Annotated in this window: 53 protein-coding genes (1 of these 53 running past the window's edge); 29 read left to right on the top strand and 24 right to left on the bottom strand. The window is 39.9% G+C overall.

Annotated elements, in window-relative coordinates; all coding sequences use genetic code 11:
* Positions 1 to 262: 262 nt before the first annotated feature.
* Genes ACWXWT_RS02235 through ACWXWT_RS02245 form a run of 3 tightly spaced genes read right to left on the bottom strand, consistent with a single transcriptional unit; the run spans position 263 to position 1,744 of the window.
* Complete coding sequence (locus ACWXWT_RS02235) at positions 263 to 478, bottom strand: TIGR02450 family Trp-rich protein (protein ID WP_456039991.1); 216 nt, start codon at positions 476 to 478, stop codon at positions 263 to 265.
* A gap of 33 nt (positions 479 to 511) precedes the next feature.
* Complete coding sequence (locus tag ACWXWT_RS02240) at positions 512 to 1,114, bottom strand: HAD family hydrolase (RefSeq protein WP_456039992.1); 603 nt, start codon at positions 1,112 to 1,114, stop codon at positions 512 to 514.
* 24 nt (positions 1,115 to 1,138) lie between these two features.
* Positions 1,139 to 1,744 (bottom strand): CIA30 family protein, encoded by a 606-nt coding sequence (locus ACWXWT_RS02245; RefSeq protein ID WP_456039993.1) that lies wholly within the window; start codon positions 1,742 to 1,744, stop codon positions 1,139 to 1,141.
* Between the two features lie 302 nt (positions 1,745 to 2,046).
* Between ACWXWT_RS02245 and ACWXWT_RS02250 the strand changes: the two genes are divergently transcribed.
* The gene (locus tag ACWXWT_RS02250; RefSeq protein ID WP_456039994.1) at positions 2,047 to 3,180 is read left to right on the top strand and encodes an endonuclease/exonuclease/phosphatase family protein; all 1,134 of its coding nucleotides are present in this window, start codon (positions 2,047 to 2,049) and stop codon (positions 3,178 to 3,180) included.
* 75 nt (positions 3,181 to 3,255) lie between these two features.
* Here ACWXWT_RS02250 and pepN read toward each other — a convergent pair whose 3' ends face one another.
* From pepN to ACWXWT_RS02280, 6 genes are all read right to left on the bottom strand, one after another.
* The gene (gene pepN / locus ACWXWT_RS02255; RefSeq protein WP_456040050.1) at positions 3,256 to 5,883 is read right to left on the bottom strand and encodes an aminopeptidase N; all 2,628 of its coding nucleotides are present in this window, start codon (positions 5,881 to 5,883) and stop codon (positions 3,256 to 3,258) included.
* A gap of 112 nt (positions 5,884 to 5,995) precedes the next feature.
* Entirely contained in the window at positions 5,996 to 6,592 is a 597-nt protein-coding gene (gene lpoB, locus ACWXWT_RS02260) for a penicillin-binding protein activator LpoB (protein ID WP_456039995.1), read from the bottom strand.
* 49 nt (positions 6,593 to 6,641) lie between these two features.
* Positions 6,642 to 8,012 (bottom strand): COG3014 family protein, encoded by a 1,371-nt coding sequence (locus ACWXWT_RS02265; protein ID WP_456039996.1) that lies wholly within the window; start codon positions 8,010 to 8,012, stop codon positions 6,642 to 6,644.
* Positions 8,006 to 8,518, bottom strand: coding sequence for a peptide deformylase (gene def / locus ACWXWT_RS02270; protein ID WP_456039997.1), 513 nt, complete (start codon positions 8,516 to 8,518; stop codon positions 8,006 to 8,008). Before def ends, ACWXWT_RS02265 begins: the two co-directional genes overlap by 7 nt.
* A gap of 90 nt (positions 8,519 to 8,608) precedes the next feature.
* Positions 8,609 to 8,821 (bottom strand): SlyX family protein, encoded by a 213-nt coding sequence (locus ACWXWT_RS02275; RefSeq protein WP_456039998.1) that lies wholly within the window; start codon positions 8,819 to 8,821, stop codon positions 8,609 to 8,611.
* Between the two features lie 20 nt (positions 8,822 to 8,841).
* On the bottom strand, positions 8,842 to 9,813 hold the full coding sequence (locus tag ACWXWT_RS02280; RefSeq protein WP_456039999.1) for a WD40 repeat domain-containing protein: 972 nt from the start codon (positions 9,811 to 9,813) through the stop codon (positions 8,842 to 8,844).
* A gap of 168 nt (positions 9,814 to 9,981) precedes the next feature.
* On the opposite strand from ACWXWT_RS02280, the gene fkpA reads away from it, so the two are divergent.
* Positions 9,982 to 10,734, top strand: coding sequence for an FKBP-type peptidyl-prolyl cis-trans isomerase (fkpA, locus tag ACWXWT_RS02285; RefSeq protein ID WP_456040000.1), 753 nt, complete (start codon positions 9,982 to 9,984; stop codon positions 10,732 to 10,734).
* 162 nt (positions 10,735 to 10,896) lie between these two features.
* On the opposite strand, the gene ACWXWT_RS02290 is transcribed toward fkpA, so the two are convergent.
* Positions 10,897 to 11,862 (bottom strand): zinc transporter ZntB, encoded by a 966-nt coding sequence (locus ACWXWT_RS02290; RefSeq protein WP_456040001.1) that lies wholly within the window; start codon positions 11,860 to 11,862, stop codon positions 10,897 to 10,899.
* A gap of 198 nt (positions 11,863 to 12,060) precedes the next feature.
* On the opposite strand from ACWXWT_RS02290, the gene ACWXWT_RS02295 reads away from it, so the two are divergent.
* Entirely contained in the window at positions 12,061 to 12,432 is a 372-nt protein-coding gene (locus ACWXWT_RS02295) for a YacL family protein (RefSeq protein ID WP_456040002.1), read from the top strand.
* 123 nt (positions 12,433 to 12,555) lie between these two features.
* On the opposite strand, the gene ACWXWT_RS02300 is transcribed toward ACWXWT_RS02295, so the two are convergent.
* The 3 genes from ACWXWT_RS02300 to narQ all read right to left on the bottom strand — a co-directional run bounded on the left by ACWXWT_RS02300 (position 12,556) and on the right by narQ (position 16,187).
* Positions 12,556 to 13,371, bottom strand: a complete 816-nt coding sequence (locus ACWXWT_RS02300; protein ID WP_456040003.1) for a molybdate ABC transporter substrate-binding protein — start codon at positions 13,369 to 13,371, stop codon at positions 12,556 to 12,558.
* Between the two features lie 478 nt (positions 13,372 to 13,849).
* Positions 13,850 to 14,479, bottom strand: a complete 630-nt coding sequence (locus ACWXWT_RS02305; RefSeq protein WP_456040004.1) for a response regulator — start codon at positions 14,477 to 14,479, stop codon at positions 13,850 to 13,852.
* Positions 14,472 to 16,187, bottom strand: coding sequence for a nitrate/nitrite two-component system sensor histidine kinase NarQ (narQ, locus tag ACWXWT_RS02310; protein ID WP_456040005.1), 1,716 nt, complete (start codon positions 16,185 to 16,187; stop codon positions 14,472 to 14,474). Before narQ ends, ACWXWT_RS02305 begins: the two co-directional genes overlap by 8 nt.
* A 283-nt stretch (positions 16,188 to 16,470) precedes the next feature.
* Between narQ and nrfA the strand changes: the two genes are divergently transcribed.
* The 5 genes from nrfA (at position 16,471) to ACWXWT_RS02335 (ending at position 21,745) form a co-directional block, all read left to right on the top strand.
* Complete coding sequence (gene nrfA / locus ACWXWT_RS02315) at positions 16,471 to 17,862, top strand: ammonia-forming nitrite reductase cytochrome c552 subunit (RefSeq protein WP_456040006.1); 1,392 nt, start codon at positions 16,471 to 16,473, stop codon at positions 17,860 to 17,862.
* Between the two features lie 507 nt (positions 17,863 to 18,369).
* Complete coding sequence (glnK, locus tag ACWXWT_RS02320) at positions 18,370 to 18,708, top strand: P-II family nitrogen regulator (RefSeq protein ID WP_456040007.1); 339 nt, start codon at positions 18,370 to 18,372, stop codon at positions 18,706 to 18,708.
* Between the two features lie 10 nt (positions 18,709 to 18,718).
* Positions 18,719 to 19,969, top strand: a complete 1,251-nt coding sequence (locus ACWXWT_RS02325; protein WP_456040008.1) for an ammonium transporter — start codon at positions 18,719 to 18,721, stop codon at positions 19,967 to 19,969.
* Positions 19,970 to 20,079: 110 nt separating this feature from the next.
* Positions 20,080 to 20,415, top strand: a complete 336-nt coding sequence (locus ACWXWT_RS02330) for a hypothetical protein (protein ID WP_456040009.1) — start codon at positions 20,080 to 20,082, stop codon at positions 20,413 to 20,415.
* 205 nt (positions 20,416 to 20,620) lie between these two features.
* Positions 20,621 to 21,745 carry a tetratricopeptide repeat protein gene (locus ACWXWT_RS02335; RefSeq protein WP_456040051.1) on the top strand — a complete coding sequence of 375 codons (1,125 nt, stop codon included), beginning with the start codon at positions 20,621 to 20,623 and terminating at the stop codon, positions 21,743 to 21,745.
* On the opposite strand, the gene ACWXWT_RS02340 is transcribed toward ACWXWT_RS02335, so the two are convergent.
* Positions 21,742 to 22,587, bottom strand: coding sequence for a substrate-binding periplasmic protein (locus ACWXWT_RS02340; RefSeq protein ID WP_456040010.1), 846 nt, complete (start codon positions 22,585 to 22,587; stop codon positions 21,742 to 21,744). The two genes, ACWXWT_RS02335 and ACWXWT_RS02340, sit on opposite strands and share 4 nt — an antisense overlap.
* A gap of 415 nt (positions 22,588 to 23,002) precedes the next feature.
* Between ACWXWT_RS02340 and aroG the strand changes: the two genes are divergently transcribed.
* Positions 23,003 to 24,058 carry a 3-deoxy-7-phosphoheptulonate synthase AroG gene (aroG, locus tag ACWXWT_RS02345; protein WP_456040011.1) on the top strand — a complete coding sequence of 352 codons (1,056 nt, stop codon included), beginning with the start codon at positions 23,003 to 23,005 and terminating at the stop codon, positions 24,056 to 24,058.
* 42 nt (positions 24,059 to 24,100) lie between these two features.
* Here the strand turns inward: aroG and ACWXWT_RS02350 are convergent, their stop codons facing one another.
* Positions 24,101 to 24,277 (bottom strand): hypothetical protein, encoded by a 177-nt coding sequence (locus ACWXWT_RS02350; protein ID WP_456040012.1) that lies wholly within the window; start codon positions 24,275 to 24,277, stop codon positions 24,101 to 24,103.
* A 338-nt stretch (positions 24,278 to 24,615) separates the two neighbouring features.
* Between ACWXWT_RS02350 and ACWXWT_RS02355 the strand changes: the two genes are divergently transcribed.
* Complete coding sequence (locus ACWXWT_RS02355; RefSeq protein WP_456040013.1) at positions 24,616 to 26,397, top strand: ABCB family ABC transporter ATP-binding protein/permease; 1,782 nt, start codon at positions 24,616 to 24,618, stop codon at positions 26,395 to 26,397.
* Between the two features lie 332 nt (positions 26,398 to 26,729).
* Positions 26,730 to 26,981, top strand: coding sequence for a hypothetical protein (locus ACWXWT_RS02360; protein WP_456040014.1), 252 nt, complete (start codon positions 26,730 to 26,732; stop codon positions 26,979 to 26,981).
* A 199-nt stretch (positions 26,982 to 27,180) separates the two neighbouring features.
* Here the strand turns inward: ACWXWT_RS02360 and ACWXWT_RS02365 are convergent, their stop codons facing one another.
* Both ACWXWT_RS02365 and ACWXWT_RS02370 read right to left on the bottom strand, forming a co-directional pair.
* Positions 27,181 to 27,372, bottom strand: a complete 192-nt coding sequence (locus tag ACWXWT_RS02365) for a hypothetical protein (protein WP_456040015.1) — start codon at positions 27,370 to 27,372, stop codon at positions 27,181 to 27,183.
* Between the two features lie 145 nt (positions 27,373 to 27,517).
* The gene (locus ACWXWT_RS02370) at positions 27,518 to 29,005 is read right to left on the bottom strand and encodes an FMN-binding glutamate synthase family protein (RefSeq protein ID WP_456040016.1); all 1,488 of its coding nucleotides are present in this window, start codon (positions 29,003 to 29,005) and stop codon (positions 27,518 to 27,520) included.
* A gap of 455 nt (positions 29,006 to 29,460) precedes the next feature.
* Here ACWXWT_RS02370 and ACWXWT_RS02375 point away from each other — a divergent pair, with 455 nt between their 5' ends.
* The 6 genes from ACWXWT_RS02375 (at position 29,461) to ACWXWT_RS02400 (ending at position 36,056) form a co-directional block, all read left to right on the top strand.
* Positions 29,461 to 30,093: a DUF5610 domain-containing protein gene (locus tag ACWXWT_RS02375; protein ID WP_456040017.1), complete on the top strand. Its 633-nt coding sequence runs from the start codon at positions 29,461 to 29,463 to the stop codon at positions 30,091 to 30,093.
* A gap of 44 nt (positions 30,094 to 30,137) precedes the next feature.
* The gene (locus ACWXWT_RS02380) at positions 30,138 to 30,887 is read left to right on the top strand and encodes a ferredoxin--NADP reductase (RefSeq protein ID WP_456040018.1); all 750 of its coding nucleotides are present in this window, start codon (positions 30,138 to 30,140) and stop codon (positions 30,885 to 30,887) included.
* A 214-nt stretch (positions 30,888 to 31,101) separates the two neighbouring features.
* Entirely contained in the window at positions 31,102 to 32,109 is a 1,008-nt protein-coding gene (locus tag ACWXWT_RS02385) for an extracellular solute-binding protein (RefSeq protein WP_456040019.1), read from the top strand.
* A gap of 75 nt (positions 32,110 to 32,184) precedes the next feature.
* Positions 32,185 to 33,816, top strand: coding sequence for an ABC transporter permease (locus ACWXWT_RS02390; RefSeq protein WP_456040020.1), 1,632 nt, complete (start codon positions 32,185 to 32,187; stop codon positions 33,814 to 33,816).
* 2 nt (positions 33,817 to 33,818) lie between these two features.
* Positions 33,819 to 34,850: an ABC transporter ATP-binding protein gene (locus tag ACWXWT_RS02395; RefSeq protein ID WP_456040021.1), complete on the top strand. Its 1,032-nt coding sequence runs from the start codon at positions 33,819 to 33,821 to the stop codon at positions 34,848 to 34,850.
* Positions 34,851 to 35,117: 267 nt separating this feature from the next.
* Complete coding sequence (locus ACWXWT_RS02400) at positions 35,118 to 36,056, top strand: Dyp-type peroxidase (protein WP_456040022.1); 939 nt, start codon at positions 35,118 to 35,120, stop codon at positions 36,054 to 36,056.
* Between the two features lie 123 nt (positions 36,057 to 36,179).
* Here the strand turns inward: ACWXWT_RS02400 and argR are convergent, their stop codons facing one another.
* Together argR and ACWXWT_RS02410 are read right to left on the bottom strand one after the other, a co-directional pair.
* Positions 36,180 to 36,650 carry a transcriptional regulator ArgR gene (gene argR / locus ACWXWT_RS02405; RefSeq protein ID WP_456040023.1) on the bottom strand — a complete coding sequence of 157 codons (471 nt, stop codon included), beginning with the start codon at positions 36,648 to 36,650 and terminating at the stop codon, positions 36,180 to 36,182.
* A 346-nt stretch (positions 36,651 to 36,996) separates the two neighbouring features.
* Positions 36,997 to 37,422 carry an META domain-containing protein gene (locus ACWXWT_RS02410; protein ID WP_456040024.1) on the bottom strand — a complete coding sequence of 142 codons (426 nt, stop codon included), beginning with the start codon at positions 37,420 to 37,422 and terminating at the stop codon, positions 36,997 to 36,999.
* Positions 37,423 to 37,545: 123 nt separating this feature from the next.
* Between ACWXWT_RS02410 and ACWXWT_RS02415 the strand changes: the two genes are divergently transcribed.
* From ACWXWT_RS02415 to ACWXWT_RS02425, 3 genes are read left to right on the top strand one after another with little or no spacing between them, the layout of a single operon-like run.
* Complete coding sequence (locus tag ACWXWT_RS02415; RefSeq protein WP_456040025.1) at positions 37,546 to 37,764, top strand: hypothetical protein; 219 nt, start codon at positions 37,546 to 37,548, stop codon at positions 37,762 to 37,764.
* A 3-nt stretch (positions 37,765 to 37,767) separates the two neighbouring features.
* Entirely contained in the window at positions 37,768 to 38,316 is a 549-nt protein-coding gene (locus tag ACWXWT_RS02420; RefSeq protein ID WP_456040026.1) for an N-acetyltransferase family protein, read from the top strand.
* A 45-nt stretch (positions 38,317 to 38,361) separates the two neighbouring features.
* Positions 38,362 to 38,718, top strand: coding sequence for a hypothetical protein (locus ACWXWT_RS02425; protein WP_456040027.1), 357 nt, complete (start codon positions 38,362 to 38,364; stop codon positions 38,716 to 38,718).
* A gap of 127 nt (positions 38,719 to 38,845) precedes the next feature.
* Here ACWXWT_RS02425 and ACWXWT_RS02430 read toward each other — a convergent pair whose 3' ends face one another.
* The gene (locus ACWXWT_RS02430; protein ID WP_456040028.1) at positions 38,846 to 39,385 is read right to left on the bottom strand and encodes a GNAT family N-acetyltransferase; all 540 of its coding nucleotides are present in this window, start codon (positions 39,383 to 39,385) and stop codon (positions 38,846 to 38,848) included.
* 145 nt (positions 39,386 to 39,530) lie between these two features.
* Complete coding sequence (gene metK, locus ACWXWT_RS02435; protein ID WP_456040029.1) at positions 39,531 to 40,682, bottom strand: methionine adenosyltransferase; 1,152 nt, start codon at positions 40,680 to 40,682, stop codon at positions 39,531 to 39,533.
* Between the two features lie 540 nt (positions 40,683 to 41,222).
* On the opposite strand from metK, the gene tkt reads away from it, so the two are divergent.
* The 9 genes from tkt (at position 41,223) to ACWXWT_RS02480 (ending at position 52,372) form a co-directional block, all read left to right on the top strand.
* On the top strand, positions 41,223 to 43,217 hold the full coding sequence (gene tkt, locus ACWXWT_RS02440) for a transketolase (RefSeq protein WP_456040052.1): 1,995 nt from the start codon (positions 41,223 to 41,225) through the stop codon (positions 43,215 to 43,217).
* A gap of 186 nt (positions 43,218 to 43,403) precedes the next feature.
* Positions 43,404 to 44,423: an erythrose-4-phosphate dehydrogenase gene (epd, locus tag ACWXWT_RS02445; protein ID WP_456040030.1), complete on the top strand. Its 1,020-nt coding sequence runs from the start codon at positions 43,404 to 43,406 to the stop codon at positions 44,421 to 44,423.
* A 79-nt stretch (positions 44,424 to 44,502) separates the two neighbouring features.
* Positions 44,503 to 45,678, top strand: coding sequence for a phosphoglycerate kinase (locus ACWXWT_RS02450; RefSeq protein ID WP_456040031.1), 1,176 nt, complete (start codon positions 44,503 to 44,505; stop codon positions 45,676 to 45,678).
* A 153-nt stretch (positions 45,679 to 45,831) separates the two neighbouring features.
* Positions 45,832 to 46,896 carry a class II fructose-bisphosphate aldolase gene (fba, locus tag ACWXWT_RS02455; RefSeq protein WP_456040032.1) on the top strand — a complete coding sequence of 355 codons (1,065 nt, stop codon included), beginning with the start codon at positions 45,832 to 45,834 and terminating at the stop codon, positions 46,894 to 46,896.
* A gap of 192 nt (positions 46,897 to 47,088) precedes the next feature.
* On the top strand, positions 47,089 to 48,429 hold the full coding sequence (locus tag ACWXWT_RS02460; protein ID WP_456040033.1) for an MATE family efflux transporter: 1,341 nt from the start codon (positions 47,089 to 47,091) through the stop codon (positions 48,427 to 48,429).
* Positions 48,430 to 48,545: 116 nt separating this feature from the next.
* A complete protein-coding gene (locus tag ACWXWT_RS02465; RefSeq protein ID WP_456040034.1) occupies positions 48,546 to 49,286 on the top strand; it encodes a DUF481 domain-containing protein in 741 nt (246 codons plus the stop codon).
* A 276-nt stretch (positions 49,287 to 49,562) separates the two neighbouring features.
* Complete coding sequence (locus ACWXWT_RS02470) at positions 49,563 to 50,270, top strand: hypothetical protein (protein WP_456040035.1); 708 nt, start codon at positions 49,563 to 49,565, stop codon at positions 50,268 to 50,270.
* The gene (locus ACWXWT_RS02475) at positions 50,263 to 50,838 is read left to right on the top strand and encodes a hypothetical protein (RefSeq protein WP_456040036.1); all 576 of its coding nucleotides are present in this window, start codon (positions 50,263 to 50,265) and stop codon (positions 50,836 to 50,838) included. The genes ACWXWT_RS02470 and ACWXWT_RS02475 overlap by 8 nt, the downstream gene beginning before the upstream one ends.
* A 91-nt stretch (positions 50,839 to 50,929) precedes the next feature.
* Complete coding sequence (locus ACWXWT_RS02480) at positions 50,930 to 52,372, top strand: hypothetical protein (protein ID WP_456040037.1); 1,443 nt, start codon at positions 50,930 to 50,932, stop codon at positions 52,370 to 52,372.
* A gap of 143 nt (positions 52,373 to 52,515) precedes the next feature.
* Here ACWXWT_RS02480 and ACWXWT_RS02485 read toward each other — a convergent pair whose 3' ends face one another.
* The 3 genes from ACWXWT_RS02485 to ACWXWT_RS02495 form a co-directional block, all read right to left on the bottom strand.
* Positions 52,516 to 54,762, bottom strand: a complete 2,247-nt coding sequence (locus tag ACWXWT_RS02485) for a PAS domain-containing protein (RefSeq protein WP_456040038.1) — start codon at positions 54,760 to 54,762, stop codon at positions 52,516 to 52,518.
* Positions 54,763 to 54,838: 76 nt separating this feature from the next.
* Positions 54,839 to 55,468, bottom strand: coding sequence for a TatD family nuclease-associated radical SAM protein (locus ACWXWT_RS02490; RefSeq protein ID WP_456040039.1), 630 nt, complete (start codon positions 55,466 to 55,468; stop codon positions 54,839 to 54,841).
* 218 nt (positions 55,469 to 55,686) lie between these two features.
* On the bottom strand, positions 55,687 to 57,671 hold the 3' portion of the coding sequence (locus ACWXWT_RS02495; protein ID WP_456040040.1) for an efflux RND transporter permease subunit. It continues 1,165 nt past the right edge of the window; only the last 1,985 of its 3,150 coding nucleotides appear in the window; its start codon lies off the right edge, out of view; it ends in the stop codon at positions 55,687 to 55,689.

Here is a 57,671-nt window from a genome sequence, read left to right on the forward strand (position 1 = left end):
CGTCTCTCAGGTATTCCACTTCTGTGTTACATCGATTTAAAAGGCAACAACCATTTCTACATCAATGTGCCTTGAATTGAAAAACCTGAGAGACTCTGAACTGACCAGATATTTAATGGGATTGGTATCACATGTATTCTGTTGCTTAGAGTCTGATAAATTCTTGTGGTTAGCCTATGTTCGAGATAAATGGATTATTTTTCTATTAAGATCAAAAAGATCATTTAGCTAAATTCTTCAGGTTGGGATTTTCTATTACTGATTACTGCCAGCCCATTTTCCACAGCTGTGGATTTTTAAGATCATGCCAATCGATGGAAAACTCTTCGACTGTGAGTTCGGCACGAATAACGCATTCAATGACATTTTGTTGCTCGTCATATTCCACTTTTATGACGCTAAAATGCTTGAGCTTGTTAATCACTTTAATCTTAGTCCATTTACTGTGGAGTAATTTTTTGGGGTGAAATCGGTTCATATTGTTCTCATCGTCATCATTTGATTTATGTGATTAATACTTTTCTGTGGGAGTCAGTAATGGCAGTAGTTGGCTTAGCTCATCTATAACAATATCCGCTAAATGTTGATAACTATTTTCAATACCATGGGTGATCAAACAAGCAATCATGCCTGCATTATTGGCAGCTTGAATGTCGTATAAGTAATCACCTACATAAATTATATTCTGCGGAGCTATTTGCCATTGCGTTGCAATGGCCAGTAATGCATCTGGCGCCGGTTTTGCTGGGTAGTCTTCTCGGGTGAGTACTTGGTCGATAGCGATATTATTTTGTTGTATTTTTATTGTGCTGGCAGTAAGGCTATTACGGGTCACAATGGCCGTGGGTAAGCGCGCGGCTTCAATCGCGTCGATAAGCTCGGTCATTCCTTTTATGGGTTTGGCGTTAATGGCATCTTGATATTCATGTTCAAGTATAACGTGGTTTGCGCTGGCTTGAGTGGTTTGGCAGCTGAGGTTGTCGACGTATTTAAGTAGATCTATTCCATCGGGGCAACCAATTTGCTGGCGAATTAAATCAAAGTCTAAACTGGACTCAACTAAGGTGCCGTCTAAGTCAAAAATAATGCCTTTTATCTGCATTGGTAAATTCAATGAATCCCCTTATTTACTTAATGTTTATTTGTCGAATTGAATGGAGTGTAACGCAATTTTAAATGGACCTTGTTGCTTTTGTGCCACTAAAAAGCCCATTCGAACAATATCTTTAAAATGTAATTCTGGTGCATTCGCAACCACTCGTCCCCTGAAGCTAACCGTAAAGTCTTCAGGGGTAAAAGCATGTTGAGTGAGTCGATTGGCACGAGTGTTAAAGTTTGCTACATAGGCTTCACCATATGCTAAATTTGGTGTTTTAAGGCGAATTTGATAGGTTTTTCCATCGCCTTTAACTGCTAGGACAAGTTGTGATTCAGCCGTTATTTGATGTGTTAAGGCTGACTCTGTTGATGCAAAGCCGCCATTATTTTCTAATGACACTGAGCCAGTAAATAGTAGCAACTGTTGTTGGTCATCAATGCTTACTTGGCTTTGTGAAACGCCGCCCATCACGCTGTCGTTATTGATGTTCCACTTTGTAAAGTGATTTAAATCAGTAAAGTAAAATAGCATCTTGTCCTCTGTGGCGCTCATTGCTGGCTGGGAAATTGATAATACCAATGTAATGCGAATAACTGTTTTCGTTATTGTGCCAATGTTTTCGCCTAGTTTATTGAGGCGTTTCATTATATTCCCTATTTATTATAGTGAGATAAATCTCTGTGCTGTAGCAAAAAAGACTTAAAAAAATGGCTTATCAGGGTGAAGGATAAGCCGAAGTGGGGGTATTGATATTGGTAGATCAAAACATAGAGGGTCATTTTATCTCGGTGACGCTCAAGTTATCTGTTAGTGTGTTTGTAATGCATTACGTTGGTCAGTTAATTTTGGTTCACTTCTTTTTTAAGTTGTTAATTTCAAGGTGTATATTAGACAAATCAGCATGTTGCCAGTACTCTTGATGGAGGTTTTACTGGGAACAAGATATTTTGCAAGTAAATAGCACATCCTCCATTCCAATTCCTGCGCTTACATTCAGTGTTGTAAGCATAAATCTGTTTAATTTTATTGAACCTCCTCATGCCTTTTACGACTTTGAAAATATCTATAGTGATAAACAGTGGCAAAAAAAGTGTGCTTGGTTAAGTGATTTTATTCATCAAAATCAACCTGATGTAATTGGGTTTCAAGAGGTGTTCAGTCCCGATGCCTTAGCTAAACTGACTAAGTCTGTTGGCTATGAGTATTTTGCTGTGTTGGATTTACCTGAGGTGATCAGTGATTATGTTTATCGTAGTCCTGTGGTCGCTATAGCATCAAAATATCCTATTATTGATTCTGCCAATGTCATTCCCGACCCTCAATGGGTGAATTTATTAGGGTTAGCCGAATCATTTTATTTTAGCCGAAAACCGCTTAGAGCAACGATACTGTTTCCTATTTTTGGTCCATGCGATTGTTATGTGATTCACCTTAAGTCCAAGCGAAGTGGTGTTAGTCGTGATGACATTAGTCATAGTGGTTTACACGGAGGAGCTGATTTTGTCGCAAGGCAAGTACTTGGACGTTGGGCATCCAGTTTACAGCGTGGTAGTGAAGCCGCTTTGTTGTGCCATCAAATGTTGATGCGACGACAACAAAGTCAGCAACCCTTTATGTTAATGGGTGACTTTAATGACACCATGGGGAGCGAGATTTTAGCCGCCTTTAACAATCAATTACGAGTATTTCGAAGTGACATTGAAGATCCTTGCCTAGCCAAACTCGGTGAAACGTCACTTATGGCAGAGTTACAACAAAGTAGTTTATTTGACAGTTATGAGTTGTTTATTGCCGCAACTAAGCGCAATGCAACCTTAGCTGAGGATGAATTCGAATCGGGGTCGGTAATCGATAATGAGCCTCATACAGTTAGACAACCGACACATTACTATGGCAATAGTGGTTCTGTGCTCGATTACATCTTGGTGTCGAGTGAATTTAATCCCACACAACAACAAAACCTTGCTCATATAGTCGACTATCAAACATTCGATCGTCATCTCGTTCGGCCTGACTATGAACGAGATAGCGACAGCACAGATCATGCCCCAGTGATGATGCGTTTTAATGTTCGCAGTTGAATCGTCTGTTTGACAATAAAACGGCGCAGATAAATATCAGCGCCGTTTTGATTTTAAAGCGTTTAACATTTATGATTATTTCAAGGTTTGCTTTATCTTCACGCAGCGTTGTTCTTGTTGGCGAGTTTCGAGCAATGCTCGCCTTGTTAATGTAGATAAACTGGTTTCATTATTTAATACATTGCTAAGTGCATCTATGTTGGCCGAACTGCAGTCGGTTGGAATCAGTTTAGAGGCAAAACTACGCATAAATACCGGCCCTTTGCTGTCCATTAGCGCTAAGTTAGTAAGACGCTGCTCTGTGGTTGCGGCACTTAATAACTTTTGTTCAGCAGGGTAGAGGTTATTCATCGCGACCCGAATTTTTGAGAATGGCATGCTGTCATTATGTTCGATGGTGTTTAGCCACTGGCGTTTGAGTGATGACTGTGGACGGATAACTTCAGCGGCTATTGCTGCTTTTTCACCTGAGTCAGATTGATCTGCTTTTTTCTCGCGCACAAGTAAGGCTTGAGCATCACCATAGTCATAACGGTTTAGTTGTTGGATCATCGCCCAGCGTAGATCTTGGTCTATGGTCAGGCCTTTTATGTGGCTTTTACCTTGCAGTAAAGATTGAATGTGCTTTAAGGCATCTCCATTGCTTGATAAGTTGATGTATGCGTCGAACCAGCGCCGTTGGAAGTCGCTATTTCGATAATATTCCATACTCATTCGCAGGCTCATTTGACTGAGTGCTTTGGATATTTTGTTATTATAATTTGCATGCATTGGTGCCATTAGATCAAGATAATTTTTAGCTCGTTGTAAATTACCCAATACCTGACCAAGGATGGTGTAATCCTTCTCGAGTGGGGCGTTGATTAATGCGATATTTAAAAATTGATCCAGTGGCGTATTTCCATCAATTACACTGTCCCACATACTTTGCCATAACATAGAACGCAGTAATGGATCGGTTATTTGTCCCAGAGATTGCTTAGCTGTGTTAAACGAATTAGCGTCCAGCGCTACTTTTACAAATCCCCAGTCATCATAGTTTGGGTAGACCAAATCTGGACAGGTTGCACCTATCAGTTGATCTATCTCTGTGTAAGCCCCTTTATAGGTTGCTGCCACCACTTGTTGCTTTTCAAAACCATACTTATTCTTATTGAATAAGCCAATTTGCACTCGTTGCTCTCGAAGGGTTGGGTGTTGGCTATCATCGGCGGTTTGCACGATAGCAAACGAGTCTATTTGGGGGCCTTGACAAGTGTATTGAGCTTTGATGGTGTTCACCCCAGCCGCATATAGCCACTCTTGGGTCCATAGAGATAAATCTCGGTTGCTTGCTTGAGCGAGGCTATTAATAAAATCAGCTAACTCAGCATTTTTATAGCTGTATTGTTGTAAATATTGGCTCACACCACTGCGGAAGGTTTCTTCTCCGAGTAAATGGCGTAATTGTTTAATGGTAGAAGCGCCTTTTTGATAAGTAATGGCGTCGATGTTATCAAATGCGTTTTGGCTGGTGGCCACTGGGACTTCTATTGGATGGGTGGTGACTAAGCTGTCTTGATGATAAGCAGCTTGTTTGCCTGATGCATAAAAGGTGCGCCAAGCATGACTAAATTCGGTGGCTTCACTGGTGGCTAATGTCCCCATAAATGAGGCAAAGCTTTCATTTAACCATAATCCATTCCACCACTTCATGGTGACCAAGTCGCCAAACCATTGATGTGCCATTTCGTGCATGATCACGCCTGCTAAACGCTCTTTTTGCTCGGCAGTCATTTTGGCGTTAAACAAGAAACGGTCTTCTGAGAACGTAATTGCACCGGCGTTTTCCATTGCTCCGTAGAGAAAGTCTGGTACTAATACTTGGTCGTACTTTTTAAATGGATAAGCAATACCAAAGTAGCGATCAAAAAAGTCTAAACCTTGCTTGGTGTAGGTAAACCAATCTTGAGGCGTGACCTGGTTAGCAACAGATTGACGTGAGAATAAACGCATTGGATACCGGCCAGAGTTGTCTTGCCATACTTTGTATGGACCAGCATGCATTGAGAAATTATATGGACTTAATTTGGGGGTGGTAGGGAAGGTCCATAAGTTACTGTTACCTTGGTCAACCACACTGGTTTCACGCATGGCACTGATGACTTGCCAGTCTTTGGGAGCGTGGACATTAATTTGATAACTGGCTTTAAGGTCTGGTTGGTCGAAAACCGCAAACATTTGTTGCGCGGCCGCAGGCTCAAAATGCGAATACAAGTAAACTTTACTGTCTACTGGATCTACAAAACGGTGTAGCCCTTCGCCATTGGTGCTGTGATTTCGAGTAAACTCTATTTCAATAGTGTTACTACCACTGGCTAATAGACTCTGATTTAAAGTGAAGTAAGCGCCATTGTAATTAGGGTAAACCTTGGTGCCGTTAATAATAAATTGTTGAACATTGGCTTTATTTAGATCTAACGTAAGCGATTTAGGCACGCTGCTTAGGTCAAAGTGTACTACTGATTTTGCACTGAATTGGCTTTGCTCACTAAGGAAAAAGGTCAGTTCGTATTGCACATTAGACATGATGTTTGAACGTGCTTGCGCTTGTGCTTGACTAATATTGGCTGTGCCATCTCGTTGAAAAGATGAGGTTGAGACTGTGCTACTACAGCTGATTACACTAGCACAACATAATGCAATGAGACTGGTTTTAATCATCCGTGAACGACATAATTCAGTGGGTAACAATTTCACGTTAGTGTTCCTAACTTATTATTGAGTGTATGAAAAAGCCGACAACGATGTCGGCTTTAAAGCGATAAACTTGCTTTTACAAGCCTAAAAATGATTTTGATTTAACTTTACGAATTTCTTTTTCGTCAGACCATTCAATTAAACCGGATTCAAGATCCATTAAGCGCATGGTCATTTTGTAGTACACATCTTTGGTGCTGCCGTCTTGTTTAACGATGCTAGATAAATTGCCGTATAACATATACTGGGCGCCAATCTGGCGACCAAATTTAATGGCTGTTGATGGGTCTACCATACCTGCATTATTTTGATAATCGAGCTGTTTACGCACGGTATCAACTTTGGTCATGTCGATAAAGCGAAACTTACCTGACCGCAATAGTTTGTTGCTAATGGTGTCGGTAATTGACTCTGTGTCGATATGCTCAGAAGTTTTATTTTTAATTTTATCAATAAAAATAATGGGGCGGTTAGTTTGGGTCATGACAATCACGGGTGGAAACGTCATCATACTGTCGACCATTTTAGCGGCAATATCTTGTAGATCGGTTGAACCAAAATTTTCATTAACGGTTTCGACTTCAGTGGCATCGCCATATTCGACTTTAGATTGACAGGCGCTCAATCCCACCACTGCTGCTAATACAAATATCATTTTTAAATTATTTTTCATAATAAATTCCATTGGTGATGAGTGACAGTTGATAAGAGGCTATCGTCTATCAAATGATTATCGAATAAAAACGGGTATAATTTCCAGTCTCTATTGCCCAAATTAATGTTGTACGGTTTGGTTTTACTTCCACTTTTACATTTTGGCTATCATTTAAACTAATTACGTAGTCGCCAGCAGTTGCAAATTGTTTTGCTATTTGTGCTTGTCGCGGCAATGTGAGCCAACTTCTGCGGTCGGCTTGTTCACTAATGATATTGAAAATTTGCATTACCATTGCGCCGGCATCAATTTGGTTGTTTGCACTTCGGCTGTTGCTCTGGGCACTTTGGTTTAATCGGTATTTTGCGTAAACCCTAGCAGCTTGACGAAATAACGCTGCCGGCAAATCTTCTTTTAAAGCATTTATCGCTAATGCATTGATATTGGCAATGTTTTGGGCAACAAGTGTTTGGTCTAAACCATGAATTTTACTTTCGTCCAATGATTGGTGTTGTGGCGGATAAGTGGCTAACGATGCCGTTTGCCAATTACCGCTCAATAAGAAGGGGACTGTGATACTTTGCTTTTCGGGTACAAAGTGACGTTCAACAATAAATACCACTTGTCCTTGATTTGCTGTGGGTAGCACAGCGTCTCCCCAACGTTTTTTAAATTCATCATATTGTGGCATAGCAAGTTGTTTTGCTAAGCGGACTAAATCCTGCTGTAAATATGTATTATCAGGGGTAATTTGGGCAGCTTTGCGATAATCGATAAAGGCGTCGTTGGGTTCATTAGCCAATTCGTGCAATAAACCTGTGACATAGTAACTGTAAGCATTTAAAAATGAGCTGGTAACACTACCGGCTTCTTGACTTAATTGAGCCACTTGCGCGTCGATAGTGCCATTGGCCATATTTTGCACTGATTTTTGAGATTGCTGATATCGAGCTTGTTCCATACTTTGTAATTCATTGCTACGACGAACTTCAACAAGGGCTCCTTGTGAATCACCGCTAAATAAATAATTTAATGCCTGATATTGATGCAGCATAATGCGTTCATAACCTGGCCCACGATAAGGTATGGCATTATCGTTTAATAAAATACTACTTGCTCCTGCACCAATTTTACTGGCGCTGACGGTCGCTTTATCGTCAAAGGCTTGGTAGGCGTTAATGGCCTGTTGGTAATAGGTTTTACTGCGGGTAAAATTACCAGCAATTTGCATGATACGCCCAGCTTCTTGGGCGTACAGTAAACCGTCATTGCCATTAATATTATCTGCTAACTCTTTGATGTTAGCCTCTGGTGTACTGCTATTGAGCTGTTGTTTAAACGGCGCTATTTGTGACGGGTAGTTAATAAATATGCTGTTGTAAGCGCAGCCAGTTAACCCAATTATAAGTATTAGCGCGACCCAAACTGATTTTAGCATGGGGAGACCTCAACCGACGTAGTCGTAAGCTTGATACGTTCCAGTAAGGTGATACCTTGTAAGTGGTCGTATTCATGCTGGAAAATACGCGCCACAAATCCGTTTAATGTCTCTTGCTGTTGTAGCCCATCAAGTGACTGGTATTGCACTTCAATTTGGCTGTGTCGCAAAATGGATAAACGTTTTCCTGGGAGAGATAAACACCCTTCAACCCCTGCTTCTGTAGCGTGTGAAAAAGATAAAATTTTAGGGTTTATTACCACTGTCGGGTCCATTTTGGGGGCGTCAGGATAGCGTTCATTTGGGTTTGATGCCATGATAAACAATGCTTTTCGACTGAAGACTTGCGTTGCTGCAATCCCCACACCATTTGCATTCAGCATAGTGCTTAGCATGTTATTAACTAGAGCGTGTAATGCATCATCAAACACCGTCACAGGTTCAGCCGTCAGCGTGAGAATGTTATCGCCTGTTGTTGCTATTGTGAGGTGTTGATTTAATTGCATGTAGGCCCGCTGCTTGTTAATTGAAAATAATAAGCCATTCACCAATAAAGCATTCTATCTTAGGTTGTTATTATGTCTATTATGATGACATTAATAGTGCGGTGGCGGTGTTTCATCTGCTTGAGAAGCCATGTTGCTGGGCTCCATAGCTTGCATTTTGTTGACCATTAATATCATTTGCTGTTGTTGTCTGGCAACTAATGTATTGAGCTTTATCACTTCTTGGTTTAACTCTTCAATGGTGATATCTTGAAATGATAACTTCATTTCAAGATCATCAATTTTTTGTAGCACTTGCTCCATGTTGACCTCTTATTGATTGATTAACGCTGCCAATACTCAACGAGACCTTGACTGCTAATACTGACTATCGAACCCTGTTCTGTCATTGCGGCAGAGTATACTACAGCGCCTTTGTTTTGGCTGTTTTTACTGAGTTGAACTTGCCAGTGCCCCAACTTTTTACCAGAATCTGTTTGCCATAAAAAAATTTCCCTGGATGGGGTGCCTGTAAGTAATTGCTGATCGTTATGGACAAAGCGAGCTGAGGAAAAGTTCATTTGTCTGCGAATGATTTTTAATTGACTTAATGCGGTACCTGGTTCGGATTGCCATACCGTCGCATTACCTGTGATATCACTTGCAAAACTTAAACTACCACTGTCATTAATTAATACTTTTGTTATTCGTGAGTTTAATTGCCACTGGTGTATTGGCTGGCCTGTTTGGCTATGCCACAAAATAACATTACCGTCATTGCCGCCACTGAGTGCTTTTTGGCCATCGGCACTGATAGATACACTATTGACCTTCTCTTGGTGACCTAAAAACTGAATCAATAGATTTTTTTGCGGTGATAATGACATCACAGAACCATCAACGAGACCGACTAACGTTTGACCGTTATTTGCTATGGCCACGTTTTGGGCGTAAGAGGGAAGTGACCACCAACCAACAGAACTACCATCATTTAAACGCCATATGGCTAATGAACTACTGCTAATGGTTGCAGCGAAAACCTTGTTGGCTGATATGGCGGTATCAATGACATTGCTGGTGTTCTCTTTTTTTCCTTGTAGCCATTGATAAGACATTGTTGGGCCTGCTAAATCCCATACTTGCACACCATTATTTGCAGTACTGACTATTGCTACGTTAGCATCGTTAGATAAGCTGGCGCTATAACTGGCATCGGTTGTCAGTACCATGACTTTGCTTGGTGAAGGTTGGCATGCCGATAATAGCCATACGCAAGGAAATAGTGACCAAAAAACCAGCATTGGAACTCGTGTCATGAACTTGCCCCTTGAAATATTGTCTTAAACCTTGTCATATAAGGTTTACCCAATGGTATAACCGTTTTAACTAGTATAAAGTGGCAAATTAACATGACCACTTAAACATCTCATTGATTGAATGTATTAAGGTTATTGTAACCACTAAAGGATGCTGAGGAAGCTTTAATGAAATCTATTTACAAATTATCGTTAGTTGCATTAGCCGTTGTTGGCCTTACTGCGTGTAATCAAGACCAAGACGTTGCCCAAAAGAAAGTTGAGATAACAACTGACGTGCAAAAAGAAGCATACAGTGTGGGTGGTTCAATCGGTAAATACATGTCAGGTCACCTTAAAGAGCAAGAAGAATTAGGTTTTGCTGTTGATCGTGCCATGGTAATTAAAGGCTTTAGTGATGGCTTAGGCGAAGAAATGCAGCTAACCGAAGAAGAAATGCAGACTGTATTACAAAACCTAGATAAAAAATTAAACGACAAGCGTTTAGAGCAAGCTGAGACATTAGCGGCTAAAGCGATTGCTGATGGCAAAAAATTCTTAGAAGATAACAAAGCCAAAGAAGGCGTAACGACTACTGAGTCTGGTTTGCAGTATGAAGTGTTAGAAGCCGGTAGTGGTGAAAAGCCAGCCGCTGAAGATACTGTTGAAGTACATTACCGTGGCACCTTAATTGATGGCACTGAATTTGACAGTTCATATGCTCGTGGTGAAACCGCTAAATTCCCTCTCAATCGTGTGATCCCTGGTTGGACAGAGGGCGTTCAGTTAATGCCTGTTGGCGCTAAGTATAAATTTGTTATTCCATCAGAATTAGCATACGGCGAACGCGATTCGGGTACGATTCCGGCTAATTCAACATTGGTTTTTGAAGTTGAGCTAGTCTCAGTTGAAAAAGCACCAGCACCAGCAGATGCTAAGTAACCTTAGTAAGAGATAACGGACTGTATTGCATAGACTCCCATTGGTTTGCTATTACCGTCTGTGAGGCTAAGCATGAGTAATAGTGCTGAATTACGCTGTAGTGAAGAGTAAAATACAAGTATAAAAAGGACGCTTCGGCGTCCTTTTTTATTAAAAACAATGCTATAACCATTTAAGGCGGTAAAATAAGTACATTTGGAAGGCGATTAGTGCAAACAACCCGCCACAGAATGCTGCAAATGCCCAGTTTGTTTCAGCTCCTGGTATGCCACCAATATTGACGCCCAAAAGACCGGTTAAAAAGCCTAATGGTAAAAATATTGCAGATATTAGCGATAAAAAATACAGCCTTTGGTTTACTTGTTCTGATTGCTGCGACTGAAGCTCTTCCTGGGTGACACTGGCCCGATCACGTATTGCATCTAGGTCTTCAATGACCCGAATTAGGGTCTCATGTATTTCGCGAATGCGAACCTTGTCGTTGTCGTCAAATAGTTCATTGGTTTCTTGGATCATACGAGAAAATGCTTCTCGTTGGGGGGCTAGGTAGCGCCTTAACACTACTGTTTGTCTACGTAACTCGGCAATTTCTGTCCGCAATGTCTTGGTGACTTGAGTGACAACGCGTTCTTCAAGTTCATCAAGTTGTTCTTCTAATTTTCCAATAAACTCGACTTTACGTTGAGTTAATCTTTCACAAATGGCCATGATAAATGCGGCGCTATCAATTGGGCCTTTGCCTTGAATAATCGAATCGGCAACATCTATTACCGATTGCAATTGACGTTCACAAGTTGAAATGATTTTATGTTCTTCGGCGTATATTCTTACCGCAACCATGTCCTCTGGATCGGCGTTGGGGTTTAAATTGACACCACGTAATGCCAGTAATATTCCTTTGTTAGAGCTTAGCACTCTTGGGCGGGTGTCCGTGGCCAGCAGTGTATCTGTCTCGACTCTAGCTAAACCAGAATTAAGGACCCATTTTCTAGCTTTAGGTTCGCGATAACGAAGGTGTAACCATAAGAGGCCGTCTTCAGGTTGCCATTTAGACACTTGATCTTCGGTAAGTGACTGACCTGCATTTGGCCCTGTTAATAGTAAGCTATAAATAAAACCATTATTCATTATTAATCATTCCAAGTGATCACTATCGCAACAATTTACGCTACTTTTTAGTGTTGCCCAAGTGTAAACAAACATGAAGAATAAAATTATCAATTTATGCGATATTTACTTATAAAGCCGTCAATTCGATGAACAACGAGCAGCGGAAAAGGCTATCATCAGTTAAAATACAAAAAAGGCCGATAAAAGAGTATTTATATGGAATATCAATTTCGTCGTAATCGTCTAGAAGGCACAGTGTTTGCTGAGTTTAGTATGGACCATGAAGTGTTAGGCAGTTGGTTTGCAGAAGAACTGGGTGACGATATAAATCGCGCTAATAATATCTTGAACCAAATTAACTCAATTAAAGCGGGTAAGGTTAATCATTGGCGGCATGTCGGTTCAGATTTAACCATTGATATGGATACCGAACAAGTTAGAGTGTTTGCAAATGTAATTGATTTTGATGACGAGCCTGAGCTTGACGATGCAATGAACTTGTATAATGCAGAGTCTGAGTCATATTGTGGTTTAGAAGATTTCGAGTCGGCATTGCAAAGTTGGGTAGCGTTTATTCAAGAAAAATAATAGCTCTCCGTTTTATATTGGCTTGAGCACTTGTGTCGTTAGCTAAGTATTTTCTCAAATGTGTACTGACAGCTACCGACGGAAGGTTGATAACTGTCCTGTCATACTTGATTTCAATAGGTCTTATTGCTTAGGAATAGCGTCTGCTTCAAAACCATATTTTTTCAAGATACCTTGTCCCTTAGGAGAGAGAATATACATGGCAAATTTCCATGCTTTATTTTGTGCCCCCTCTTTAACGATTAAGCCATAATCTGCTCCCACTGAAAGTGATTCTGGTATGGCGATTATGTTGAGGTATTTAACTTGGTTTTTTGCCAAAACAGCATTGGTGCAATAAGTTAGAAAAATATCAGCCTTTTTCTCACTCATCACCCAACCATATTGGTTTAACCCTTCAGGTGCTTTTTCACTTTTTTCGCCACCAGTAAGCTGTAAAGCTTTAGTCGAAAGAACTGAGAAGCTTCCTTTTTGTATTGTTTCAGCTTTTTGAAAAAGTTCCCAAGCATAGTCACCACTCGGATCCGCTTTAGGTGTTGAAGTACCAACGCGGATTTGCTTATCCATTAACGTAGAAAGCAGGTTATCTGGAGTGACTTTTACATTCGGTTGCGCGAGTGCACAAAGCTGATTTCGGGCGAATAACACCACTGGACTACCCCATCCCTCTGTGGCGAGTTTATCAGGATGTTTCATATTGGCTGACGCAAAAATATCAGGTTGAGCACCATCTTCAATTGCTTTTCTTAATAGTCCGCTAGGCGCATATTGAGTGGCGACTTCTGTTTTATAGGTTTGACTATAAGATGTTGCGATATCATTTAACGCCGTTTTTAAGCTCCCTGCTGCATAGAGTGTTAAAGAGTCGGCAGATGCCGACATCGGGATTAAAAAGGGAATGAGTGCAGAGCATAATGATAAGGCTTGTTTGATTTTCAAAGTAATCTCCTTTTAAATGGGATATGGCATAGACTCTATTATTTATTCCGCAACTATTTATTACGTAAAATAATAATGCCTAAACACTTATTATTCTGTGACATCCGGTCACAAATGAAAGTGAATGAGAAATAGAATAAAGGTAAGTTATTTAAAACACATTATGCTTTTCATGTGTTTAGGAATAAATTGTTTGTTTAGTGACCATTGTCTCAATTTAGCGGGAATGAGATCGGAGCGACATTGAATATTTAGCTTAGTAAGCTTCAATTCGAGTAAAGATATGGTTCATAACGGGAATGATTTAATGGCATTGCAGTGGGTCTAACATATTCATTGCAATGAGTTAAATATAATTTCATTGCGACTTAATAAATGGTGCTCCCTAACTTAAGGGAGCACCATTTATTAAAGATAATTATTTACTGATAAATATGCATCGTAAAGTATTTTCTTATCTACTTACGACGATTATCATTTATTGATTTAAATATCTGACAGCCATTTCTGTTCGTGACTTTGCATTGGCTTTACGCAGCAAATTTTTAACGTGCACTTTGACTGTACCTTCGCTTATGTGCAGATCTTCGGATATCATCCTGTTACTTTTACCCTCAGCAAGTTCTTGTAAAATCTGTAACTCCCGCGGTGTTAGGTTTTCAATCCAGCTGTTATCGTCACCGGTGTTTTTCAACTCATAAAGATATGCTTCTACTTCATCACTGATGACTCTATGGCCTAACATGGCCTTTTTGAGCTGTTCGAGTAGTAAATCAGGCTCAGTATCTTTAAGCAAGTAACCATCTGCACCTGCACGTAATAATCGCATTACATCTTGTTTTGCGTCAGATACCGTTAATATTACAATTCTTGCCGTAACACCTTCTTGACGCATCGCATTGAGGGTATCAAGACCCGACATCCCTTTCATGTTTAAATCAAGCAAGATTATATCAGGTTCATTTTCGGCGACGGTGGTCAGAGCTTCTAACCCTGTGCCGGTTTCACCAAATAGGGTGAAATCAGTATCAGACGTGATCAATTGGCAAATGCCACGACGCAATAAAGGATGATCATCGACAACAAGTACGGAATACGGCTTACCCATTTAAAGGCTCCTGTTGAGGGGGGAAACTCAGGGTTACAGTGGTGCCCCCGAGTTGATTACTGTTAAATGATACAACACCATGCAATTTGTTAGCACGTTCATGCATTATGCCAATACCAAAGTGTTGATCTCGCTCTGCTAAATGTGTCACACCAATACCATCATCACAGATTGAAATGGTGATCATACCATTTTCAGTTAACTGACAATCTACCACTATATGAGCAGGTTTTGCGTGTTTTATTGCATTTAATGTCGCTTCTCGAACTAATTGTAAAATATGGATGTGTTGTTTTGCTTCAAGTAAATGTGCTGAAAGTTTGTAATTAAGCCGAATATCAATAGTGGTTTGATGGCGTAATTGCTCCAACATAACGTCCATCGCTTGGCTTAAATTAGGCTCTTTAATTGTTAATCTAAAGGTGGATAACAGCTCACGCAATTGTACATAAGCGGTACTGACACCTTCATTGATCTCCATCAATTGCCCTTCTACATCAGGACTCATACAACTATTATCAAGACTTTTTCTCAATAAACTGACCTGGATTTTTAAAAATGACAATAGTTGTCCTATCGAGTCATGCAGTTCTCTGGCGATAACCGCACGTTCTTCCATTAACGCGAGTTGTTGGCGTTGCTCTGTTGCATTATGAATGGTTATTGAGCGAGTTAACATCATGGCGAAGTTTTTAAACAATAGGTTGTTCAATGGTTTGTCTGAAATGATATCGAGATAACCTAGTTGTGTCTGTTCTATGGATAATGGGAAGTGCACTGATTCAGTGGATAAATTATCTGGCCAACCACCTTCAGCTTTAATGACATCTTTAGATCCGTCATCATGCTCAACGACTAACCTCAAATACGTTAAGCCTTCATAGTATTTCAGTTGATTGATTGCCGATTGCAACGCTTTATAGTCAAGTTTATCGGCGTGCAGCATCACTAAATTATCATATAAAAAATTAAGCTCATTATTGGCTCGAGTCAATGCTGTGGTTTTTTCGTTAACTTGTCCTTCTAAATCTTCATATAAGTCAGCTAATTCCGCCGCGGTTTCCTGTAAAGCATTGCCAAGAGCTGTCAGTTCTATATAACCCGTTTTAGGCATTTCAACTTTAAAATTGCCTTTAGAAATAGTTGCTGCACTGTCCATCAAAAGTTGCAATGGCTTAACAACACGTTTACGCGTGAAGGCTACTGCAAAGAAAGCGATTACCAACAAAATAGATAAACCGATAATTTGACCAATAACCAATAACTTTAATTTAAAGGCCGCAAACAGCTCCATCTTTAACACTAAGGTGTCAATGGTGTCGACAAAGTCGGTTAACGAAGCTGAATATAGTCGCGTATTACCTTCTTCAATGTACACTTTCATTACTTGCCATTTGTCGATAACCAGCAAATATTGCTCCTGAAGTTCTTTAGGGCTATACCAAGCAAGGGAACGTTTAAGCGCTTCAGAATTAAGGGTTTTCTCAAATGTTATGATTTTTTCATCGGTGTTTTTACTGCCTGCATTGGTATATAGCAATAATCTGTAACTTTGCATCCTTAATGACCCAGAGGCGTTGATACCTTTAGCATCGCCCAAACTGAAGGTTAAGTTAACGATAGAAAAAACAGCTAAGCTTGATGACAACAAAATTAAAATAAGCATTAAACTTAAAATGGTGGAAGTAAGGCTACCACGAGTAAACATAAGACCCCGTTATTGATAAAAATTAGTGTTTAAATGTAAGTCGAAAGTACTGTTTTATATCATGTCCAATAGTGTGTTCTATATTAGATATAGCTTGATAATATTAACAATTTTACAAAACTGTGAGATACATCCTATTTACATGTTGATCTGGCGCAAACTTTTTTAGGTATACCCCATTAGGGGTATATTTAAACTTACGCTAAATAGTTAACTTTGGCTTTGGAGATGTCGTGATTATTAAATTAAATATAATGTAACACGGAGATAAAGGGTGATGAAGATGAACGCAAAATCAATTGCACTTAGTGCCGTAATTGCTGCAGGCTTAATGGCTGCTAGTGCTATGGCGAGTGATAAAACAGAGCCTCGTAATGAGGTTTATAAAGATAAATTTTCAAAGCAATATGACAGCTGGCATGCTACAGATGAAAGCAAAGAAGTTGTTGATATGTTAGAAAAAGTACCAAGCTTAGTTGTATTGTGGGCGGGTTACGGTTTCGCAAAAGATTACAACGCACCACGTGGTCACATGTATGCCGTTACAGATGTAACCAATTCATTGCGTACTGGGGCACCTAAAAATGCTGAAGATGGCCCAATGCCAATGGCATGTTGGAGCTGTAAAAGTCCTGACGTACCTCGTGTTATTGAAGAGCAAGGTGAAGATGGCTATTTTAGTGGTAAATGGGCTAAGGGCGGACCAGAAATTGTTAACGTCCTTGGTTGTGCCGACTGCCATGTAAAAGGCTCGTCAAAGTTACGTATGTCACGTCCGTATGTTGACCGCGCAATGAACACGTTAAATACTCCATTTGATAAAGCGTCTCGTAAAGACAAGCAATCAATGGTGTGTGCTCAGTGTCACGTAGAATACTATTTCGAAAAAACAGCAGACCGTAAAGGTTTTGTGAAGTTTCCTTGGGATATGGGCACCACTGTTGAACAAATGGAAGCTTACTACGACAACATGGAGTTCTCTGATTGGACTCACGCTGTGTCTAAAACGCCTATGCTAAAAGCACAACATCCTGGTTATGAAACTTGGAAGTTGGGTGTGCACGGTCAGAACAACGTAAGTTGTGTTGATTGTCACATGCCTAAAGTGACGAATGACAAAGGCCGTAAATTTACCGATCACAAAGTGGGTAATCCATTTGATCGCTTCGAAGAAACATGTGCAACTTGTCACTCTCAAAGCAAAGAATTTATGGTTAAGCAAGTTGAAGAAAGCAAGCACAAAGCACAAGATTTAAAAGCACGTGCTGAAACTCAACTAGTTAAAGCTCACTTTGAAGCCAAAGCTGCTTGGGATGCTGGTGCTACTGAAGCTGAAATGAAGCCAATCTTGATGGATATTCGTCACTCACAATGGCGTTGGGATTATGCGACTGCATCTCATGGCGCATCTGCTCATGCTCCAGCTGAAGTATTACGTATTTTAGGTACTGCAGTGGATAAAGCTGCTGATGCTCGTGTGAAACTAGCTCAGTTGTTAGGTGCTAAAGGTGTTAAGCAACCGATTGCTTACCCAGACACTTCTACTAAAGCAAAAGCACAAGCTGCATTAGGCATGAACATGAAAGCCATGAATGCTGATAAAGCTGAGTTTAAGAAAACACTTGTACCTAAGTGGAAAGAAGAAGCTAAAAAACGCGAAGCTACCTATAAGTAATATTTAAAGAAATAAATACTGAGTTTTTATTTCTTAGGTTAACGCTAGATAAACCGCTCTTTTAAAGAGCGGTTTTTTTGTGCATTAAAAATTTTGTCCTGCTTATTGGTGTTGCACCATGGCTATCAAACTTGGGTCTGGATGTCGCTGTTATCCAATCTGTTTTGCAATAGTCACAGCAAATAATGAAAACCAGTATCGGATTAAAAAGTAAATGGCATGTTTGATATTAAATGTGCAAACCATTGTGTCAGTGACTTACTTATCCTATCTATTTACCTAAGTTGAAGATAACGCTCCCCCTTCGATTTGCTCAATAACCGTGCACCAAAAAAAGGCGCTGTATTTTTTTGCTGCACTCTATTGGTGCTTTTGTAAACATGCTGCGATGCCTTGTTTGCATAAAACCATTTTAAAACAAAGTGTTAAAAATGTGGCCTGATGATTGAATTAGTTAGTTCAACAAATCAATAACAACTACATTTTTTCACATTTTTGGAGGTCGAGATGAAACTCGTCAGCGCTATCATCAAGCCATTTAAATTGGATGATGTCCGTGAAGCCATTGCAGGCATGGGCATTGAAGGCATGACTGTAACTGAAGTTAAAGGTTTTGGTCGTCAAAAAGGCCACACAGAACTTTATCGTGGGGCAGAATATCAAGTAGATTTTTTGCCTAAAGTAAAATTAGAAATTGCCACCAAAGATGAAAATTTGGACATGCTAATTGAAGCTATCACCACAGCAGCTCACACCGGTAAAATTGGCGACGGTAAAATTTTTGTCACTGATTTAGAACAAGCTATCCGTATTCGTACGGGTGAACTTGATAACGAAGCATTATAAGGAGGCTGCTATGGAACAATTAACTCAATTAGGCCTGACGGTAACTGAATTACGTTTTGCATTAGATACGTTTTATTTCTTGATTTCTGGCGCTTTAGTAATGTGGATGGCGGCTGGTTTTGCCATGTTAGAGGCAGGACTTGTTCGTTCAAAAAATACGACCGAAATTTTAACTAAGAACGTGTGTTTGTACTCTATTGCATGCGTTATGTTTCTTTTAGTCGGTTACAACATCATGTATGTCGACAATGCTGAAGGCGGTTTTATTCCATCTTTTGGATCGTTAATCGGTGGTCAGGCTGACGGTGCAGATCATGCGCTAGAATCTGATTTCTTTTTCCAAGTTGTATTTGTGGCAACAGCAATGTCTATCGTATCTGGGGCTGTGGCTGAACGGATGAAATTGTGGTCTTTTCTCGTTTTTTCAGTGGTCATGACTGCGGTGATTTATCCTGTTGAAGGCTACTGGACATGGGGCGGAGGATTCCTTTCTGCAGCAGGCTTTGTTGACTTTGCAGGTAGTGGTATTGTGCATATGGCTGGCGCTGCGGCTGCAATCTCTGGTGTATTACTTCTTGGAGCACGTAAAGGTAAATACGGGGCAAACGGCCAAGTTCATCCAATTCCAGGTTCTAATTTACCGATGGCAACCTTAGGTATGTTTATTTTATGGATGGGCTGGTTTGGCTTTAACGGTGGTTCGCAATTGTTAGTGTCTGATGCAGAAAATGCAAGCGCTGTTGCTAAAATCTTTGTGAACACCAATTCAGCTGCTGCATTTGGTGCCGTATCAGCACTTATCGTGTGTAAGGTTGTGTGGGGGAAGGCTGACTTAACCATGATTTTGAATGGTGCATTAGCCGGTTTGGTAGCCATTACTGCTGACCCATTATCACCTTCATTGTTAATGGCTGGCGTGATTGGCTTGGTTGCTGGTGCTGTGGTTATTTTCTCTGTTATTGCATTTGACCGCGTCAAAATAGATGACCCAGTAGGTGCTATTTCGGTACACGGTGTTGTAGGTTTCCTTGGGTTGATGTTGGTTCCATTATCAAATGCTGATGCTAGTTTTGGTAGTCAACTATATGGCGCTGCAGTTATCTTTATTTGGGTATTCACTGCATCATTATTGGTATGGTTTGTATTGAAAATGACTATGGGTATCCGTGTAACAGAAGAAGAAGAGTATAACGGTATGGATGTATCTGACTGTGGTGTTGATGCTTATCCTGAGTTTGTGAGTGTTAAATCGGCAAGTTAATCCTATACTCCTGTTAACTTAATGCTAAACAGAACCTTCGGGTTCTGTTTTTTTATGTTGATTGGTAGTAGGTTGGATGACGTGTATTTCAGATTAGCAGGTAGATAAACATGTTAAATAAATTAAGCCTAGTAGGTATTTTCTTGGTGTTTTTTTTTAGCACGATTGCCGATGCCGGTACAGTGGTTGTACGCAAATCATCCGAACCATTTGATGCGTTTGCTGTGCGAAATGAGGTACTAAAACAGCATGAATGGCGCGAGTTAATAAGGCAGCAACAGCAACTAATCATTTTACGATCTTTACCATTAACTTGTATTGCGGTTAATGCAACCTATCTATATTTTAACTGTGGTCAAAACAATTACCGCCCGTATCAATATCAAGACCAGCAATTATTTATTCAAATAGAACCTGATCAGCATCATTTACCTTCTTCAAAGTGATTTATAAAATAGCGAGAAGAGACCACATATTCGAGTGTCTTAGTGGCTGAAAAGAGCGCTATTGACTAAACTTTTAGGTAGCTTATTTCTATCTGAGGGTTGAATTATGTTTGCTTATCACCCAGGCCGGAGCACAAGTCAGGCGCTATGCAGAATAGTTAATGGATTTAAATTGAGTGTGAGCATATTGATAATTTTGGGTTCTATGTGTGGTTTGACCGCGTGTCAATCTACCCAAACTGACGTGAAACATATTGATGTGCGAACACTGTTTCATGATGATTTATTTACTCCTGTTAACACCGTTAACATGGATGATATCTATCGCTTACCAGAATCGTTTGTGGCGACATTTAAACGTCAATTTCAAGCTGATACCCCCTCCCGTAGCCAGAAAAAGTTAGCCAATGAGTGGTTAGCTCAATATATTGGTGCCCAAGATGGCGGGTTTGAATACCGTGATCACTATACTCGCACTGCCAGTGACACAGTCCTTAATCGTCAAGGTAACTGCATGTCACTAGTGGTGTTATCCGCTGCATTAGCTGAAATTTTAGGTGTTCCTGTTGAATTTAATGATATTGATGTTGAACCGGTTTGGGATCGCCGAGGTGGATTTTATCTGATCAACGGCCACGTTAATTTGAGCTTATTTCCTCCAGAAAACACTCATGTAGTCTTGTTTAGAGGTACTGAAGTATTAGTCGACTTTTTACCAGATCGCTCGGTACGCTCTTACCAAAAAAAACGGGTCAATAAGCGCCAACTCAGTGCCATGTATTACAACAATGTTGCTGCGGAAGCGCTTGTTGAAGCCGATTATGATACGGCTTATGCATTGGTAAAAAATGCCATTAATTTAAACCCTAAGTATGTAGCAGCCATCAATACACTTGCGGTTATCTATCGGCATAAAGGGTTCGATGATGAAGCAGAACAAGTATATCGTGCCGCCTTGCAAGTTAACCCAAAAGAACTGTCAACATTATACAATCTAGCATTAATATTAGGTGAGCAAAATCGTTTAGTTGAGTGGGCAGAAATCCATAAAACGCTTGAACTCGAAAGAATTAATAATCCGTTTTATTATTTCGATATGGCGCAACAAGCGTATTTTGATAGGCAATATCAGGATGCGCTTGTGTGGTACCAAAGAGCGGTTGAGAAGGCAGATTATCGGCATGAGTTTTATTTTGGTTTATCTCAGGCTTATTGGGCAACAGGTGAAGAGCGACTGGCCGAGAAAAGCCTTAAGCGGGCATTGGCACTAAGCGATACCCATAATAAGTATCGATACCAAACTAAGCTTCAAGCAATGAGGCAAAATTAATCATTCAATGGTTGATAATTATTTTGCTCAGCTAAGTTGAGTATTTCTTGATAGCGGTATGTCTGTTTGAGTGACGTGATGGCACTATTGACACGATTGGCTATGGCTTCATCATGGCAGGCTATTTTTCGTTGTGCAGGATTAAATAACGCTACTTCTGTCACCGGGATACTGGTATTGAGTTTTGACTTTAGTAAATGTCGATAGTATTCAAATATTCTCCTTTCTAGGACAATAACTTGTATATAGCCATTAAACAGCATGACTACTTGGCTTTTCTGGTTGGTAATTTCACTGTAGTGAGGGTTGGTATTGGCAACTTGCTTAAATTCATCCCCCAAGTATTGTTTGGCATTTTGAAACCCTAAAATAGAAAAGGCGCTAAGATCGTGCACTTGTTCAATATGAAGATCATTCCTTGATAAATAGAACACACTATTTTGATATTCAATTAAACTTTGAGTGTAAAATAACCCTTCTACATTGTCAGGCGCATTGATCATACAGTCGATAATATTTTTTTTGACTAGACGTTGAGATCGTAAATTAGGAGCATGAACAATTTCTCTTATTTCAATACCTTGTTCGTCAAGTGCGGCTTTTAATAGATCATATTGGATACCAACATTTTTATCGGTAAAAAAGTATGGTGCAATGCTATTGCTGGTTGAAAAACTAATGGATTCGGTGACTGAGTTTATTTTTTTACTGTAATTTTGAGTGTGAGAATCGATTAATTCGTGTGTATTTTCGACTGAAACAATGGGGTGAGCAACCATAGGCACGCAGAGGCCTAGTAACAAACAGATGGTGACAAAAAAGTTTATCATGCTGTCTTTCAATTGGTTATCTCCTTTGGTATGGGTGCTTATCTTATATTGTTAGAGTGTTCTTCCTTGTTGTGTTGCAATGATGTTAATCGTTTAAGTAAAGCATATTACAATCAAAAGTGTGTATTTTATTCAAGCTATTTTTAATGTTATTCCATGCGAATGACCAACAAATTGATTTTGGTAATACTCTTTTCTCATCCGTAGTCAGATTCGATATTGTTTTAGTGCTTAGGCCAAAAAACGTCATATAGTTTTTTTTATCGGCAAGGATGAATAATACTTGATTGATTTGTCAGTAGAGACTGGTTAAATTGATGATTCATATTCAATTTGAATGACTCTTCATCATTTCTAATGAATCGTATCATCTGGTTTATCTCTTTTTAATCAGATAACTAAAATGTTTGCCGGGATTATAATTACTATGCATTACAAAAATGACGATATTCGCATCGATGAAATAAAAGAATTGCTTCCTCCAATTGCGATTCTAGAGCGATTTCCGGCAACCGAGAGTGCATCTGCAACCGTTTTCAATGCGCGAAATAGTATTCATCATATTTTAGCCCGAGAAGATGATCGGCTATTGGTAGTGATCGGGCCTTGTTCAATCCATGACCCCGCAGCTGCGCTAGAATATGGCCAACGCTTGGCTAAGTTGCGTGAGCAGTATAAAGATCAACTTGAAATTGTCATGCGTGTATATTTTGAGAAACCTAGAACCACAGTTGGCTGGAAGGGGTTAATTAATGACCCGTATATGGATAATAGCTTTAAATTAAATGACGGTTTACGAACGGCGCGTAAATTATTAGTTGATTTAAATGATTCCGGCGTGCCAACAGCGGGTGAGTTTTTAGATATGATTACACCGCAATATGTTGCCGATATGATGTGCTGGGGAGCCATTGGGGCTAGAACCACGGAGTCTCAAGTACATCGTGAATTATCATCAGGGCTTTCTTGTCCTGTAGGGTTTAAAAATGGTACCGATGGAACGATTAAAGTTGCCATCGATGCTATTGGCGCAGCAAGCGCTCCACATCACTTTTTATCGGTCACTAAATTTGGGCATTCGGCCATTGTATCAACCAAAGGAAATCCTGATTGCCACATTATTTTGCGTGGAGGTCGTGCGCCAAATTATAGTGCAGAACATGTGTCTGATATTGCTAAGCAACTGGCTAAATCAAGATTGACAGATAATATTATGATTGATTTTAGTCATGCTAATAGTAGTAAAGATTATAAAAAACAACTGATGGTTGCCGATGATGTTGCAGGCCAAATATCTGCAGGTAATCATGCTATTTTTGGTGTTATGGTTGAAAGCCATTTAGTGGAAGGGCGCCAAGATTTGATTGAGGGCAGCGCCCTATGTTATGGCCAAAGTGTGACAGATGCATGTATTGGGTGGGATGACACAGAGTCTCTTTTGGCAACATTAAACCAAAGTGTTCTTAATCGTCGCCAAGCATAGTATTTAATTGTAAAACTTAAAAAATAAGGCGCAAAATGCGCCTTATTTTTTTATATGTTCAACGAGGTATTCATTTGCCTTAGCTAAACTGCCAAAGGCAGATATAAGGTTATTACGACCTTTATCTTGCAGTTCAGGATTACCTGATTCAATCATCATCCATACCCATGTTTGTATTAGTTGTAATGGTGGGTATTGAATTTTTGAGCTATCCAACATAACGCATCCTTTAAACTAGTAAATCGTTGCTTGTGAAATATCAAACAGGCGTTTATTCGTGTTCGAAGAATAACAAATTCTGCATATAGAAATAACTCTATTTAGGTGAAAAAAGCATAAAATAGCTAAAAAAATAGAAAAATAGTATTTTTGTCTATAAAAATGCATTTGTCAGTCAGTCTAAGGTGTTAGAACATTGTGCCCAAAGAGGTTAAAGGCAATGAATTAAGTTGTATTTATTCCACAATAATGTGACATAGGTCCAATAAGAAAATGACATATAATTAGACAATTAACATGGAAACTGCCAATGACAGCGGTATTAAACTGGAGTGTAGATGAGACCTTCTGCGTATTTTGAAGGCCCGGTAGGGAAACTAAATTGGCACGTTTTACGATTGCTGTGGCCATATTTACTCGAATTTAAAGGCCGAGTATTGTTAGCTATGGCGTGTTTAATCGTTGCTAAAATCGCCAGTGTTGGGCTGCCCTTTATTCTTAAAGAATTAGTCGACACACTTGATAAACAATCTTCAGCCCAGCTCATCGCTGTTCCCATCGGCTTAGTGTTGGCTTATGGCATGGTTCGCTTGCTCAATGTCATTATTGGTGAGGTTCGTGATACGTTATTTGGTCGAGTGACTGAACGCGCTATACGTCGCCTGGGGTTATCTGTTTTTCAGCATTTACATCAACTTGATCTTGATTTTCACTTAGACCGCCGTACAGGCGGGTTATCTCGCGATATTGAACGAGGAACAAGTGGTGTCAGTTTTTTAATGCGCTTTATGGTGTTTAATATTGTGCCAACATTACTTGAGATAGCCCTGGTTATTGGTATTTTCTTTTATAACTATGGGGTGATGTTTGCACTAATCACGTTATTTTCTGTGGTAGCGTATATCGGGTATTCTATTGTGGCAACCGAGTGGCGAACAGGTTATGTCCGTGATGCTGCTCGAGCTGATTCGTTGGCAAATACTCGTTCTGTGGATAGTTTATTAAACTATGAAACCGTAAAATATTTTAATAATGAACAGTTTGAATCTAAACGATATGACGAAGCCCTTGAGCAATGGGAGGTCGCAAAGCGAAAAAATCGTTTGTCATTATTTGCTCTAAATGGTGGTCAAGCATTAATTATAGCAGTTGCCATGACAACGATGATGGGACTTGCTGCTTATGAAGTGAGCCACGGGTCTATGACGATTGGTGACTTTGTATTAATTAATGCATTTATGATGCAATTGTTTATCCCGTTAAACTTCTTAGGGTTTGTGTATCGTGAGATCCGTGGAGCATTGGCTAATATTGAGCGCATGTTTGATATTTTAGCTAAGCAACCGCAAGTTTTAGATCAAAAGGGGGCGATTGAAGACAGCCCAATCGTTGGAGCGATTGCATTTCATGATGTGAGCTTTCAATACGATCAACGAGCTATTTTACAGCATGTCAGTTTCGATGTGCCAGCGGGTAAAAAAATAGCTGTAGTGGGAGACAGTGGCGCGGGTAAATCGACTATTATTAAATTACTATTCCGTTTTTATGACGTTGATAGCGGGGTGATAAAAATAGACAACGTTGATATTCGTCATTATAGCCAACAGGCATTACGAAGAGCGATTGCAGTAGTACCACAAGATACAGTGTTATTTAATGATTCTATTTATGAAAATATCCGTTATGGTCGTCCCGATGCCAGTGAAGATGAAATTGTTGCAGCGGTAAAATTAGCTCATTTAAGTGATTTTATTGACTCTCTACCCGATAAAGGCAATACCAAAGTGGGTGAGCGGGGGCTAAAACTGTCTGGAGGTGAAAAACAGCGTGTTGCCATTGCTCGAGCAGTATTAAAAGGCGCCCCTATTTTAGTGTTTGATGAAGCAACATCCTCGTTAGATTCTCACTCTGAGCAAGCAATATTAAGCGCTCTTCGAGATGCTGCAAAGGGTCATACTAGTTTAGTTGTAGCCCACCGTTTATCGACTATTATTGATGCCGATCAAATCGTGGTGTTAAGTCAAGGTAAGATAGTGGAATGTGGCACCCATACTAACTTGCTTGCTCAGCAAGGACTTTATGCTCAACTTTGGCATATCCAACATGAAAAAAAGACTTAGTAAGTCGTTAAATTTTCTATAATGAATGTGATTGCAATACGTTGTAGTAATATTTTGTCATTTGTCTTTTCCCATTAAACCTTAATGTGACATTTTTATATGCGAAATTTTAATATAGCACTATAAATGCAGTTGATTTATTTGACAAAATAGTTTGGATAGTTTTTTTTGCTTGGCGATTGCCGCTATATTTACTGTGAATGAATCTTTTGACGACAGCCATCAACGCAGTTAATCTGTATTATTACGGATAAGTTATATTTAAAGATAACTTTATTTTTCAATTAATTAAGTTTTATTAAAAGGTGTAACATCGTGTATGGAGGTGACTTGTGCATAATATTGCGTTAATTGCGGCGCTAGAAGGCACCCGACATCAAGTAACAACTGATTGGCTTGCTATTATGGCAATGCTAAAATCGCGTAATATGTCTGATGATGCAATAAAAATTGTATATAACGATTTGTGCGCAGGGTTAAGAGTGACCACTCGTGGGGTGACGTTGGCTAAGGCTACACTTCAAGACCTTGATAAGAAAGTTATTAAGCAAATTGATGACGCTCAAGAAGATTTACTGTTTTAGTTACAACTAACTCATCGATGTCTCCGCGTATATCGTAACAATTTTATTCTTTGCTATGTGAATAGTTTGTTATCAATATAGAAATTTAAATGCTGATATGGACTTAATCACTAGATGTTAGGTTTAATAAATTGAAAAGTCTAAAAATGAAAGGTGAAACTTGTCTATAACCAATAAAAGCAATTTGGTTAATGATTGATTACTTTTTTTGCCAACCGATACACACCATTTTGATTAGTGAGGCTGGGGATGGATCGGGTGTTAAACGTTTAATTCTTCCTTGTTCAAAACACACTAACTCGCCTTCAATCTCTGTCATTCGATTGCAGTTTTTACAGCTTAAACTTAAGCTTTGTACATTTAGACTTACTGCATTCGTTTTTATATTCAACGAGAAACCCTCTGGACTCATGCCTATTTAAAATCACATTAATATGTATTAGTGTGACCAGTGTCAACTATATTCTACACCATTTATAATTTTCGGCAAAGAAATACAATACCACCTCTATTGAATTATGAGTATAGACCAATATTTATTGCATGTGACGGTAATGCTTGTCTAAGCTTATTGCGACGCCAGAAGATTGTACAATGCGGGCATGATGACGAGTTAAGTATCTTGGGTCCATTACCCCGCATGAATGCGCTATCATGGTTAAATCGTAATGTAAAAAATAATTGTAATTAGCCACTCGAGCAGATTTATCTTTAGGGTCTAAACCACGTTGTAGCCTTGTGTTATGAGTTGTAATACCGGTTGGGCATGTATCTTTGTTGCATTGAAGTGATTGAATGCAACCTAAAGCAAACATATTTCCGCGAGCTGAAGCAATAAAGTCCGCACCAGTGGCTAATGCCCATGCAACGTATGACGGCATGATCATTTTCCCAGTCGCGATAACTTTGATACGTTGCTTAAATCCGCGTTCATTTAGTATATCAATGAGTAATGGTAAACTTTGTCGTAATGGCAAGCCTACATTATCCATTAACGCTTGTGGCGCTGCTCCTGTGCCGCCATCTGAACTGTCTAAGGTAAAGAAATCTGGCGCATATTCAATGCCGCGGCGTTCAATTTCATCCATCAGCTCTGTTACCCAAGCTGTATCACCTAATACCGCTTTAATGCCTGTGGGTTTACCTGTAATTTGTCTTACTTGATTGATCATATCGATAATATCTGCAACATTATGCAACTCAATATGGCCATTAGGGCTAATAGAGTCTTGCCCTACAGGGATTCCGCGAATTGCAGCGATTTCTTTATTCACTTTGATGGCGGGCAAAATGCCACCTTTGCCCGGCTTAGCACCTTGGCTTAACTTGATTTCAAACATTTTGACTTCTGGATGTTCGGCAATATCGCTAAGCTTTTGTGGATCTAAGTGCCCTTGCTCATCGCGAACACCATATTTAGCGGTACCTATTTGAAATACTAAATCGCACTGACCTTTAAGATGATAAGGGCTTAATCCTCCTTCCCCGGTATTGAGCCAACACCCAGCTTTGGCGGCGCCATGAGATAATGCGGTCACAGCTGGACGTGATAATGCACCAAAACTCATTGCCGAAATATGGCAAATTTTATCGGTAGTATAGGGATGATGACAATTGGGCCCGATTGTTACAGGTATAGTATTATGTTTCTCGTGTTCGCTGACGGGAAAAGCTGAGTTCATGAACATGATAGTGCCTGGTTTATCCAGCACTTGGGTTGAACCAAATGAAATTGTTCTATCTACATTTTTAGCCGCGCGGTATACCCAACTTCGTTCGGCACGATTAAAAGGCAACTCCTCTCTGTCTTGAGCAAAAAAGTATTGCCTGAAAAACTCGCCTTGCTTTTCAAAGATGTACCTAAAGCGACCTATAACGGGATAGTTATGTCTAATGGCTTGTTTGGTTTGCAGTTTATCTGCGATAAACATGTAAATGACTGCGATTAATAAGGCCCAAAGTAATATTAAAAAAAGACCTGAGAAAATATCAATTCCCCACATAACCCAATGTTGTTGTGGCATATTATTATCCTTCAATAAAAAACATTATAGCCGTCAAAGGGATTTTTTTCTCAATGTTGGCCTAACAGTGCTTAGCTGTGTCCAATATGTATTGACTATATCGCTAAATTTTTAACCTTACTATCAATCGATTGTTTCGTGGTCAAATAAAGTGGTTTTTATTATGATTTTTGGTGTGAGGTAACTGAAAAAGTCTGTTAATGCTATACATTAAATTGCTTCAATAAATCATCGTGTTATCTGCACTTTTTATCATTGTACTCTATCAATTATTACGTAAGTATCGGAGTTAAGAGCCTATGATGTATTCATGAGATGCTGTTTCGTTGAACATTTTTTGATAGGTCCACACAATCTAATTGGTGTGTCGAATGCGAATATTTTTGATTATGGCTTCAGATATGTGTTTTCTGGTCGATAATTAAGCTATCTGTCATATTAAGTGAGAAATTATTATGGACGTTAAACATTCAGCTTCTGCGCAAGTGCCTACTGCACGAGAAAATAAAAACACTGCGACCACAACAGTAGCTTCGTCAACCTCAGCGGCTTCCAATAATCCTAGCTCGGAGGTTAATACATCGAGTAACGTTTCCGCTAATCAGCTCAGTCGTCAAATGATGAATAACACCATTCTTGCCGCGCAAGAAGAAGTGAGTATTGCCGCTGGAGACAAGTCCATGGCATTACTGTACCGAGCAGCGATAGAAGCCATTAATGAAGAGCTTGCCCCATCGTTAGGAGACAATTCTGTTCAAAAAAGCATAGATAACGGGGTAGATTATTCGCCTGAAGCGACAGCGGATCGTATTGTTAGTTTTGCCACTCAGTTTTTTTCGGTGCATCAAAAGCAAAATCAATCCATGGGGCACGATGAGCAAGTTAATAGTTTTATGGTAAAAATTGGTGATGCTATTGATAAAGGTTTTAAAGAAGCAAGTGAGATATTGTCTGGTTTAAAAGTATTGGAGGGGGACATTGCTGCAGGCGTTGATAAAACCTATGAATTGGTACAGCAAGGTTTAGCACAATTTAAGCAAGATAACTTGACTAAAGATGGATCAGAAAACGTGACTCAAGACACATAGTCTCCTATGATGAAGCTTAGCTTTCATCGATAAGGATAGTGACTATGTGGACTATGGGAAAGGTGATTGAACGCATTGATTGGAATGATAAATTATTCTCGCTGCGTATCAAAGCTGATATCGAACCTTTTATCGCTGGTCAGTTTATTAAGCTCAGCCAAATGCGTGATGGTAAGCGTATTGCCAGAGCGTACTCTCTCGTTAACCCGCCTGGCACTGAATACGTCGAAGTGCTTGCCGTGGCAGTTGAAGACGGACTGTTATCGCCTGATTTAAAAGCATTAACCCTTGGCGATAGTATTGAAGTCACATCTAAAGCTGCTGGTTTTATGACGTTAGATGAAATACCTCACGGCGCATTACAAGGTAAGCATTTGTGGTTTTTGGCAACTGGGACTGCTGTAGGACCATTTATTTCAATGTTGGCCACGGATGAACCTTGGCAGCGTTTTGAAAAAATCGTTTTAGTTTATGGTGTGCGACTAGCTGAAGATTTAGCCTACCTAGAGACGATTAAAAAACTTGTTGATAAATACCCTCAGCAGTTTGTGTTTATTCCTGTTGTGACTCGCGAAGATTACCCCGAAGGCTTATCATGCCGCATCCCTGATGCTATTAATAGTGGGCTTCTTGAGCAAAAAGCAGGACTCGATATTAATATTGAACATTCCCAAGTTATGATTTGTGGTAACCCTGGAATGGTCTCGGATGCTCAAGTTGCTTTAGTTGATAAAGGGTTGACTAAAAACCTCCGGCGAGCGCCAGGGCAGATAACGGTTGAAAAATATTGGTAACCGTCATAACTACTGTGTTTTGATAAGGCATATACTCCAACAATATGATTGATAAATGCTATAAATATATTGAGTTAAATCGGAATGTTTTTTCCGGTTGGGGCTGAAACAATACTTGCTCCTTTTGATATGATCACTTACCCTGTTGTAACTGATAACTATTATCAGTTGTGTTTATAATAATGAATATTGTTCAATTAGGGAGCGTTGATTAATGAAATTGCTAAAAAGTGTCGTATTTTTAGGGGTAGCGAGTGTGGCTTCTTCTGTCAGTGCAGCAGATGCATTAACGGTTTATTCTTATCGTCAAGCTTTTTTGATTGAACCTATTCTTGAAAAATTTACCGAGCAAAGTGGTGTTGACGTTAAAGTGGTGTTTGCCAAAGATGGCATTGCTGAGCGTATCGCACGCGAAGGTCGTTTATCTCCAGCTGACGTGGTGTTGACGTCAGATTTTTCTCGTCTAATGGAGTTAGTCGATAAGGAGCTGGTTGCTCCCGTCGAGGACCCCGTGATTAATCATAATATTCCGGCTCAATATCGCTCACAACAAAATGATTGGTTTGCATTAACAATGCGTGTGCGTAATGTCTATTCTTCTAAAGAGCGTAGCGGTAAAATAGATATTGACTACGAAGATTTAGCCTCTCCTGAATATAAAGGCAAAATTTGTACTCGAAGCGGTAAGCATCCCTACAATATTGCGCTTGTAGCATCGATGATTGCCCATGATGGTGAAGCAAAAACCAAAACGTGGTTAGAAGGCGTAAAAGCTAACTTAGCACGTAAACCTCAAGGTAATGACCGTGATCAAGTATTAGCTGTTAAAGAAGGCATGTGCGATGTGGCTATTGGTAATAGCTACTACTTTGGCAAGATGCTAATGGATAAAAATCAAAAAAGTTGGGCAGAGGCTGTTGAAATTAATTTTCCAAATCAACAAAATCGTGGTGCCCATGTCAACGTATCAGGTATGGCACTGGCAAAACATGCGCCGCATAAAGACAATGCTATTAAGTTAATGGCGTTTCTCACTTCAGGCGTTGCACAACAAATGTATGCTGAAGTCAATATGGAATATCCGGTAAAGGCAGATGTTGCACCGTCAGAGTTAGTCGCATCGTGGGGTGACTTTAAGGCTGATAGTTTACCTATTTATAAGTTGGCCGAACATCATCAAGCTGCTGTAAAATTACTTGACGAAGTAAAGTTTGATCTTTAATTAAAGCAGCTTTAAACATTAGCAGCGCACTATTGAATTCTTAATTTAGTGCGCTGAGCAAACTCGGTATTATTTATGATTTTAGGCTTAACCAGAAGCTGGTCGGTTGCTGGTTATTTTATTGCGGCAATATTAACATTGCCACTGATTGCGTTAATTGTGCAATCTACTCTTCCTGATCAAGCTGTATTTAGCCATTTGTTCGATACAGTATTGCCAACTTACATTGCTAATAGTCTATTACTGATGCTATTGGTTGGATTAGGTTCATTGGTTATAGCGACTCCAGCTGCTTGGTTGGTTGCCCGCTGTGATTTTCCGTTGCGTCGTTATTTTCAATGGTTGTTACTCCTCCCTTTAGCTATGCCCGCCTATATCGTCGCTTATGTCTATACCGATATGCTGGATTATGCAGGCCCTGTTCAACGCATATTAAGAACTTGGTTTGAGTGGCAATCTCCCCATGATTATTATTTCCCTGCAATTCGTAGTCTTGGCGGAGCGGCAATGATATTGTCGTTAGTGTTATTCCCTTATATTTACTTATTAGCGCGCACTGCTTTTATGGAGCAGTCTTCCAGTTTGTTGTATGCATCCCGTGTGATGGGATGTAGTCCGTGGCGCAGTTTCTGGCGCCTTGCACTGCCTATGGCAAGACCTGCCTTAGCGGTTGGTGTTGCACTTGTTGCAATGGAGACCGCAGCAGACTTTGCTACAGTGAGCTATTTTGCTGTACCAACATTAACGACAGCGGTTTATGATACTTGGCTAGGTTATGGCAGTCTGACCGCTGCGGCAAAGCTCTCAGCTATTATGTTGTTAGTTGTATTTTCCATGATTGGTTTTGAACGATTTGCCCGCCGCAAACAACAATTATTTCAAAAGCAATCTTCTCTCAATGAAGCTGACAGGTATGTACTGTCTTCAAAAAAATCTTGGCTCGCATTAAGTTATTGCGCGCTATTATTGTTTATTGCTTTTTTGCTACCTTTTTTGGTGTTGTGTGGGTATGCGGTTGATTATTTTTACGAAAGTTGGGATGTTCGTTTTTGGCAATATAGTTTAAATAGCTTATACATTGCTGCTATCGTTAGTGCAGTATGTGTGGTTTTATCATTGATATTGATGTTTGTACGTCGTGTCAGTCCACGTAAAAGTGATCATCTTCCTTCGAGGTTAAGTTGTACGGGTTACGCTTTACCTGGAACCGTGTTGGCTATTGGTGTTTTGGTGCCCCTGACATTTATCGATTTTGCAATTAACGATGTTTACGACTGGTTTGGTGTTCGTGGCCCTGGTTTATTATTAACAGGCAGTGTCTGTGCATTAATTTTTGCATTTTGTGTTCGTTTTATTGCGATATCCATCGGCAGTTTAGAAAACAGTTATAAACGTATTTCCCCTTCTTTAGATATGGCTTGCATTACTTTAGGGAGAACGCCTACTCAACTATTATGGCGAGTGCATTTACCTTTATTGCGTAAGGGGATTTTTGCCGGTGCTTTGTTGGTGTTTATTGAAAGTATGAAAGAGTTACCTGCAGCGTTATTATTGCGCCCTATAGGATTCGAGAATTTAGCGACATATGTTTTTCAGTTTGTGTCAGATGAAAGGCTCGAACATGGTGCATTGGCTGCTATTGTTATTGTATTAGTTGGGCTTGTTCCCTTGATTTATCTTAACCGTTCATTGGAGCAACAAGACTAAATATGTCAACGTTAACGATTGAAAATATATGCAGTGATTATCAAGGTCAGGTTATTTTACGCGATTTAAACCTGACCTTGCAGCAAGGTGAAATAGTTGCATTGTTAGGCCCTAGTGGTTGTGGTAAAACGACTCTTCTTCGTGTTATTGCAGGTTTGCAGGCCATTTCCCAAGGTTGTATTAGCATTAATGGTCAAGTGCTGAGTGCTGACGGCGTGTTTGTTGCCAGTGAGCAACGTGGTGTAGGAATGATTTTTCAAGACTATGCCTTATTTCCGCATTTAACCGTGGCTGATAATATTTTATTTGGCGTGAATAACCTTAATCCCGCGGAGCGATTAACTCGATTAGAGGAAATGCTTGAGTTAGTTAAACTCACTGGTTTGGCATCTCGTTATCCACATGAATTATCTGGCGGTCAGCAGCAACGGGTATCTATTGCGCGGGCATTAGCTTATAGACCAGAGCTGTTGTTGTTAGATGAACCTTTTTCCAATATTGATTCACAGGTTCGTAACGACATGATGTTGGAAATTCGTGCGATTTTGAAACAACGTAATGTGAGTGCAGTGTTTGTGACTCACAGTAAAGATGAAGCATTTGTGTTTGCAGATAAATTGGCTTTATTTAAAAATGGCGCAATTATCCAGCATGGCAAAGCTGAAACATTATATTCTTCGCCTACAGATCGCTATGTTGCCGATTTTTTAGGAACCGGTAATTATTTACCTGTAACGGTAATATCTAATCATCAAGTTCAGTCTTCTCTAGGTGAGCTCAATAGCACTGAAGCATTGTCTTTACCTGTAGGCAATCAAGGCCAATTATTATTGAGACCTCAACAAATTGAATTGCATCCTAGTAACAGCGGCCGTGGGTATATTGTTGAGCGTTGCTTTCTTGGCACTGTATGTCATTATCGTGTTCAAATAGGTGACGACATTTTGGATGTGACGAGCCCATTAATTACCTTAACGAGAGAGCAGAGAGTGGATATTAGTATTGCCGATCACCCATTGGTGATTTTTAGTTAACTATTAATACCGCAACCTTTACGAGTGACAAATTTATTTGTTAATCCTAATCTGGGTCGTTAATGATGTTCAGCCTTTTATATGAACGAATATGAGTACAATGTGTATTACAAATTGGTTAAATGTGAGTACACTTCACGTAATTTATATTTGATTACGCTAAGGTTATGAGCAGCGTTGTTGATAAATGCAATGTCCTGCAAATATAAAAGCGTTAAGTTATCACCATTTAGGCCGACATAAAGTATTAAGGTGGATGAAGTTAATATGGGTAACCAAGTTATGCCTCGTGAACAGTTAGGGATTTGTGCTGAAGGGAATTTACACAGTGTGTACTTGATGTTTAATGCCAACGACGGTGTTGAAGATCAATTGCGCCCCTCTATAGCGAATGTTGCGCAGTATATTTACGAGCTCACAGATCAATATGCAGATAGTGCTTTTAATGGTTTTGTGGGGATCGGAGCAAATTTTTGGGACACCTTCTATCCTGAGGCACGTCCAGCGCTATTAAAACCTTTTCCAGCTATGAATGAAGGCAATCGTGATGCACCTGCAATGGAATACGATTTATTTGTTCATATCCGTTGTGATCGCTATGATATTTTGCATCTTGTAGCCAACGAAATTAACCAAATGTTTGAAGACTTGGTTGAGTTAGTGGATGAAGAACGTGGTTTCCGATTTATGGACAGTCGTGACTTAACCGGCTTTGTTGATGGAACAGAAAACCCTAAAGGGCGTCATCGTCAAGAGGTTGCACTTGTTGGTAATGAAGATGAGAAATTTGTTTCTGGTAGTTATGTTCATGTACAAAAATACATGCATAACTTAAGTAAATGGCATCGTTTACCTCTTAAAAAGCAAGAAGATATTTTTGGGCGTACCAAAGTTGATGATATTGAGTATGAATCAGAAGATAAACCATTAACCAGCCATACAAAACGAGTTAATTTAAAGGATTCACAAGGTAAGTCATTAGAAATATTACGTCAAAGCATGCCTTATGGTTCGACGAAAGAGCAAGGATTGATCTTTATTTCTGTTTGCCGTACGCCTGAACATTTTGAAAAAATGCTTAGGAGCATGGTGCATGGTGATAGTGATGGAAACCATGATCATTTAATGCTATTTACTAAAGCACTGACTGGCTCATCATTTTTTGTGCCATCGCTTGATTTTTTAATTCAGTTTAATGATGTATAAGTTACAAATAACCAAATAACCAAATAACCAAATAACCAAATAACCAAATAATTATTGGAATTGGTATTAATTTAGAGAATAAAAAAGCAATGCCATGGCATTGCTTTTTTATTCTGATGTTTTTTATTCACTATAATTGAATAAAGATCTAACTGTTTCTAAGGTGTCATCAATCGTTTTTATACTCGCAGGGCAAATGAAAATAGTATCATCCCCAGCGATTGTGCCTAATATTCCTTCAGGTTTGCCTATTGAGTCAAGCAGACGGGCAATTAATTGTGCAGCCCCAGGGCTGGTTCTAACGACTATCATGGCTTGATTGTGATCAACATCTAAAACTAAATTTTTCAGTGGGCTACCCGCGGTAGGCACACCAAGTTCTGCTGGGAGGCAATACACCATTTCTTGCTTAGCATTACGAGTTCGCACAGCACCAAATTTGCTGAGCATGCGCGATACTTTAGATTGATTAATATTACCGAATCCTTCGGTCTGAAGCGCATTAACAATTTCGCTTTGGCTTCCAAAACGTTCTTCTTTAAGAATCGCTTTAAAAGTTCTAACGAGCTCATCCTGATTTTTTGTCGCTGGCATAATGATAGTTCATCTTATAGTTGTTATTCAAAAAACTAGCACATTTTGAATAGATTGACCTATCAAGTCAAGATAGAATCAATTTTTTTGAATAAAAATTCAATTATTAGTGGAACCTTATGCTGACACTTACCATCGTTAAATCAACGCAAATTAAGCGGAACTGTGGGGAAAATCAGCCTAAATCACATCATTTTCTATTTGATATTATATTTGTCATTTGATGTTGCTAGCAGTACCAATCGTTTATTTTGATTTATCGACGTTAATGCATCACAGGTAGCGAGACAAGGTTCTGTTTGATAGACATTATTATCTTGAACAGAGGGTCGTTATGTAATGGTGTTTAGGATAACGGTGATAATTGTTTCGTGAGTATCAGTAGTGTGACACCATTTTTTGACAATAGATTCAGTTTACCTTTAGAAAAATCAATTTGCTTTACTAATGAGATGGCCTGCATAAGCTCAGTTTCTTGTGCAATTAAACTATCGACACAGGCTTTCATGGTTGAGCCAGACGGAGTAAGTTGTAACATGTTGCCTTGCTGGGTGTAATGACCTGAAAACTGATTACAACTGTTATTACCTGTTAGTTCACCATTTTCGGCAAAAACTAAAGTTGCTGGGCTATTATTAATTGTTGGAGTATCTAGGACGACGTCGACATGCCAAAGACCAACTAACTGATCATTTGAAACAATTTGAGTTTGGCTTTGACAAGCGCTAAGGCCTAAAAATATGAATATGGAGCCGATAATGTGCTTTATCATGATGGGAGAGTTCCAAATACAAAAAAATTAACTTTATTCTACTACTTGAGTATTAATAAAAGCGTAAATAAATGTAATGTTTTGGTTTGATGAACATTATTTAACGTAGCTAAAGGGGTTTACATGCTCAAATTAGTCAAAGTATTGCATTTTGTTGGCATTATCATGTTGCTCCTGGGGGTCGGATTATATTGGCAAACAGATTTAGCCCAACAAGTCAGCGGTATGTTGCTCGTGGCTTTACTCATTGGTGTTGGCACATTAATTATGTCTCCGTTGCCGGTTGCTCTAGTGATAGAATGGGCCAAGAAACAACCTTCTAATTCAGAGTCAAAGGAATAACCATTGTCATTTATCATCCGTAAGGCCTTATCAACCGATGTGGCTGCCATTGTGCAGTTAGAGCGTGCCCATGTTGATGATGAGTTGTTAGGTTCACATAGCCAACTTCATGCTCATTCATTTACAAAAGGTGAGGTGGGTCAGTTGATTAATCAACATTGGTTTATCGTAGCTGAAGAGCAAGGCCAGATCATTGGTTATGTGATAGCGGCAAAATGGTCATTTTTTTCCGCACAACCATTGTACCGACATATTATTCAAAAACTTAAGTTTGCCGATTTGAATGGGCAAGCTTTATCGACGACTAACACGTGCCAATATGGGCCCGTTTGGATACAAGAATCAAAACGTGGCAAAGGAGTGTTTTCAGCATTGGTTACAGAATTAAAAAAACAAGTAGCAAATACCTTTCCTTTTATGGTGACATATATTGCTGCGGACAATGCCCGTTCACTAGCGGCACACAAACAAAAAGCCGCAATGACAGAAATTGTTCGATTCAGTTTTGAACAACGTGATTATTGTTTATTGGCCACGACTAACATAACGTGATGTCAAGCTAGGGTGTTGTTAAAGTGGTTATTTATGAGGAATTCTATGAGTACTAACTTTGAAGCACTGTTTTCGCCCTACTTGGATTTAAGGCTATCTGCATTTGACAATATGAAGCTGGTAGTCGCAGTGTTGGCTGACGCGGCACAGTTGTATGAGTGTGTCGAAGTTGATTTACAAAATCCAGATAATCCGCAATTGCAACAAACGGGATATTTTGTGCGCTGGCAAGATATGTGGTTATTTTGTGGTGTAACCAATAATTATCATGCAGCGATTACGCTATTTACCGATATCGAGCGGATTAACTTAGCGTCTATCTGTGTCAAAGAAGTGCCAGTAATGACAATGCAGCAAGTGTCGTTTATGTGTATAGAAAGTTCGCATTTCGATCATTGTTAACGGGTTAAATGACCTCGTATTCAGCACTATATAGTGCTGAGTTTATTGTTGCTTAATAGACCTTATGTAGATCTTCAATATCATTTAATGTTGTCTGAATTTGGTTTATGGATTTTATTCAGTTAGATTATTTATCGGGTTCATTGAGCTGCATTAATACTAGTGGTCGTTGTTTACTGTGATAGCGACGATACAGCTGAGTGATTTCTGCAGGCATCGCAGATAAATCATTTTGATCTATAACGATAAAGTGTTGCTGTTGATATAAGCCAATTAACCATGGATGAGTAAACAAGAAGCAATTTTTAGTGATTAATTGGGGGGCAATAAATTTCAATAACTGAATTGAAAGCTGTTGTCCACGGTAGTCAGGATGAACCAATAATCCATTGATTAATTGATATTGGCCCATAGGTTTTACCCTGATAGCAGCGATTATTTTTTGCTGGTTTATATCAACTTCATTCATATTGAGTGAACTTAAATGATGAATCACAGCCACAGATTCTTTCTGAGCTAACCGAGCATAAGGCATATGTTGACGATAGAATAACTTAATTGCAGACCACTGTTTAACCTCAGGGCAGTTAAGCGCGTTGGTGTTAGTCGTAGTCGATGGTTGGTGATTTGTTGTTATTTTTGTGTCTAGCCATGTGGGTTGATACATAACCTGAGCCATTGTTGAGAACAAATGTTGAGAGCAAATCATTGCGTTGCCAATTAAATAAAATAAAACCGCCAGTTGGCGGTTTTATTTTATCTAATTTAGCTTAATACAGATACTAGCTTAAGACGATAATTATGCTAGCTGATTATAAACCAGCATCGGCACGTAGTGCTTCAGCTTTATCAGTCGCTTCCCATGGGAAGATATCACGGCCAAAGTGGCCATAAGCAGCAGTTTGCTGATAGATTGGGCGCGCTAAATCTAACATTGCCGTTAAGCCGTATGGACGTAATTCAAAGTGTTGACGTACTAATTTAATCAATACTTCTTCCGATACTTTACCAGTACCAAATGTTTCTATACTGATAGACGTTGGTTCGGCAACACCAATAGCATAAGACACTTGTAACTCACAGCGGTCAGCAAGCCCTGCTGCAACAATATTTTTAGCGACATAACGTGCAGCATAAGCCGCACTGCGGTCTACTTTCGATGGGTCTTTACCAGAGAAAGCACCACCACCATGACGTGCCATGCCGCCGTAGGTATCTACAATAATTTTACGTCCGGTTAAACCGCAGTCGCCAACGGGGCCACCAATCACAAAGCGACCTGTTGGGTTGATAAAGTATTTTGTGTCTTTATTTAACCATTGTGCAGGTAATACCGGCTTAATGATTGTTTCCATTACCGCTTCAATCAAATCAGCTTGTTTAACGTCTTCGCGATGTTGAGTGGATAACACAATCGCATCGATACCGATGATTTTACCATTATCATAAGCAAACGTGACTTGGCTTTTGGCATCTGGGCGTAACCAAGGTAGTGTGCCGTCTTTACGTACTTCAGACTGACGCTTAACTAATTTGTGCGCATAAGTGATTGGTGCCGGCATTAACACATCAGTTTCATTGCTTGCATAACCAAACATTAAGCCCTGGTCGCCAGCGCCTTGCTCAGCGGGATCAACACGATCAACACCTTGGTTGATGTCTGGAGATTGCTTACCAATTGCGTTTAATACCGCACATGAATCAGCATCAAAACCCATATCTGAATGAGTATAACCAATTTCACGTACTGTTTTGCGGGTGATCTCTTCAATATCGACCCAAGCAGAAGTGGTGACTTCACCGCCCACTAATACCATACCGGTTTTAACATATGTTTCGCACGCAACACGAGCTTTAGGATCTTGCTCAAGTATTGCGTCTAATACCGCATCAGAAATCTGATCGGCGATTTTATCTGGATGACCTTCTGAGACTGACTCAGAGGTAAACAAGTGCTTTGCCATAATAGGGGAATCTCGTTGGTTGCATTTGAATATACGTCTAGACGTCTATTTTAGTCGAAATCTAAATCGATAACACCCCCCAATACGAATTTAACTTGAGAATTGTGCTGTTGTGCATGAATATTTTTTACTCAGAAAAAGGGTGTTTAGTCAGGAGGCTAATTAAATTGTTGCTTTTAATCGTTTTTTGTTATTGGCTTTATGGTTTTTCTATCATGATATTGCGATTAAATGAACAATCTTAGTGACGATAACCAGACGGTAAATCACAGTAGATGCTCAATTTTTTGGTGGTAAGGTATGTTCTCGAGTGAACGTCAATAAATTATGATCCATCTCACTCAATGATTTTATCTGTATGTTGAGAATGAGTTTGTTGGGATTAATTTTAAGGTTTAAGGGCCAAGAACAGTCTTATTCTTGTCTGTAAATAATTAAAAAATGCAATGAGAGAAATTTTAATTTGCGTCATATCGCCTTGTAGGGGAAAATATGGCTTCACAATTGCCCGCTAGAACATACAAACAAGCAGGAGAGAGCATGTCATCTCGTAAAGAACTCGCTAACGCCATTCGCGCCCTAAGTATGGATGCGGTTCAAAAAGCCAATTCTGGTCATCCAGGCGCCCCGATGGGTATGGCTGATATCGCCGAAGTGCTATGGAATGATTTTTTAAAACACAATCCAACTAATCCTAACTGGGTCGATCGCGATCGTTTTATTTTGTCAAACGGTCATGGCTCTATGCTGATCTACTCTTTACTGCATTTATCTGGTTATGAATTGCCTATTGAAGAGTTAAAACAATTCCGTCAGTTGCACTCTAAAACGCCAGGTCACCCAGAGTATGGTTATACTCCAGGTGTTGAAACTACTACAGGTCCTTTAGGGGCTGGTATCAGTAATGCCGTCGGTATGGCGATTGCTGAAAAAACCTTAGCGGCACAATTTAACCGTCCTGGTCACGATATTGTTGATCACTTCACCTATTGTTTCTTAGGCGACGGTTGTTTAATGGAAGGCATTTCTCACGAAGCCTGTTCATTAGCTGGCACATTAGGCCTAGGCAAACTAGTGGCATTTTGGGATGACAACGGTATTTCAATCGATGGACATGTTGAAGGCTGGTTTACCGATGATACTCCTAAGCGTTTTGAAGCTTATGGCTGGCATGTTATTGCAGGTGTTGACGGTCATAACCCTGATGCAATCCGTGCAGCAATTGAAGAGGCTAAGTCTGTTACTGACAAGCCATCAATGATTTGCTGTAAAACCATTATTGGTTTTGGTTCTCCAAACAAATCTGGTAGCCATGATTGTCACGGTGCACCATTAGGTGATGCAGAAATTGCAGCTGCACGCGAATTTTTAAACTGGCCATATGCGCCATTTGATATTCCATCTGACGTGTATGCGGGTTGGGATGCTAAGCAAAAAGGGGCCGCTAACGAGTCGTTATGGAACGACAAATTTGCTGCTTACCAAGCTGCGTTCCCGGAACTTGCTGCTGAATATGATCGCCGTTTATTAAAAGGTGATTTACCTGCTGATTTTGAAGCTAATGCACAAGCTTATATTCAAGAGTGTCAAGATAAGGCTGAAGGGATTGCAAGCCGTAAAGCCTCTCAAAACGCGATTGGTTTCTTTGGTGCTATGTTGCCAGAGTTATTGGGTGGTAGTGCAGATTTAGCCGGTTCAAACTTAACACTTTGGTCTGGTTCAAAAGGTATTCAAGACGATCCTGCCGGTAACTACATTTATTACGGTGTACGTGAATTTGGTATGAGCGGTATTATGAACGGTGCGTCGTTACATGGTGGTTTTATTAACTATGGCGCAACCTTCATGATGTTTATGGAGTACGCACGTAACGCGGTACGTATGTCAGCATTAATGGGCATTCAAAACATTTTCGTTTACACCCATGACTCTATTGGTCAAGGCGAAGATGGCCCTACTCACCAACCGGTTGAGCAACTTGCTAACTTACGTTTAACGCCTAATATGGCAGTATGGCGTCCATGTGATGCTGCGGAAACGGCAGTATCTTGGAAAGCGGCCATTGAACGTCGTGATGCACCTACATCATTAATCTTTAGCCGTCAGGGCCTTAAAGCCCAAGCGCGTACTGCTGAGCAATTAGCAAACGTGGCGAAAGGTGGTTATGTATTGTCTGATTGCCAAGGCATTGCTGATGTGATTTTGATTGCTACAGGTAGTGAAGTGCAATTGGCGATGGATTCTGCTGCAGAGTTAACTGCCCTTGGTCAGAAGGTGCGTGTAGTTTCTATGCCTTCTACAACTGAGTTTGACAAGCAAGATGCTGCATACAGAGAATCTGTATTACCAAAAGCTGTGACTAAGCGCGTAGCCATTGAAGCCGCTCATACCGATTTTTGGTACAAGTACGTTGGTTTTGACGGTGGTGTAGTGGGTATGACCACTTTTGGTGAGTCAGCGCCAGGGGCTGAATTACTAAAATACTTCGGCTTCACTGTTGATAATGTCGTAAAAACTGTGCAATCTTTAGGATAATCATCTGGGATTTAACACTTATCTATTAGGTGTTTAATCTGTATAATAACGGCCTGCAATACTTTTGCAGGCCGTTATTTTATGTCTTTAATTCACGCAAACTGTATATACTAAGTCATTTATTTTCAATGTTTTATTATGTTTATTTAAATAATAAGTGCTTAGGTTAATTACCCTGGACCCTAAATGATTCGAGTTGCAATTAATGGTTATGGCCGAATTGGTCGCTCAATTCTTCGTGCATTGTACGAATCTGGAAAACGCCAACAAATTCAAATTGTGGCCATTAATGAGCTAGCAAAACCTGAAGCGATTTGTCACCTCACTCAATATGACACTACCCATGGTCGCTTTAAGCACACCGTTAAGCTAAATGGTGAGCAATTGTTGATTGGTGATGACAGTATTTTGTTACTCAATCAAGCAGATGCCAACTTATTACCTTGGGCAGAACTTGATATTGATATCGTTTATGAAGCCACCGGCAGTTTAGTCGATCGACAAGCCTGCGAAGCACACATTCATGCAGGTGCGAAACAAGTTCTCATTAGCAATCCCTCTTCTGCTGATGTTGATGAAACCATTGTCTATGGTGTTAATCATGATTTGTTGCGCGCAGAACATACCGTTATTTCTAATGCTTCTTGCACGACCAATTGTATTGTCCCAGTTATCGATGTATTGGATAAGCATTTTGAGGTTAAGAGTGGCGCCATTACCACTATTCACTCGGCTATGAATGATCAACAAGTCATCGATGCTTATCATGATGATTTGCGCCGAACTCGTGCTGCGGGCCAATCCATTATTCCGGTTGACACTAAATTAGCGCGAGGTATTGAGCGTATTTTGCCGCACATGAAAGATAAGTTTGAGGCGATTTCAGTTCGGGTTCCAACCATAAATGTGACCGCTATCGACCTGTCAGTCACGTTAGAGAAAAAAGTCAATATTGAGCAAATTAACAGTGTGCTAGAACTTGCATCAAACGGCAGTTTTAATGGTATTTTAGGCTATACTGACGAGCCTTTGGTTTCGTGTGATTTTAACCACGATCCCCGTTCAAGTATTGTCGATGGTACCCAAACGCGTGTCAGTGCCGGCCATTTGGTCAAATTGTTATTATGGTGTGATAACGAATGGGGTTTTGCCAACCGCATGCTCGATACTAGTTTAGCGATGATTCAGGCAAAGTTAGATCGCTAATATAAACAAATTATGTCGCAATGGGTTAATCCGGTTGTGCAGCAAGACTTTGTATTAACTTAAAAAGGAACTGCTAATTATGGCAATTATTAACATGACAGATTTAGATCTACAAAATAAGCGCGTGCTTATTCGTGAAGATTTAAACGTACCTGTCAACGAGGGTGTTGTAACCAGTGATGCACGTTTACGCGCGTCATTACCTACAATTGAACTCGCACTAAAGAAAGGCGCTGCCGTAATGGTGATGTCTCATTTAGGCCGACCCACTGAAGGCGAGTTTAACGTTGAATATTCAATGCAACCTGTAGTTGATTATTTATCAAATGCGTTAGATTGCCCTGTGCGCCTAGTGAGCGATTATCTTGATGGCGTTGATGTAAAAGTTGGTGAGGTTGTCGTATTTGAAAACGTTCGCTTCAATGTTGGCGAAGGTAAAAATGATGAAGCACTGTCTAAAAAGATGGCTGCTTTATGTGATGTCTATGTAATGGACGCATTTGGTACGGCTCACCGTGCTCAGGCATCGACTCATGGTGTAGGTGTTTACGCTCCTATTGCTTGTGCTGGCCCATTATTATCACAAGAATTAGATGCATTAGGCAAAGCGCTTGATAACCCAGCTCGCCCGATGGTGGCGATTGTTGGTGGCTCAAAAGTGTCAACTAAATTAACCGTGCTTGAAAGCTTGTCTACTAAGGTTGATCAGCTTGTAGTGGGTGGCGGTATTGCTAACACCTTTATTGCAGCGGCTGGGTATAAAGTCGGTAAGTCACTATATGAAGCCGATTTAGTGGAAGAAGCTAAGCGCCTTGTGGCAAATGCTAGAAGCCGTGGTGGTGATATTCCTGTACCAACAGATGTGGTTGTTGCAAGCGAGTTTAGCCCAACTGCAGCAGCAACATTAAAGTCAGTTGCAGATGTAACTGATGGCGATATGATATTTGATATTGGCCCAGACAGTGCCGAAACGCTGGCTAACATTATTGAACAAGCCGGTACCATCGTCTGGAATGGCCCTGTGGGTGTGTTTGAGTTTGATCAATTTGGCGAAGGCACTAAGCGGATTGCTCAGGCTATTGCTAATTCTAAAGCGTTCTCTATTGCTGGTGGTGGTGACACGCTAGCGGCAGTGGACAAGTATAATATTGCAGACAAAGTGTCTTATATTTCAACTGGTGGTGGTGCTTTCCTTGAGTTTTTAGAAGGTAAAGAATTGCCAGCAGTGGCAATGCTTGAAAAGCGTGGCGCTTAGTTCATGTACCAAGCATTTTTCCTGTAAAATCAAATAATAATTATTATAAAAATACGCTGCCACAACCGACAGGATGTAGGGTGTGGCAGTGTTTAAAATCCGTCCAAACGATAGCGACCTAGGTGAGTAATCACCCTATTAATGGAGAACAAAATGGCTCTTATCTCTCTACGACAACTGCTTGACCATGCTGCTGAACATGGTTATGGCGTCCCTGCATTTAACGTGAATAACTTGGAGCAAATGCGTGCAATTATGCAGGCAGCTGAAGCAACAGACAGCCCTGTCATTGTGCAAGCATCTGCCGGTGCTCGCAAATATGCTCGTCCTCAATTTTTAAAATATTTAATGGCAGCCGCACTTGAACAATATCCAGACATCCCTGTGTGTATTCATCAAGACCACGGTACTGATCCTGATATTTGTCAGCGCTCAATTCAATTAGGCATGTCATCAGTGATGATGGATGGCTCGTTGATGGCTGATGGTAAAACGCCTGCATCTTACGAGTACAACGTTGATGTGACTCGTCGTACTGTTGCATTTGCTCATGCGTGTGGTGTGTCAGTTGAAGGCGAAATCGGTTGTTTAGGTAGTTTAGAAACTGGCCAAGCAGGCGAAGAAGATGGTATTGGAGCCGTAGGCACCTTGAGCATGGATCAAATGTTAACAACGCCAGAAGAAGCGGCGCGTTTTGTTGCAGATACGCATGTTGATGCATTAGCTATTGCCATTGGAACGAGCCATGGTGCTTACAAGTTTAGCCGTAAGCCTACAGGTGATGTATTACGTATCGACCGTATTAAAGAAATCCATGCGCGTATCCCAAATACGCATTTAGTGATGCACGGTTCGTCTTCTGTACCGCAAGAATGGCTGAAAATCATCAACCAGTATGGTGGTGAGATCCCAGAAACTTACGGCGTACCATTAGAAGAAATCGTTGAAGGTATTAAGCACGGTGTGCGTAAGGTCAATATTGATACCGATTTGCGTTTGGCGTCAACGGGAGCTGTGCGTAAATTCTTAGCTGAACATCCTGCAGAATTTGATCCGCGTAAATTTTTGAAAGCGTCAATGGAAGCGATGGCAGACATTTGTACTACTCGTTATGAAGCATTTGGCTGTGCCGGTATGGGCTCTAAAATTAAGCCTAAGTCATTGCAAGCAATGTATAAAGCATATCAATCTGGAGAGCTTGATCCGAAAATCATGTAAACCTGTTTTTCGCTAAAACATCAAATCAGCTCATTTTATCAATGAGCTGATTTTTTTGTAAATAAATAACAAAATACGTTGTTTTTTTAAACGCAATCGAGCATCATCCCCGCCTTAAAATTGACGTTGAAACGTCATTATTTGTTGATATAAACCTATATGTTAGCCACCTTCTAAAGTTGAAATATTTCTATGCTTATTAAGCCGAATGCACCTTTATCTTTATTTTCATTAACTTGGCCTTTATTCGTCGATTTTGCTTTGCACTTTCTCACGGCAGCCATTAATACCTTTATGATCAGCCATGTGTCTTATCAAGGCGTTGCAGCATTGTCTGTGGGTAATATGGTTTTTGAACTGGCAATTACGTTATTTAGTTTCGTTAGTATTGGTGCCAGTGTGGTTATTACCCAATATTTAGGTTCACAAAATAGGGCCGCAGCGAGTTCAGTTGTGTACTCGTCAATTGGTTTTAATTTTTTAGTGGGCTTGTTTGCTGCTTTAGGCATTATGGCTGGCTCAACCACTATTTTACAATTTATGAATTTACCGTCAGAACTCATGGCTGATGGTAAATTGTACTTGCAGATTGTGGGTTTATGTTTAGTTCCTGAAGCGATGGCCATGTGCTTAGCGGCAGGAATGCGTGCTCATGGTTTTACTCAACAAGCTATGTGGGTGACATTATCGATGAATGTGATCACGTTTATCGGCAATTTATTATTACTTTATGGTTGGTTTGGTTTACCGCAAATGGGCGTCGCTGGCGTTGCTATTAGTACAGTAGCCGGACGACTTGTTGGTGTGAGTATTATGATGGTGTTGTTTGTTCGCTATACTCAAATACCATTACATTTGCCGAGCATTTTACGTCCCAATAAAGCCATGCTTAGAAAAGTATTTCACATAGGTTTGCCTGCAGCAGGTGAAAACGTTTCGTGGATGTTGCAATTTATGGTCGTTACCTCATTCGTTGGCCTTTTGGGCGATAAAGCATTGGCTGCGCAGTCATTATATTTTCAAATTTGTATGTTTATCTTATTATTTGGTTTATCAATAGGGATTGGTAACGAGATTATTATTGGTCATATGGTTGGAGCAAAACAACTAAAAGCTGCTGATCATCAAATGTATCGCGCATTAAAATTGGGGTTAATAGTCACCTGTCTTGTCGCATTATTTGTGGCAATTTGGGGGCCAAACCTTGTGGGAATGTTTACTGATGAAAGCGACATTGTTGTTCTTGTTGGACAACTATTTGTACTCACATTGGTGATGGAGCCCGGTAGGACCTTTAACCTAGTTGTGATTAATGCATTAAGAGCCAGTGGTGATGCTAAGTTTCCCTTTTTTATGGGCGTGTTTTCTATGTGGTGCATTGCAGTGCCAGGCGCTTATTATCTTGGGATCCATTTAGAGTATGGTTTGTTGGGCATTTGGGCTGCGTTAGCGTTAGATGAATGGGTTAGAGGGTTGGCCATGCTTTGGCGCTGGCGAAGTGGTCGCTGGCAGTCAAAATGTTTGACGGCTTAATGTGGTTTAGATCACTATTTTGTTAATTTAGCGTTGAAAGTGTTAGTATGCGGACAATTTTTTGGCGAGATAGCCATCTAAGCGTTTTGTAAATTGAAAATAAAGGACGAAATGACATGAAAAAACTGCTACTTACTGCAGCTATTACACTAACCATGCCATTTGCAGCACATGCTGGAAGTGAGTTTGTTGAAGGTGATGCCACTCTAGCTGGTGAAGCTGAACTAGGGGCTACTTTGACTACTGGCAATACTGATACTTCTTCGTTTAAAGCGCGTTTAGCGTTGAAGCAAGAATTAGGTAACTGGGAAAACCAGTATGTGTTAGAAGGTTTGTATAAAGAAGACACTGAAGAAGTAACTGCAAAGCGTTATTTCCTTGGTGTGCAAGGCGACTATCAAATTAATGATGTGAGTTATTTGTTTGCCAACACTAACTACGAAGTTGATCCTTTTACTGGCTACGATTTCACCTCAACGTCTTCGGCTGGTTACGGTTACCGTTTTATTGATACCAATAGAATGTCATTAAAAGCTGAAGCGGGTCCTGGTTATATTTACCAGCAGCTTGATGATGAATCAACCCTTGCTGAAGGTTATGATAGTGAAGACAGTATTGTTGCTCACGCAGTTGTTGATTTCAAAGCCAAACTTGGTGATTCATCTAAATTCCAACAGAAATTTGTTGCCGATTGGGGTGAGAAATTAGATGCTCGTTCAGAAACGTCATTAACAGCCAATATTATCGGCGCGTTAGCAATGAAATTTGCTGTGATTGTGCGTTATAATAGCGATCCGCTTGATGACAAACAAAGCACTGATACAGAAACCAATATGACGTTACTTTACGCATTTTAATTTAATGCGATAGAGATGAAAGCTGGCTTAGCCAGCTTTTTTTTTGCCTACTGATAAGCTTATTAGCGCTTACTATATTTGTAATTGCGCAATGATATCCAGCTCAAAAAAACGACCATATTCGAGCTAAAGCTCACGGAACCACAATATTGTTAAGTGGTTTCAAGCTCATTTCGCCATAAGTATATGACTTTAGGAGTATACTTTTTTAATCAGTAGAGAAGCTGAGATAGAGCGATGCAAATAGGATGTTGTTGGTTTGACAATGAGCGACGTTTGTTGATTGATCAAGCAAAATCGACTCAGTGGCATTTAAACGATAATGAATACTGGGTGTTGGCTCAATTAGTTCAACATCGGGGTCAAGTTGTGCCTATGAGCACGCTAGAAACGGTTGTTGAATCTGGTGTGGTTGCACATCAGTTGTCTCATACTGAACTTGTTAACGTTATTTATCATATCATTGATTACTTGTGCCATCGTCATGCTAACTTGATTGAATATATTCCAGAGCAAGGGGTAATTTTATACCCTATGGTGCAAGGAAAACACAAAAAAATCCTCGATTTACCAAACCGATTGTTATCGTGGGGCCAGTTTGGCGCCATTATTGCTGCGTTATTAGCTGTACTACTTTTTTTGTTGTCACATATTAACCCGCCATTATTTGCTAAAGCCGATGTGTTAAGGCAAATCGTTGCCTCGAATGGCAAAATTATTCAATTGTCTATGTTTGATGACCAATATCCACAAGACGCCATTTTACATGCTGATTGTTTATCAACCCAACTGCGCTTGTGCCAACATGTACCTTGGGATTCAGTGAGTGCTTCAATATCAGCTGATCGACACTATGTTAGTTTTATTTTAACTCAGTCAGGAGAGACGAATTGGTTGTTTAGAAATATTAAAGTTAACGTCGACAATATGCATTCACCATTTATTACCCAGGAATGGCTCCATAAGGTGGATATTTGTGGCTAAATTTAGATTGTTAACACGTCGTTGGCGTAAAAAAATGCGCCGATTTATCCTGTCAAAGCGTGGCAAGCTAGTGTTTGTATTAAGTGGTGTGTTGGCCGTATTTGCGTTTACTTGCACTCTTGAATACTTTGTCACTCCACATCATTTATGGCATTTTACGTGTAAAGCTGACGGGTACTTTTCTTCGTTAAATGACCCCAGTGTAAACACTGAACCGAGTGAGTTATTGTTACATTTTCATGTTGAACACCAACAAGCCTCCTTACGCTACCAATTACAAGCAGGGCCTTCTTTTACTGAGTCTGCTCAATTGTATGGCGAGGTGAATAGTGTCGACCTAGGGACATTAAGTTACGAATTAGACTTGAGTATAGCTGCAGCGCAATGGCAATCAGATAGTGCATTGCGTGGCTATTTAGCGAGTGAGTTTTCTCTCGATGAGTCGCAGATGGAAATAACACCAAATTTTCCGTTGCATGTGCAAATACTTAATATTGATAATGAACAATCTCGCACCACATTGAAGTTTATTCCAAGCAATAATTTGTGGTCTTGTCAGATGATGTAAGCAGTTCTGCACTTGTAGCATTGAATAAATTGCCTTTTAGGTTACTATCCATAGAACAGGGAAATTTCAAACGGTATGTAATCAAAAATCTGTGGCAAAAGTTAAAGTAAAACAAGAAGAAGCATTATCGATAAAATTCAGCCATCAAATGGCCCCTGGCGATCAGCGGGTTTTTGATCTGTATTTCTATTTACCGACAGAAATGGGTATTGGCTCACACACTCTCGATGAAGAGGAATACTACCATAGTGCTATTTTAGGTCGTCGTTCATATTACTCCAAAGGTTTACATCTTCCTCTCGTCCAGTCTCGTTTTGTCAGTCTGAATAAACGCACGTTAGAAGAGTTTCGTTTATACCTTAATTTATTTGCTTATCAATTTGCCGTGGCAATTGAAACTGATGGCAAAGAATTACATCAGAAAGTTGACCCTAACGAATTTTACCCAGAATTAGATGAGCTTTGTGATGTGGTGGCGCAATTATTGAAGAAGTTTCGTCGTAATGAGCCAAGTGATCCTAAATGGAAGTCTTATTTTGAACATGCAGATAATTACTTGTCGTGGTTTTGTGAACAGCAATTGTTAAAAACATTAGCGCATAGTCCGAGAAGTGGTGATTACAGTGATGTAAAAGATAAAGTATTGAGCCTATGCCGAAGTGAGAATCACTACCGCGAGCAAGTCTGTAAATATAATTCAATGCAAACTCAGCAAGATGCCAACCGTATTTCTAACAAAATGTTATTATTACGTCGCTTAATTCAACAAGGCGTAGTATTAAAAGAAGAGTTAAAGCCGCTTGGTGTAGGGCTAAAAAAGTTTGTTACAGGCGTGGCAACAGGGATGGTGATGCTAGTCGTATCAGCGTTGATTATAAAAGCACAAGGTTTCTTTAATGGGCTAACGTTGACTTTGTTACTGACTTTAGCGGTCATTTACGGTTTCAGGGAAATCTTTAAAGAGGATTTTCGTAATGCTATGTGGCGGCTTATTCAGCGTGGTCGTCCGAGATGGAGCCGTATTTTACGTGATACTACCACGCAAGGTGTGGTGGCTAAGCAGTTAGTTTGGATTGAGTTTATGCGTAATCAAGATATCCCCAATACGGTATCTGAGATTATGAAACAACGTCATAGCCAAAATAAAGTGGATTCTGAAGTGTTGCATTATCGTATTGCCACCAAGGTGACGAATAAGCCTTTTGAAGCAGATTATTCACAAATTCAAGAGCAAGTGAATTTTAGTTTAGTGCCTTTTGCACGTCACTTAGAGCGTGGAAAAGCTAAAATATACTCAGAACATGAAGGCAATATTAGTAATGAATCTGTAGAGCGCCGTTATCAAGTTAATTTGGTTGCGGTTTTGCGTGATGGTAAGCAACAACCTGAATATGCTCGGTTTAAAGTGACCATGAATCGCTCAAGTATCGTGGAAATTACTGAAAGTAAGTTGCCTGATAATATACAGCCTTTCAGGTCTGAATCTGATGATATGCTTGAAGAAATAGACAGTAGCACTCAGTCCAAACAATAAATCTGTATGGTATAAAATTGTGGTAATACACGCTTAAATGAAAGTTTATTGGAATATGCCATCTCTCATCAATAGTGATTTACACTGCATTAAATTACCCCAATAAGTGCTCTTTGAAAGGCCGTGGTTAATGTTGTAAAAACTTAGTGGCCACGCTTATTGCTTGAACGTGTAAAGGCCTGACAAATATTCTGATCAACAGACTGCTTTGCTCGTTTTAGTGCTATTTCTGCATTAGCAAGATATTGTTCTAAACTTTGCTGCTGTATATAACTCGCGATGCCGATGTTAATTCCATCGCCTAAGTTATTTTCTTCAAGTCTTTGCATCATATTTATCGCGTACTGGTGCGCCGTGTTAGCATTTGTTTCGGGTAACAAAATGACTAGTTTACCTAGTTGCCATTGCGCAATTTGATAGTTAAGTGGTAATTCAATTAACAATTGTAGTTCAATGTCTTTTTGACGCTTTTCCAGTTGGCTCATATTGCCCATACTGCTGAAAATACCCTCTGGGTTAATGTCCATCACCAGCAAGCTTGAATGCTCTTTCGTTTGCTCATTAAGGTTAATAAAGTAATTTTCAAGTTCGTTTAAGCGCAAAACCACAGCACTGCGATGTCCAATGATGTTACTGTTATTTTGGGCTGACACGGCTGGGGTGGTTTCTTCAAAGGTGCAAATCAGAAATTCAATATCTCCCTCGAATGTGAGTTGGCCAGTTAGGGTTGTTTTTAAACAGTGTTCATAACGACTATGAGTAAAGGGCATAATTTGCGCAGTCCACTCTCCTTGCAAACTGATTTGTGCGGTTATATTTTGCCACTGATTTTTCAACTCATCACCTAGTAGCTCTGTAATCGCAACATCAATATTACCGTGCAAAGACATGAGATGATCAAATTGGTGATTATATTTTATGATCTTTCCATTACCATCGGTTAGCGCCGTTGCAACAGCGCCATTACTCATTAACTGATAGAGATAGGCTTGGCGTTGGCTATCTAATAATGCGGTAATGTCTTCAAATGTCACTAACCAATAATGCTCATTATTGTTAACGCACTTTTCACTTCGAATATGAGTCTGAAGCATACTGCTGTTAACCGTTTCTAAACTAATCTCACCACGCCATTGTTTATGCAGAGTTAGTGTTTCCTTAATATGATTAAATCTATCGTCATCAAGATGCAGTACTCGTTGCAAGCTGCGATCCTTAAGTGCGTCAACTGACAATGATAGTGCTGCAGATGCTTTGGCATTAATACTTTGAATACGGCCGCTATCATTAACAATCAAACAACTCAATTCACTGTTAAATAATCCATTACTTAATTGCAAGCTATTTTGCTTAGCATGTCGTTCAAGTACAAATCGATGTCTTAAAATAATAAGTAAACAGGCTAACAGTGCTATTAGGCATCCAGCAATAATGATCACCATACGCCATTGCGCGAAGCGAGCTGCAATGTCGTCGTGACGTATATAAGACAGTAAAAAATACTCTCTTTTTGTTTCATATTGGCTGGTGAGTTGGATCTTCAGATACACAAAAGTAGAGTCGTGACTGTGAAACTGACCAAAGTGGTTCATTGCCATGACTCGCCACAACTCTGGATAAGTTTGCTTTAAGCTTGCTCCTAGCGTGTCTGGCATACTGTCTAATGGGGTCGGTTGGTTAGCTCCCGCATAAAGAAAACCTTGTGTATCAAGAAGGAGTAACGGTGAGTCTTGGTTGAAAAAAGCTGGTTTTATTGTTTCAAGTAATTTAACTATAGAATTGTAAGTGACTAAGTAACCTTTAATGCTCTGATCTGGATTTTCTATCCAAGACAGTTGATAAAAATACGGCTCTAATATGCCATCAATAGGAGCAAATGCCATAGGTGAGGTGTAAATGTCATTTCCACCCATATTTCTACCAGCACCTAAAATAGCGGCGGGTAGCTGCATATTATTAAACCCCCCAGTACTCGAAAATTCGAGTTTACCTTGTGGATTAAATAATGCCAATCCGAGCAGCTCGGGAATATTTTCTGTTAATGAATCCCAGCTTTCAATCGTTTTTGATTGTAACTTTTCTGATGGTTTTTGCAGATACTGTCGGAGCAATTCACCTTTGGCGATGATTTGGGTTCTAAACTGTAGAAATGCCACTTTATCCGATGCTAAAGAGGATACCGTTTGTAACTCACTGTAACGCTGATCTGCCCAATCTTCTTGTAGGCGTCGCTCACCTAAATTGATCACCATATTTGTGACGATAAACGCCGCAATTAATAGGATAATCAATTGGCTTAACAGCGAAAGAATATTCTGTTGAGACCAATGAGTCGCTTGAGAAGAGATTAATATCGAGCTTGAAGAACTCACAGCGTTGTGTTTAGGCATTATGCGACTTTTTTAGCATTAACTTATTTTCAATACTAACATGAAGCCTACGATGTCGAAAACTCATTGACAGATATTAGCCAATGATATCAAGTTGACGCAGTTTGAATCGTACACCTGAATTCACGGCAATCTCACGGCATCTCTCTATGTCTACATTTTCAAGACCTTCAATCGCACTCACTTGCACTTGTGGAATGTAGTGTGGCGCTAATGCAATAAAATCGAGTAATGCATTAAAGGAATTAGCTAATTTTGGTCGGCAATGCTGTAGGTAGCTGGTTTCGTCATGGGCATTGAGTGAAATGGACATGCTGTCTATGTGTTGGCTGAGTTCTGGCAATATATTACGTCTATGAAAAAGGTTACCTAAGCCATCTGTATTTAGCCTGGTTTTACCCCCTTGTTCTTTAATGGCTCGCGCAACATCGAGCAAACATTCTAGGTTCAGTGTTGGTTCGCCGAAACCACAAAACACATACTCATCAAACTGATTAACATCACCTAGAAGTGGCAAAATATTGGCTGCAGTGACAGTTTTTGTTAACGACAGATTATACTCATGAACTTGTTTTGAACCATTGTGTTTTGGGCAAAATTGGCATCGAAGCGTGCATCTGCCGGTAATATTTAAATATCGACGAGTTTCAATGTCATAGACTAGCGTAGGTTGATGGGTTTCTGCCGATGTTGTGTTTGTGTTCATGGTAATAGAATAACGATAGTGTAAAGTTTATGGGAGCATAGCCCAATGCATTACTGGGGTATGTTGTTTTGGTCGCAGTTTTCTTAATCAATAAAAAAAACAGAGTCATATATACTCTGTTTTTTATTGATAACTCACTAGGGCCTGTATATGCAACTCAAAAACATGGCTAAACAGTCTTGCTTATGTTTATAAGATAAGGAGTTAACCACTAGCAATTAGTGTTCGTCTGAACTTAATGGATCTTCCGATGATTTAGGTTGCCACCACCAAATGAAAAATCGCTTTAATGAACGTTTAATATCATCAAGTATGATATACAGAATAGGCACTAAAATGAGCGTCACTACGGTAGAGAACAAAATACCAAATGCGAGAGATGTTGCCATTGGAATGACAATTTTAGCTTGTAAGCTTTTTTCCATAATGATGGGGATCAAGCCAACAAAAGTTGTCAGTGAGGTTAAGATAATTGCTCTAAAACGATAACAACCAGAATCGATAGCCGACTGCATTAGCGACTTTCCTTCTTCACGGGCACGGTTGACAAAGTCGACCAAAATCAACGAGTCATTTACCACGACCCCTGCTAACGCAACAATACCGCATAAACTCAAAATACTCATGGATAAGCCAAGAATATAGTGGCCAAACAAGGCACCAATCATACCAAACGGAATGACAGACATAATGATTAAAGGTTGGGTATACGATTTTAATGGAATGGCCATTAGAGCATAGATGGTAAACATGGCAAAAAAGAAGCCTTGTGCTAAACCAAGCATGGCATTTTGTTCGTCTAGGCTACCACCATCCAATGCCGACACAACTTTAGGAAACCGAGCAGTTAATTCAGGTAAGAAATCTTCTTGAATTTCGGCGACGACTTTTGAGGGTTCTACATTGTTTTTATTTACATTGGCACTAATGGTAATGGCTCGACGACCATCCACTCGGGTGATCGATGCATATGATTCACCTAATTCAATATCTGCAACGGTTGAAAACGGCACCGCAGCGCCAGATGGCGTACGGATAAGCATGTTTTCAAGGTCACCTACCGTGCGGCGCTGTTCTAGTGGGTAGCGCACCATGACTTTGACTTCTTCTTTATTGCGCAAAATGCGTTGCGCCTCATAACCGTAGAACCCGTAACGAACTTGGCGTGCTAAGTCTGATAGTGTTAAACCTTGTGCTTCTGCTTCTGGCCGGATATTTAAGCGGATTTCGTGTGAGCCAGACGAAAAATTATCGGTAATATCGTACACACCTTCATAAGTGGCTAACTTAGATTTAAGTGTTTTGGCGGCTTCAGACAATTGACCTAAATCACTTGAGGTTAAGCGGAACGATAAATCACCACCAGTATCATTGGTACTGGCATTAATGTTTAGTTTTTTAACAGACAATAGTTCAGGTAATTGTGCTCGCCATTCTTCAGCAATAGCAACGCCGTCAACTTCACGATCTTCAGCTTTAGTGAGTTCGGTAAATACAAATGCACTGCTGCGGGAACTGAGTTCAATATAGCTATGCTTTACCATTGGATAGCCGTATTCATTCTCCAACTTGGTGTTCATTTTATACAGTGCATCTTCGACTTGCTGTAAGACTTCTAAGGTGTTTTGTTCAGAGCTACCTTCTTCCATTTCAAGTTGTACTTGAATAAAGTCGGATGGAATATCAGGAAAGAAAACCCAGCGTACTTTGCCACTTTGTACCAACGCTATTGATAGAATTAATACTCCAACAAATATTGAGACTACGTTATAACGATGTTTTATACAGCGTTCGAGGAAGTGGCGGTAGGTATTATAAATAAAGTGCTGTAACCCATTATTTAACCCAGCTTTAAAGCGGGTAAACATATTGGTTGGTGCGGTGCGTTTTTTGATTTTCATGTGAGCTAAATGCGCGGGTAAAATCAGTTTCGATTCAATCAACGAAAATACTAAACACAAAATCACCACCATACCGATGGATTTCCAAATGATGCCCATTGGCCCTGAAACCATGATCATTGGGATAAAGGCTGCAATGGTCGTGAGAACCCCAAATGTAGCGGGCATGGCTACTTTTTGTACCCCTTTAACCACGTTCGTCAGAGAGTGTCCATTTTCTTCTACTTCGGTATAAGCACTCTCGCCGATGACAATAGCATCGTCGACGACGATTCCAAGCACCAGAATAAATGCAAATAGAG

The organism is Shewanella sp. A22, assembly GCF_053850585.1.

Bases quoted from the DNA above. Each gene is read 5' to 3' on its own strand.
- ACWXWT_RS02355 (WP_456040013.1), top strand. From the start codon at position 24,616: ATGAGACCTTCTGCGTATTTTGAAGGCCCGGTAGGGAAACTAAATTGG.
- ACWXWT_RS02375 (WP_456040017.1), top strand. From the start codon at position 29,461: ATGGACGTTAAACATTCAGCTTCTGCGCAAGTGCCTACTGCACGAGAA.
- ACWXWT_RS02485 (WP_456040038.1), bottom strand. From the start codon at position 54,762: ATGCCTAAACACAACGCTGTGAGTTCTTCAAGCTCGATATTAATCTCT.
- ACWXWT_RS02290 (WP_456040001.1), bottom strand. From the start codon at position 11,862: ATGAATAATGGTTTTATTTATAGCTTACTATTAACAGGGCCAAATGCA.
- ACWXWT_RS02275 (WP_456039998.1), bottom strand. From the start codon at position 8,821: ATGGAGCAAGTGCTACAAAAAATTGATGATCTTGAAATGAAGTTATCA.
- ACWXWT_RS02305 (WP_456040004.1), bottom strand. From the start codon at position 14,479: ATGGGTAAGCCGTATTCCGTACTTGTTGTCGATGATCATCCTTTATTG.
- ACWXWT_RS02465 (WP_456040034.1), top strand. From the start codon at position 48,546: ATGAAAAAACTGCTACTTACTGCAGCTATTACACTAACCATGCCATTT.
- ACWXWT_RS02400 (WP_456040022.1), top strand. From the start codon at position 35,118: ATGGGTAACCAAGTTATGCCTCGTGAACAGTTAGGGATTTGTGCTGAA.
- fba (WP_456040032.1), top strand. From the start codon at position 45,832: ATGGCTCTTATCTCTCTACGACAACTGCTTGACCATGCTGCTGAACAT.
- ACWXWT_RS02330 (WP_456040009.1), top strand. From the start codon at position 20,080: ATGTTAAATAAATTAAGCCTAGTAGGTATTTTCTTGGTGTTTTTTTTT.
- tkt (WP_456040052.1), top strand. From the start codon at position 41,223: ATGTCATCTCGTAAAGAACTCGCTAACGCCATTCGCGCCCTAAGTATG.
- aroG (WP_456040011.1), top strand. From the start codon at position 23,003: ATGCATTACAAAAATGACGATATTCGCATCGATGAAATAAAAGAATTG.
- ACWXWT_RS02425 (WP_456040027.1), top strand. From the start codon at position 38,362: ATGAGTACTAACTTTGAAGCACTGTTTTCGCCCTACTTGGATTTAAGG.
- ACWXWT_RS02280 (WP_456039999.1), bottom strand. From the start codon at position 9,813: ATGACACGAGTTCCAATGCTGGTTTTTTGGTCACTATTTCCTTGCGTA.
- ACWXWT_RS02265 (WP_456039996.1), bottom strand. From the start codon at position 8,012: ATGCTAAAATCAGTTTGGGTCGCGCTAATACTTATAATTGGGTTAACT.
- pepN (WP_456040050.1), bottom strand. From the start codon at position 5,883: ATGATTAAAACCAGTCTCATTGCATTATGTTGTGCTAGTGTAATCAGC.
- ACWXWT_RS02350 (WP_456040012.1), bottom strand. From the start codon at position 24,277: ATGTTGGATAGCTCAAAAATTCAATACCCACCATTACAACTAATACAA.
- ACWXWT_RS02325 (WP_456040008.1), top strand. From the start codon at position 18,719: ATGGAACAATTAACTCAATTAGGCCTGACGGTAACTGAATTACGTTTT.
- glnK (WP_456040007.1), top strand. From the start codon at position 18,370: ATGAAACTCGTCAGCGCTATCATCAAGCCATTTAAATTGGATGATGTC.
- ACWXWT_RS02245 (WP_456039993.1), bottom strand. From the start codon at position 1,744: ATGAAACGCCTCAATAAACTAGGCGAAAACATTGGCACAATAACGAAA.
- lpoB (WP_456039995.1), bottom strand. From the start codon at position 6,592: ATGAAAAATAATTTAAAAATGATATTTGTATTAGCAGCAGTGGTGGGA.
- ACWXWT_RS02450 (WP_456040031.1), top strand. From the start codon at position 44,503: ATGGCAATTATTAACATGACAGATTTAGATCTACAAAATAAGCGCGTG.
- ACWXWT_RS02335 (WP_456040051.1), top strand. From the start codon at position 20,621: ATGTGTGGTTTGACCGCGTGTCAATCTACCCAAACTGACGTGAAACAT.
- ACWXWT_RS02370 (WP_456040016.1), bottom strand. From the start codon at position 29,005: ATGCCACAACAACATTGGGTTATGTGGGGAATTGATATTTTCTCAGGT.
- ACWXWT_RS02415 (WP_456040025.1), top strand. From the start codon at position 37,546: ATGCTCAAATTAGTCAAAGTATTGCATTTTGTTGGCATTATCATGTTG.
- metK (WP_456040029.1), bottom strand. From the start codon at position 40,682: ATGGCAAAGCACTTGTTTACCTCTGAGTCAGTCTCAGAAGGTCATCCA.
- ACWXWT_RS02295 (WP_456040002.1), top strand. From the start codon at position 12,061: ATGGAATATCAATTTCGTCGTAATCGTCTAGAAGGCACAGTGTTTGCT.
- ACWXWT_RS02430 (WP_456040028.1), bottom strand. From the start codon at position 39,385: ATGTATCAACCCACATGGCTAGACACAAAAATAACAACAAATCACCAA.
- ACWXWT_RS02235 (WP_456039991.1), bottom strand. From the start codon at position 478: ATGAACCGATTTCACCCCAAAAAATTACTCCACAGTAAATGGACTAAG.
- narQ (WP_456040005.1), bottom strand. From the start codon at position 16,187: ATGTTTACTCGTGGTAGCCTTACTTCCACCATTTTAAGTTTAATGCTT.
- ACWXWT_RS02490 (WP_456040039.1), bottom strand. From the start codon at position 55,468: ATGAACACAAACACAACATCGGCAGAAACCCATCAACCTACGCTAGTC.
- ACWXWT_RS02410 (WP_456040024.1), bottom strand. From the start codon at position 37,422: ATGATAAAGCACATTATCGGCTCCATATTCATATTTTTAGGCCTTAGC.
- argR (WP_456040023.1), bottom strand. From the start codon at position 36,650: ATGCCAGCGACAAAAAATCAGGATGAGCTCGTTAGAACTTTTAAAGCG.
- epd (WP_456040030.1), top strand. From the start codon at position 43,404: ATGATTCGAGTTGCAATTAATGGTTATGGCCGAATTGGTCGCTCAATT.
- ACWXWT_RS02390 (WP_456040020.1), top strand. From the start codon at position 32,185: ATGATTTTAGGCTTAACCAGAAGCTGGTCGGTTGCTGGTTATTTTATT.
- ACWXWT_RS02385 (WP_456040019.1), top strand. From the start codon at position 31,102: ATGAAATTGCTAAAAAGTGTCGTATTTTTAGGGGTAGCGAGTGTGGCT.
- ACWXWT_RS02395 (WP_456040021.1), top strand. From the start codon at position 33,819: ATGTCAACGTTAACGATTGAAAATATATGCAGTGATTATCAAGGTCAG.
- fkpA (WP_456040000.1), top strand. From the start codon at position 9,982: ATGAAATCTATTTACAAATTATCGTTAGTTGCATTAGCCGTTGTTGGC.
- ACWXWT_RS02460 (WP_456040033.1), top strand. From the start codon at position 47,089: ATGCTTATTAAGCCGAATGCACCTTTATCTTTATTTTCATTAACTTGG.
- def (WP_456039997.1), bottom strand. From the start codon at position 8,518: ATGCAATTAAATCAACACCTCACAATAGCAACAACAGGCGATAACATT.
- ACWXWT_RS02380 (WP_456040018.1), top strand. From the start codon at position 30,138: ATGTGGACTATGGGAAAGGTGATTGAACGCATTGATTGGAATGATAAA.
- nrfA (WP_456040006.1), top strand. From the start codon at position 16,471: ATGAACGCAAAATCAATTGCACTTAGTGCCGTAATTGCTGCAGGCTTA.